This is a genomic window from Xanthomonas sp. WHRI 8932A, assembly GCF_035012785.1.
Classification (GTDB): Bacteria; Pseudomonadota; Gammaproteobacteria; order Xanthomonadales; family Xanthomonadaceae; genus Xanthomonas.
Window position 1 is genome coordinate 402,501 of sequence record NZ_JAYGQQ010000003.1, and the last position, 57,671, is coordinate 460,171.

The 57,671-nt window shown below is 63.0% G+C and carries 42 protein-coding genes, 1 tRNA gene and 1 other RNA gene (2 of these 44 cut by a window edge); 25 read left to right on the top strand and 19 right to left on the bottom strand.

Features of this window, described 5'->3' with window-relative positions; all coding sequences use genetic code 11:
* The 7 genes from cysN to VC212_RS06865 form a co-directional block, all read left to right on the top strand.
* Positions 1-23, top strand: the 3' portion of a protein-coding gene (gene cysN, locus VC212_RS06835; RefSeq protein ID WP_323514812.1) for a sulfate adenylyltransferase subunit CysN. It extends 1,891 nt beyond the left edge of the window; 23 of the gene's 1,914 nt are visible here — the last part of the coding sequence; the start codon falls outside the window, past its left edge; its stop codon occupies positions 21-23.
* A gap of 253 nt (positions 24-276) precedes the next feature.
* Complete coding sequence (locus VC212_RS06840) at positions 277-1,347, top strand: efflux RND transporter periplasmic adaptor subunit (protein WP_055848782.1); 1,071 nt, start codon at positions 277-279, stop codon at positions 1,345-1,347.
* Complete coding sequence (locus VC212_RS06845; protein ID WP_323514611.1) at positions 1,344-4,469, top strand: efflux RND transporter permease subunit; 3,126 nt, start codon at positions 1,344-1,346, stop codon at positions 4,467-4,469. The genes VC212_RS06840 and VC212_RS06845 overlap by 4 nt, the downstream gene beginning before the upstream one ends.
* A 465-nt stretch (positions 4,470-4,934) precedes the next feature.
* Positions 4,935-7,610, top strand: coding sequence for a M1 family metallopeptidase (locus tag VC212_RS06850; RefSeq protein WP_323514610.1), 2,676 nt, complete (start codon positions 4,935-4,937; stop codon positions 7,608-7,610).
* 367 nt (positions 7,611-7,977) lie between these two features.
* On the top strand, positions 7,978-9,471 hold the full coding sequence (locus VC212_RS06855) for an alanine/glycine:cation symporter family protein (RefSeq protein WP_055848793.1): 1,494 nt from the start codon (positions 7,978-7,980) through the stop codon (positions 9,469-9,471).
* On the top strand, positions 9,468-10,373 hold the full coding sequence (locus VC212_RS06860; protein ID WP_311238911.1) for a TrmH family RNA methyltransferase: 906 nt from the start codon (positions 9,468-9,470) through the stop codon (positions 10,371-10,373). Before VC212_RS06855 ends, VC212_RS06860 begins: the two co-directional genes overlap by 4 nt.
* Positions 10,370-11,884: a carboxylesterase family protein gene (locus VC212_RS06865; RefSeq protein ID WP_323514609.1), complete on the top strand. Its 1,515-nt coding sequence runs from the start codon at positions 10,370-10,372 to the stop codon at positions 11,882-11,884. Before VC212_RS06860 ends, VC212_RS06865 begins: the two co-directional genes overlap by 4 nt.
* Before the next feature lie 273 nt (positions 11,885-12,157).
* Here VC212_RS06865 and VC212_RS06870 read toward each other — a convergent pair whose 3' ends face one another.
* Both VC212_RS06870 and VC212_RS06875 read right to left on the bottom strand, forming a co-directional pair.
* Positions 12,158-13,648, bottom strand: coding sequence for a neprosin family prolyl endopeptidase (locus tag VC212_RS06870; protein WP_323514608.1), 1,491 nt, complete (start codon positions 13,646-13,648; stop codon positions 12,158-12,160).
* A 453-nt stretch (positions 13,649-14,101) separates the two neighbouring features.
* On the bottom strand, positions 14,102-16,066 hold the full coding sequence (locus VC212_RS06875; protein ID WP_323514607.1) for a glycoside hydrolase family 97 protein: 1,965 nt from the start codon (positions 16,064-16,066) through the stop codon (positions 14,102-14,104).
* Positions 16,067-16,283: 217 nt separating this feature from the next.
* On the opposite strand from VC212_RS06875, the gene VC212_RS06880 reads away from it, so the two are divergent.
* The 5 genes from VC212_RS06880 to VC212_RS06900 all read left to right on the top strand — a co-directional run bounded on the left by VC212_RS06880 (position 16,284) and on the right by VC212_RS06900 (position 26,804).
* Entirely contained in the window at positions 16,284-19,754 is a 3,471-nt protein-coding gene (locus VC212_RS06880) for a LamG-like jellyroll fold domain-containing protein (protein WP_323514606.1), read from the top strand.
* 141 nt (positions 19,755-19,895) lie between these two features.
* Complete coding sequence (locus VC212_RS06885; protein WP_323514605.1) at positions 19,896-22,832, top strand: TonB-dependent receptor; 2,937 nt, start codon at positions 19,896-19,898, stop codon at positions 22,830-22,832.
* Positions 22,833-23,581: 749 nt separating this feature from the next.
* Positions 23,582-25,225, top strand: coding sequence for a glycoside hydrolase family 6 protein (locus VC212_RS06890; RefSeq protein WP_323514811.1), 1,644 nt, complete (start codon positions 23,582-23,584; stop codon positions 25,223-25,225).
* 331 nt (positions 25,226-25,556) lie between these two features.
* Positions 25,557-25,646 (top strand): tryptorubin family RiPP precursor, encoded by a 90-nt coding sequence (locus VC212_RS06895; protein ID WP_064629343.1) that lies wholly within the window; start codon positions 25,557-25,559, stop codon positions 25,644-25,646.
* Between the two features lie 117 nt (positions 25,647-25,763).
* The gene (locus VC212_RS06900; protein WP_323514604.1) at positions 25,764-26,804 is read left to right on the top strand and encodes a cytochrome P450; all 1,041 of its coding nucleotides are present in this window, start codon (positions 25,764-25,766) and stop codon (positions 26,802-26,804) included.
* 158 nt (positions 26,805-26,962) lie between these two features.
* Here VC212_RS06900 and VC212_RS06905 read toward each other — a convergent pair whose 3' ends face one another.
* Entirely contained in the window at positions 26,963-28,015 is a 1,053-nt protein-coding gene (locus tag VC212_RS06905; protein WP_311238918.1) for a LacI family DNA-binding transcriptional regulator, read from the bottom strand.
* 83 nt (positions 28,016-28,098) lie between these two features.
* On the opposite strand from VC212_RS06905, the gene VC212_RS06910 reads away from it, so the two are divergent.
* Positions 28,099-28,174: non-coding RNA, sX9 sRNA (locus VC212_RS06910), on the top strand.
* 37 nt (positions 28,175-28,211) lie between these two features.
* Here VC212_RS06910 and VC212_RS06915 read toward each other — a convergent pair.
* The 4 genes from VC212_RS06915 to VC212_RS06930 form a co-directional block, all read right to left on the bottom strand.
* A complete protein-coding gene (locus VC212_RS06915) occupies positions 28,212-29,630 on the bottom strand; it encodes a M20/M25/M40 family metallo-hydrolase (RefSeq protein ID WP_323514602.1) in 1,419 nt (472 codons plus the stop codon).
* Between the two features lie 109 nt (positions 29,631-29,739).
* Positions 29,740-30,171, bottom strand: a complete 432-nt coding sequence (gene mscL, locus VC212_RS06920; RefSeq protein ID WP_055848817.1) for a large-conductance mechanosensitive channel protein MscL — start codon at positions 30,169-30,171, stop codon at positions 29,740-29,742.
* Positions 30,172-30,232: 61 nt separating this feature from the next.
* Positions 30,233-30,946: a fumarylacetoacetate hydrolase family protein gene (locus VC212_RS06925; RefSeq protein ID WP_115513714.1), complete on the bottom strand. Its 714-nt coding sequence runs from the start codon at positions 30,944-30,946 to the stop codon at positions 30,233-30,235.
* 226 nt (positions 30,947-31,172) lie between these two features.
* The gene (locus VC212_RS06930) at positions 31,173-31,448 is read right to left on the bottom strand and encodes a hypothetical protein (protein ID WP_323514600.1); all 276 of its coding nucleotides are present in this window, start codon (positions 31,446-31,448) and stop codon (positions 31,173-31,175) included.
* Positions 31,449-31,711: 263 nt separating this feature from the next.
* On the opposite strand from VC212_RS06930, the gene VC212_RS06935 reads away from it, so the two are divergent.
* The gene (locus VC212_RS06935; protein ID WP_323514599.1) at positions 31,712-32,053 is read left to right on the top strand and encodes a Rieske (2Fe-2S) protein; all 342 of its coding nucleotides are present in this window, start codon (positions 31,712-31,714) and stop codon (positions 32,051-32,053) included.
* 162 nt (positions 32,054-32,215) lie between these two features.
* On the opposite strand, the gene VC212_RS06940 is transcribed toward VC212_RS06935, so the two are convergent.
* The 4 genes from VC212_RS06940 to thiS form a co-directional block, all read right to left on the bottom strand.
* Positions 32,216-34,078 carry an SLC13 family permease gene (locus VC212_RS06940; RefSeq protein WP_055848825.1) on the bottom strand — a complete coding sequence of 621 codons (1,863 nt, stop codon included), beginning with the start codon at positions 34,076-34,078 and terminating at the stop codon, positions 32,216-32,218.
* 65 nt (positions 34,079-34,143) lie between these two features.
* Complete coding sequence (gene trmB / locus VC212_RS06945; protein WP_323514598.1) at positions 34,144-34,929, bottom strand: tRNA (guanosine(46)-N7)-methyltransferase TrmB; 786 nt, start codon at positions 34,927-34,929, stop codon at positions 34,144-34,146.
* A gap of 254 nt (positions 34,930-35,183) precedes the next feature.
* On the bottom strand, positions 35,184-35,978 hold the full coding sequence (locus VC212_RS06950; RefSeq protein ID WP_055848831.1) for a thiazole synthase: 795 nt from the start codon (positions 35,976-35,978) through the stop codon (positions 35,184-35,186).
* A 48-nt stretch (positions 35,979-36,026) separates the two neighbouring features.
* On the bottom strand, positions 36,027-36,227 hold the full coding sequence (gene thiS, locus VC212_RS06955) for a sulfur carrier protein ThiS (RefSeq protein ID WP_055848833.1): 201 nt from the start codon (positions 36,225-36,227) through the stop codon (positions 36,027-36,029).
* A gap of 188 nt (positions 36,228-36,415) precedes the next feature.
* On the opposite strand from thiS, the gene VC212_RS06960 reads away from it, so the two are divergent.
* Together VC212_RS06960 and VC212_RS06965 are read left to right on the top strand one after the other, a co-directional pair.
* Entirely contained in the window at positions 36,416-38,200 is a 1,785-nt protein-coding gene (locus tag VC212_RS06960; protein ID WP_055848836.1) for an autotransporter domain-containing esterase, read from the top strand.
* Between the two features lie 116 nt (positions 38,201-38,316).
* Positions 38,317-38,390 (top strand) — tRNA-Gly (locus tag VC212_RS06965).
* A 386-nt stretch (positions 38,391-38,776) separates the two neighbouring features.
* Here VC212_RS06965 and VC212_RS06970 read toward each other — a convergent pair.
* Positions 38,777-39,223: a helix-turn-helix domain-containing protein gene (locus VC212_RS06970; protein ID WP_323514596.1), complete on the bottom strand. Its 447-nt coding sequence runs from the start codon at positions 39,221-39,223 to the stop codon at positions 38,777-38,779.
* 173 nt (positions 39,224-39,396) lie between these two features.
* Here VC212_RS06970 and VC212_RS06975 point away from each other — a divergent pair, with 173 nt between their 5' ends.
* Positions 39,397-40,578, top strand: a complete 1,182-nt coding sequence (locus tag VC212_RS06975) for an MFS transporter (RefSeq protein WP_323514810.1) — start codon at positions 39,397-39,399, stop codon at positions 40,576-40,578.
* A gap of 189 nt (positions 40,579-40,767) precedes the next feature.
* Here the strand turns inward: VC212_RS06975 and VC212_RS06980 are convergent, their stop codons facing one another.
* Complete coding sequence (locus VC212_RS06980; protein ID WP_323514595.1) at positions 40,768-41,172, bottom strand: hypothetical protein; 405 nt, start codon at positions 41,170-41,172, stop codon at positions 40,768-40,770.
* A gap of 293 nt (positions 41,173-41,465) precedes the next feature.
* Here VC212_RS06980 and VC212_RS06985 point away from each other — a divergent pair, with 293 nt between their 5' ends.
* From VC212_RS06985 to VC212_RS07000, 4 genes are all read left to right on the top strand, one after another.
* Positions 41,466-42,758 carry an acetamidase/formamidase family protein gene (locus tag VC212_RS06985; RefSeq protein WP_323514593.1) on the top strand — a complete coding sequence of 431 codons (1,293 nt, stop codon included), beginning with the start codon at positions 41,466-41,468 and terminating at the stop codon, positions 42,756-42,758.
* A gap of 352 nt (positions 42,759-43,110) precedes the next feature.
* A complete protein-coding gene (locus VC212_RS06990; protein ID WP_323514591.1) occupies positions 43,111-43,656 on the top strand; it encodes a hypothetical protein in 546 nt (181 codons plus the stop codon).
* A 559-nt stretch (positions 43,657-44,215) separates the two neighbouring features.
* Positions 44,216-44,608: a hypothetical protein gene (locus VC212_RS06995; RefSeq protein ID WP_055848853.1), complete on the top strand. Its 393-nt coding sequence runs from the start codon at positions 44,216-44,218 to the stop codon at positions 44,606-44,608.
* 88 nt (positions 44,609-44,696) lie between these two features.
* Positions 44,697-45,089, top strand: a complete 393-nt coding sequence (locus tag VC212_RS07000) for an H-NS family nucleoid-associated regulatory protein (protein ID WP_055848856.1) — start codon at positions 44,697-44,699, stop codon at positions 45,087-45,089.
* Positions 45,090-45,645: 556 nt separating this feature from the next.
* Here VC212_RS07000 and glgX read toward each other — a convergent pair.
* Positions 45,646-47,778, bottom strand: coding sequence for a glycogen debranching protein GlgX (gene glgX, locus VC212_RS07005; RefSeq protein ID WP_115554437.1), 2,133 nt, complete (start codon positions 47,776-47,778; stop codon positions 45,646-45,648).
* Positions 47,779-48,248: 470 nt separating this feature from the next.
* On the opposite strand from glgX, the gene rimK reads away from it, so the two are divergent.
* The 4 genes from rimK (at position 48,249) to VC212_RS07025 (ending at position 51,849) form a co-directional block, all read left to right on the top strand.
* On the top strand, positions 48,249-49,154 hold the full coding sequence (rimK, locus tag VC212_RS07010) for a 30S ribosomal protein S6--L-glutamate ligase (RefSeq protein WP_167455844.1): 906 nt from the start codon (positions 48,249-48,251) through the stop codon (positions 49,152-49,154).
* A gap of 225 nt (positions 49,155-49,379) precedes the next feature.
* Positions 49,380-49,820 (top strand): hypothetical protein, encoded by a 441-nt coding sequence (locus VC212_RS07015; protein WP_055848865.1) that lies wholly within the window; start codon positions 49,380-49,382, stop codon positions 49,818-49,820.
* Between the two features lie 24 nt (positions 49,821-49,844).
* Entirely contained in the window at positions 49,845-50,522 is a 678-nt protein-coding gene (locus VC212_RS07020; RefSeq protein WP_003490678.1) for a response regulator transcription factor, read from the top strand.
* Positions 50,515-51,849: a HAMP domain-containing sensor histidine kinase gene (locus VC212_RS07025; RefSeq protein ID WP_055848868.1), complete on the top strand. Its 1,335-nt coding sequence runs from the start codon at positions 50,515-50,517 to the stop codon at positions 51,847-51,849. Before VC212_RS07020 ends, VC212_RS07025 begins: the two co-directional genes overlap by 8 nt.
* Before the next feature lie 135 nt (positions 51,850-51,984).
* Here VC212_RS07025 and VC212_RS07030 read toward each other — a convergent pair whose 3' ends face one another.
* The 5 genes from VC212_RS07030 to VC212_RS07050 all read right to left on the bottom strand — a co-directional run.
* Positions 51,985-52,278, bottom strand: a complete 294-nt coding sequence (locus VC212_RS07030; RefSeq protein ID WP_161556511.1) for a type II toxin-antitoxin system RelE/ParE family toxin — start codon at positions 52,276-52,278, stop codon at positions 51,985-51,987.
* Positions 52,275-52,424 (bottom strand): hypothetical protein, encoded by a 150-nt coding sequence (locus VC212_RS07035; RefSeq protein ID WP_323514590.1) that lies wholly within the window; start codon positions 52,422-52,424, stop codon positions 52,275-52,277. Before VC212_RS07035 ends, VC212_RS07030 begins: the two co-directional genes overlap by 4 nt.
* 132 nt (positions 52,425-52,556) lie before the next feature.
* The gene (locus tag VC212_RS07040; RefSeq protein WP_323514589.1) at positions 52,557-52,961 is read right to left on the bottom strand and encodes a SymE family type I addiction module toxin; all 405 of its coding nucleotides are present in this window, start codon (positions 52,959-52,961) and stop codon (positions 52,557-52,559) included.
* A 430-nt stretch (positions 52,962-53,391) separates the two neighbouring features.
* Positions 53,392-53,844: a hypothetical protein gene (locus tag VC212_RS07045; protein WP_323514587.1), complete on the bottom strand. Its 453-nt coding sequence runs from the start codon at positions 53,842-53,844 to the stop codon at positions 53,392-53,394.
* On the bottom strand, positions 53,845-57,671 hold the 3' portion of the coding sequence (locus VC212_RS07050; RefSeq protein WP_323514809.1) for a DUF6531 domain-containing protein. 325 nt of this gene lie beyond the right edge of the window; 3,827 of the gene's 4,152 nt are visible here — the last part of the coding sequence; its start codon lies off the right edge, out of view; the stop codon is at positions 53,845-53,847. It lies immediately after the preceding gene.

Below are 57,671 nucleotides of genomic sequence, written 5' to 3' on the forward strand. Positions count from 1 at the left end.
AGTTTCTGGGGCTGGAACGCTGAGCGCAGGCATCAGGACGTGGCACCCAGTCTCCCGCGTAGTGCGCGTGGCGGCAGACCCCATCGTGGAGTGACCGCGCGGGTTTGCGCCATCGGGCCTGCCCGGGCGCTGGTATGCAGCGTCGAGGGCCGCGCCGACCAGCGCATCATGACGACGACGGCAAGGGTCTTTGGTCATGGTGCAAAGCGCGCCCTTTCTGTCAACGCTTGGCGGTGAGGTCGGTAAACTTTCGCGGTACCCCGCCAGGATGTTCTGATGCTTGTTCTGCCCAGCGCGCGCAATTGCGCCGCGCTCTTGTTGGCCGTGTGGCTGTCCGGTTGTGCCCGTCAGGCCAGCGCGCCGGCCGCTGCCAAGCCCATCCCGGTGGTCGTGCAGCCGGTTGCGGTGCAGCCCTGGAACTCCACCGTGCAATCGATCGCCACCGTACGTGCGCGCGAATCGGTCGCGCTCACCGCAGCGGTCAGCGATGTGGTCGAGCAGGTCAATTTCGACAGCGGCGATGAGGTCAAGGCCGGGCAGTTGCTGCTGCGGCTGCGCGGCAATTCGCAGCAGGCCGCGTTGACCGCCGCGCAAGCCACCTTCGAGGAAACCGACCAGCTCTATCGTCGCCAGTTGAGCCTGGTTGGGCAGCAATTGGTCGCCAAGTCCACGGTCGACACCCAGCGCGCGCTGCGCGATGCAGCGCAGGCGCGGGTGCAGCAGATGCGCGCGGAAATCACCGATCGCGAAGTGCGCGCGCCGTTTTCCGGCGTATTGGGCATCCGCCAGATCAGCCCCGGGTCGCTGATCACCTCGAGCACCGTGATCGCCACGCTGGACGATGTGGCGCGCATGTACGTGGATTTTCAGGTGCCGGAATCTCAGTTCGGTCTGGTGCAGCTCGGCAATACCGTCAATGGCACCGCGGCGGCGTATCCAGGTGCGCGCTTCGACGGCATCGTTGCCGCGATCGACTCGCGCATCGACGAGACCACCCGCTCGGTGACCGTGCGTGCGGACTTCCCCAACGACGATCGCCGCCTGCGCCCGGGCATGCTGCTGGATGTGCGGCTACTGCAGCCGGCGCGGCAGGCGGTGGTGATCCCGGAGATTGCGGTGGTGCAGGTGGGGCGCGAGTCGTACGTGTTTCGGGTCAAACCCGACAGCAGCGTGGAGCGTGCCGACGTGCGGCTGGGCGAACGGCGCGATGGCAAGGTGGAGATTCTGGAAGGCGTCAAGGCTGGTGAGCGCATCGTGGTGGACGGCACCGGCAAGCTGCGTCCGGGCCTGAAGGTGGTCGACCAGGCCGCGCCCGCGTCGACGCGTCCGCAGGCAGCGGCACAATGAAACTCTCCGACCTGTCCATTACCCGCCCGGTGATGGCGGTGGTGATGAGCCTGTTGCTGATCGTGTTGGGGGTGATGTCGTTCACCCGCCTCACGCTGCGAGAACTGCCGGCGATCGACCCGCCCATCGTCTCGGTGGATGTGGAATACACCGGCGCCTCGGCAGCGGTGGTGGAAAGCCGCATCACCCAGGTGCTGGAAGACGCGCTGGCCGGTATCGAGGGCATTGCCACCATCGAAGCGCGCAGTCGCAATGGCTCGTCCGACATCAGTATCGAGTTCGTGCAATCGCGCAATGTGGAAGCGGCAGCCAACGACGTGCGCGATGCGGTGAGCCGCGTTTCCGACCGCATGCCCGACCAGGCGCGCCCGCCGGAAATCTCCAAGGTCGAAGCCGACGCCGACCCCATCCTGTGGCTCAACATGAGCTCCAGCACGATGGACACGCTGCAGCTGTCCGACTACGCCGAGCGCTATGTCGTTGACCGCTTCTCCAGCCTGGATGGCGTGGCGCAGGTGCGCATCGGCGGACGCCAGCGCTATGCGATGCGCATCTGGCTGGACCGCGACCAACTGGCCGCACGCGCACTCACCGTGGCCGATGTCGAAACGGCGCTGCAGAACGAAAACGTGGAGCTGCCGGCCGGCAGCATCGAATCGGCGCAGCGCGATTTCACCTTGCGTGTGGAGCGCAGCTACCTCAAGCCGGAAGACTTCGCCAAGTTGCCGTTGAGCAAGGGCGAGGGCGGCTATGTGGTGCGCTTGGGCGACGTGGCCAAGGTGGAGTTGACCTCGGCCGAACGGCGCGCCTATTTCCAGAGCAATGGCGTGCCCAACGTGGGCCTGGGCATCGTGCGCAATTCCACCGCCAACGCGCTGGATGTGGCGCGCGAAGCACGCGCGCAGGCCGAAGAAGTGCAGAAGTCGCTGCCGCAGGGCACCAACATCTTTGTCGCCTTCGACACCACCACCTTCATCGATGCGGCGGTGGAACGCGTCTATCACACGCTGGTCGAAGCGGTGGTGCTGGTGCTGGTGGTGATCTGGGTGTTTTTGGGCAGCGCACGTGCAGCGCTGATTCCGGCGGTCACCGTGCCGGTGTGTCTGATCGCGGCGTTCATTGCGCTGTACGCGTTCGATTTTTCGATCAACCTGCTCACCTTGCTGGCGCTGGTGCTGTGTATCGGCCTGGTGGTGGACGATGCCATCGTGGTGGTGGAAAACATCCAGCGCCGTATCGATCTGGGCGAGCCGCCTTTGGTGGCCGCCAGGCGCGGTACCGGCCAGGTGGCATTCGCGGTGATCGCGACCACCGCCGTATTGGTGGCGGTGTTCCTGCCGGTGGGATTTCTGGAAGGCAATACCGGGCGCTTGTTCCGCGAGTTGGCGGTGGCGTTGGCTGCGGCGGTGGCGATCTCGGCTTTCGTGGCGCTGACGCTGACGCCGATGATGTCGTCCAAGCTGCTGCGATCGCACAGCGTGGCCAAACCCAATCGGTTCCATCATTGGTTCAACGGGCGCATGCAGGCGGTGTCCGGCGCGTACGGGCGCTCGCTGGAGCGGCATGTGCACCGCACCTGGATCTTCGCGCTGCTCATGCTGCTGGCCTTGGGCGCGAGCGCCTGGTTGATGAGCCGCATTCCATCCGAGCTGGCGCCGGCGGAAGATCGCGGCAATTTCCAGATCATGATCGACGGGCCCGAAGGCGCCGGCTTCGATTACACCGTGGGGCAGATGCATCAGGTCGAAGACATCCTGCGCCCGTACGTCGGCCCGGACAAACCCATCGTGCGTGCCAACCCGCGCGTGCCCGGCGGCTTTGGCAGCAGCGAAGAAATGCACACCGGCCGCGTCAGCGTGTTCTTGCAGGACTGGGAAAAACGCACACGCCCCACCACCGAGGTGGCCGATGAGCTGCAGCAAAAGCTCAGCGTGCTCAGTGGTGTGCGCGCACGCACACAGGTCAGTGGCGGCCTGGTGCGCAGCCGCGGCCAACCCTTCCAACTGGTGCTCGGTGGCCCGGACTATGCCGAGATCGCGCAGTGGCGCGACCGCATCCTGCAGCGCATGGAAGCCAATCCCGGCCTGGTCGGCCCGGACTCGGATTACAAGGAAACCCGCCCGCAGATGCGCGTCAACATCGATCGCCTGCGCGCAGCCGATTTGGGCGTGCCGGTGACCGCCATCGGTGGCGCGCTGGAGGCGATGATGGGCTCGCGCCGCGTCACCACTTTCGTCGACAACGGCGAGGAATACGACGTGATGTTGCAGGCCGGGCGCGAAGGTCGCATGTCGCCGGAAGATCTCACCGCCATCCGCGTGCGCTCTACCCGTGGCGAGCTGATTCCGCTGTCCAACCTGGTGAGCTTGAGCGAAGTGGCCGAAGCCGGCACCTTGAACCGCTTCAATCGCCTGCGCGCGATCACCATCACCGCCGGTCTGGCGCCGGGCTACCCGTTGGGCGATGCCATCGCCTGGGCGCAGCAGGCCGCGCAGGAAGAACTGCCGGAATATGCGCAGCTGGACTGGAAGGGCGAATCGCGCGAATACCAGCAATCCGGCAGCGCGGTGTTGCTGACTTTCGGCATGGCCCTGCTGGTGGTGTATCTGGTGCTGGCTGCGCAGTTCGAAAGTTTCGCGCATCCGCTGGTGATCATGCTCACCGTGCCGCTGGCGGTGCTGGGTGCATTGGTCGGTTTGTGGCTCACCGGCGGCACGCTCAACCTGTTCAGTCAGATCGGCATCGTGATGCTGGTGGGCCTGGCGGCGAAGAACGGCATTTTGATCGTGGAGTTCGCCAATCAGTTGCGCGACGAAGGCCGCAGCGTGCATCAGGCCATCGTCGAATCGGCCTCGGTGCGGTTGCGTCCAATCCTGATGACTTCGATCGCCACTGTGGTTGGCGCGATTCCGCTGGTGGTGGCCGGCGGGCCCGGCTCGGCCAGCCGCGCCACTATCGGCGTGGTAGTGATCTTCGGTGTGTCGCTGTCCACGCTGCTGTCGCTGTACGTGGTGCCGGCGTTCTACAGCCTGATCGCCCCGTACACCAAGTCGCCGGAAGCGGTCGCACGCGAGCTGGAAACCCTGGAGGCAACCACGCCATCGGTGGGCGGGCACGCGTAAGCGCGGCCGTCAAAACGACTACGCTCGCCGCCTGGCGGGCGTGGTCGGTGCCCGGCGCGGCATGTGTGACTAATGCACTCTGGGTTTGAGCGTGCCGTCCACGCCTACCTGACGACTGCGCGCCAGGCGTTTTAGCCGCTCTAAGCGCTGCTCGACACGCGTGCGCGGTCGCAGCATTGCGCCTGCGCGAGTGATCGGCATCCCGCAGTTCCGCTGGTTGGCGATGTTGGCTGCAGGACCCGGATGCTGGGCGCCGCTACGTTGTGCGCGTGTGCGGATGGCTGCACGCGGCACATGCGTGCCAGTCACCCTGTGGCGCAACTGTGCGTGATGTGCCACTGCCTTGATCGCAGCCGCCAGCGTCGGCATCGACAGCCTTCGCTGCGTCGGTGCAGTGACTAAGGTCACATGACAGTCATCCCCGGCTGTGGTCGACTTCGGCGGTTACCCTGACCGGAATTGCCCATGCGTCGTCTTGCCTGCCTGCTTGCTCCTTCCCTCCTTGCGCTGTGCTGCGGTAACGCACTTGCGCAGACGTCCGGCGAGCCGGTACCCAATGGACGGTTGCCGACCTGGGCGGTGCCCGAGCGCTACAGCCTGGCGATCAAGGTCGACCCCGAGCAGGCGCAGTTCAGTGGCCGCACCACCATCCGCGTGCAGCTCAAGCAGGCATCCGACCATCTGTGGCTGCACGGCAAGGAGCTGAAGGTCAGCAAGGCCACGGTCAAGCCGGCCAAGGGCAAGGCGCTCACCGCGCGCTATGTGGATGCCGATGCGCAGACCGGTGTGGTTCGCCTGGAGTTCGGGCGCACGCTCAAGCCGCAGACGCTCACCGTGGATATCACCTACAGCGCGCCGCTCAACCAGCAGCTGCAGGGCCTGTATCAGGTGAAGTACCAGGGCAAAGCGTATGCGATGACGCAGATGGAGCCGATCAGTGCGCGCTACGCGTTCCCGGGCTTCGATGAGCCGGCGTTCAAGACCCCGTTCGACCTCAGCCTGACCGTGCCCAGCGACGATCAGGCACTGGCCAACACCATCGCCACCTCCACCAAGCCGGCGGGCAAGGGCTGGAAGACGGTGACCTTTGCGCCGACCGTGCCGTTGCCGACCTACCTGGTCGCCTACGCCGCCGGCCCGTGGGATGTGGTGGACGTGCCGCCAATGCCGGCCACTCCGCAGCGCCCCAACGCCACGCCGCTGCGCGGCATCGCCGCCCAGGGTCAGGGCCCGCGTATCACTCCGGCGCTGGACCAGACCCCGGCGATCATCGCCGCGCTGGAGGACTACTACGCCTTCGGTTATCCGTTCGACAAACTCGATCTGGTCGCCGCACCGGATTTCAGCGCCGGCGCGATGGAAAACCCCGGGTTTGTCACCTTCCGCGACTGGTTGCTGTTGCTGGACAAGGATTCGCCGGCCGAGAACGTGCAGCGCTCCTTCAACACCAACGCGCACGAGTTGGCGCATCAGTGGACCGGCGACACCGTGACCATGGAATGGTGGGACGACCTGTGGCTCAACGAAGCCTTCGCCACCTGGATGCAGCAGAAAATCACCATGCAGCTGCACCCGGAATATCACGCCAACCTGGATCGCATCGGCGGCGCGCAATACGCGATGAATAACGACAGCCTGGTCAGCGCACGCAAGATCCGCCAGCCGATCACCGGTAACGGCGATATCGAAACCGCTTTCGATGGCATCACCTATCAGAAGGGTGCGGCGGTGCTGGCGATGTTCGAAGCCTTCGTTGGCGAGGACGTGTTCCGCGAAGGCATGCGCGCCTACATCGCCAAGCATCAGTTCGGCAGCGCCACCGCCGACGATCTGGTCGATGCGATCGCCGAAGCCGCCGGCAAGGGCGAAGACTTCAAGGCGGCATTCCGCAGTTTCTTGAATCAGCCGGGTGTGCCGTACCTGCAGACCCAGGTGGCGCGCGAAGGCGGCAAGACCGTGGTCAAGCTGCAGCAGCAGCGGTATTTGCCGCTGGGTTCGACCGGCTCCACCGCGCAGCAGTGGGGCGTGCCGGTATGCGTGAAGTACGGCAAGGGCAAGAACCAGGTCGGTACCGCCTGCCAGCTGCTGGAAGACGCCAGCGGCAGCATCGTGCTGGACGGCGCCGGCAAGAACACCTGGGTGTTCCCGAACGCGCATGGCGCCGGCTATTACCGTTTCAGCCTGCCGAAGAAGCAGCTGGCCGCACTCGGCAAGCAGGTTGCTCAACTCGACGATAACGAGCAGTTGGCCTACGCCGATGCCATCGATGCGGCCTACCGCCACGGCGATGCCGACAGCGATGCGGTGTTGATGGCGCTCAAGCAACTGGCACCGTCCGCATCGGCCGATGTTTCGACCGCGCTGGTGGATCGCTTCGGGTGGATCTGGCGCTACCAGGCCAGCACCGAGGCGCAGCGCGGCGCGCTGCGCAAGGCCGCCGAACAGGCGTATCTGCCGCGCCTGCGCCAGCTGGGTTACGTGCGGCGTAGCGGCGAATCGGTCGACGACACCGCGCTGCGGTCGTCGCTGGTCGGGCTGTTTGGGTTACGTCTGCAGAACGCGGAAGTGCGCAAGGCGTTGCTTGCCCAGGGCGATGCGGTGCTGGCCGGTGGCAACGGGGCGCTGGACTTTTCTGCGGCCAACCCGGATCTGCTCGGCACCGTGCTGGCGGTCACCGCGCAGGAACACGGCGCCCCCGCGGTGCAGACCCTGATCGCGGCATTGCGCACGCACGCCGACCCCGCACAGCGCAACGCCATGATCGCTGCACTGGGCGCGGTGCAGGACCCGGCGTTGCTCAAGCAGGTGCGCGATTTTGCGTTGACCGATGCCATCAAGGTCGGCGAGATGAAGAGCATGCTGACGCGTGGGAACAGCTACGAGGGTCCGCATGCGTCAATGTGGCCGTGGTTCACCGCCAACTTCGACCGCATCGTGCAGCGCAGCGGGTCGTTCGACGGCGGCGGTCTGCCGGCGCTCGGCGCATCCGGTGGCTGCAGCGTGGAAGAGGCCGACCGCCTGGATGCCTTCTTCCAGCCGCGCCTGGCCAAACTCAGCGGCGCCGATCGCGGCCTGGCGCAGACCGGCGAAACCATCCGCTTGTGCGCCGCGCTCAAGCAGGCGCAGACCGCCAAGCGCTGAGCGCCAGAAGCGGCCAACAACGCGACTGCGCGGCCGCCAGGCGGCTGCGGTCGCTGCTCGGAACCGGCATGTGCCCTGCGCACACGCCGGTTCTGAACCCACCGTCCACCGCTATCCGATGACCGCTCGCGACGTGCATCCGGTCTCGGCCAAGCTCGCGAACACCACTGGCGTCGTTGCACAGGGCGTGCGGCGTGCAGCGCCGATGCCCCACGATGGTGCGCACGATTCGCACATGCGCCGCCGGCACGTTGTCGCGCGCTGACGGCGCAACTCGCATGCACGTCGCATCGAGCGGCGCTTTCGGCCAGAATCGACCCACTCCCCACGGCGCTGGGGTTCACGATCCAGCACTCGGGGAGATTGCGTGGAAGCACTCATCAATGGCATCAACGGCATCGTCTGGAGCAAGGCACTGATTTTCATGTGCCTGGGCGCAGGCGTTTACTTCACCATCCGCACCCGTTTCATGCAGGTACGCGGGTTCGTGGAAATGATTCGCCTCACCGTGGGCGGGCAGAAGTCCGATGCCGGGGTGTCCTCGTTCCAGGCATTGGCGATGTCGATGGCCGGGCGCATCGGCATCGGCAACATCGCTGGCGTCGCCACCGCCATCGCCTTCGGTGGGCCGGGCGCGATCTTCTGGATGTGGGTGATGGGCTTTCTCGGCGCGTCCACGTCGTACGTGGAATCGACGCTGGCGCAGATCTACAAGATCAAGGATGCCGATGGCCGCTATCGCGGCGGCCCGGCGTACTACATCGAAAAGGCGATGGGTCTGAAGTGGTACGCGCTCACCTTCGCGGTGGCCACCATCATCGCCACCGGCTTTCTGATGCCGGGCGTCCAGGCCAACGCGATTGCAGACAGCGCCATCAACGCCTGCCGGGGCACCAGCCTGTGCGGTGCGATGGACGGGCAGTGGATGGGCCTGCCGATGCGCGATGCGGCCAAGCTGGGCATCGGCATCCTGGTGGCATGCATGCTGGCGGTGATCATCTTCGGCGGCGTCAAGCGCATCGCCAACTTCGCCGAAATCGTGGTGCCGTTCATGGCGATGGGCTACATCCTGATGGCGCTGGTCATCATGGTGCTTAACGCCGAGCGCGTGCCGGACATGTTCGTCACCATCTTCAGCAGTGCGTTCGGCAGCCATGCCGCGTTCGGCGCCTTGCTGGGGCTGGCGGTGGAATGGGGCGTCAAGCGCGGCATCTATGCCAACGAAGCCGGGCAGGGCACCGGGCCGCATGCTGCGGCAGCGGCAGAGGTGTCGCATCCGGCCAAGCAGGGCTACGTGCAGGCGTTTGCGATCTACTTCGACACCATGATGGTGTGCACCGCCACCGCGTTCCTGATCCTCACCACCGGCAAGTACAACGTGTACGCGCCCGACGGTGCCAAGCCGGGCCTGTACGCCGGCCTGATTGGGGTGGAAGAAGGCCCAGGTTATGCGCAGGCGGCAGTGGAATCGGTGCTGCCGGGCTGGGGCGCGGGCTTTGTGGCGGTGGCGCTGTTCTTCTTCGCCTTCACCACCATCATGGCCTATTACTACATGGCCGAAACCAACCTGAGCTACATAAATGGCAGCCGCCGCCGGCCGCTCACCGTGCTGCTGCTGCGCCTGGGCATCATGGGCATGGTGATCTTCGGCGCGTTCCACAATGCGCAGCTGGCCTGGGCGCTGGGCGACATCGGCGTCGGCGTCATGGCCTGGCTCAACATCATCGCCATCCTGATCCTGCACAAGCCGGCCATGCTGGCCTTGAAGGATTACGAACGGCAAAAACGCCAGGGGCTGGATCCGGTCTTCGATCCGGTGTCGCTCGGCATCAAGAACGCGGATTTCTGGACACAACGATGAAACAGCATGATGGACGTGGCTCACGGCCGCCACGCGACAACACCGGCAGCGGCGCTGCGCCGCTCAACCCTTGGGGCCGTGCGGCGCCACGTGCGCCGGCACCGGCTGCGCCTGCGGCACGCACCGCCGCCGCCGCACCAGCCGCCGCCAACGCCAACACCGCGCGCGAGCTGCGTCTGTACGGCATCAATGCCATCCAGGCGGTGTTCGACGCGCGTCCGCAGGCGCTGCGCAAGCTCTACCTGACCGAGGCGCGCATTCCGCAGTTCAAGGCCTTGCTGGCCTGGTGCGTCACCCAGCGCATCGGTTACCGCGTGGTGGAGGAGGCCGACCTCACCAAGCTGGCGGCCAGTACGCATCACGAAGGCATCGTGGCCGAGGTGTTGCGGGTATCGCCGCAGCCCTTGCAGGAGTGGCTGGCGGCATTGCCGCATGGCCCGGTGCTGGCGCTGTGGCTGGATGGCGTGGGCAACCCGCATAACTTCGGTGCGATCTTGCGCTCGTCGGCACATTTCGGCGTTGCCGGTTTGCTGCTGTCGGCCGGCTCCACGCTGGGCCTGTCCGGCGCCGCCGCGCGCGTTGCCGAAGGCGGTGCCGAAGCCGTGCCGCTGGTGCAATTGCCCGAGACCGCTGTGGCGATGACGCAGCTGCGCCAGGCCGGCTTCGCGATCGCGGCCACGCTGGTCGACGGTGGGCACGATGTCTTCGCCGCCGCGTTGCCGCAGCGTCTGGTGTATGTGATGGGTGCGGAAAGCGCAGGCATGGATCGCCAGTTCGCACGCGAGTGCGATCTGCAGTTATCCATCCGTGGCAGCGGCAAGGTCGAAAGCCTCAATGTGGCGTCGGCCACCGCCGTGTTTCAGGCGGCCTGGCGCGCCCGCGTCGACACCGGAGCGCTGTGATGCGTCCATCGGCCTGGTTGCTTGCTGCCCTCTGCACACTGAGCGGCAGCGCGTTTGCTGCCGCGTCTACGCTTCCTGCGACGCCGCCGGAAGCGCGCACCGATCACGGTGTAGTGCGTGGGCAATGGCAGGCCGACGGCAGTGCGGTGTTTCGTGGCATCCCCTTCGCGGCGCCGCCGCTGGGCGCATTGCGCTGGCGCCCGCCGCAACCGGTTGCCGCATGGACGCAGGTGCGTGACGCCACCCAGGCGGCCACACCGTGCGTGCAGCCCGCGCTGGGCTGGAACGATGCGATGGCCAGGCGCGGCAGCGAAGACTGCCTCTACGTCGAAGTGCAGACACCCACGCTGAAGCCGGCAACCCCGTTGCCGGTGTTTGTGTGGATCCATGGCGGCGCCAATGTCGCCGGCGGTGCAGATGGGCATCTGCCCACCAATCTTGTCGCGCAGAACATGCTGGTGGTGACGCTGCAGTACCGGCTGGGCGCGTTGGGCTTCCTGTCGCTGCCGGAACTGCGCGATGGCGACAACCAAGCGGCCGGAAACTACGCGTTGCTCGACCAGATCGCCGCGCTGCGCTGGGTGCGCGACAACATCGCGCAGTTCGGCGGCGACCCTGCGCGGGTCACCATCGCCGGGCAGTCGGCCGGTGGCCAGGATGTGGGCTTGCTGATGCTCAGCCCACTCGCGCGCGGGCTGTTTTCTGCGGCGATCGAACAAAGCGGCACCGCTGGTTTCGGGCTGCCGGCGCGCAGCCTGGAAGACAATCGCGCGTTGGGCGTTGCCATCGCCAAACGTGCAGGTATCGACGATGCCGCGACGCGCCTGAGCCAATTGCGCGCGTTGCCGGTAGAGCGGTTGCTCAAGGCCGGGCAGGACGTGGATGTGCCAGCGTTGGATGACGATGGCTACATCTGGTTGCAAGCCGTTGTCGATGGCCGCGTGCTGCCGCGTGCCCCGGCCGAGCTGCTGGCCAGTGGCGCACAGGCCAAGGTGCCGCTGTTGATCGGCTACGTGGTGCAGGAGCTCACCTACGGCGGCGACCAGGGCGCACAGGCGCGTCTGCGTCGCGATTATCCCGACCGTGCCGAGGCGGTGTTGCAGGCGCAGCGTAAGCATGCGGCGCAACGTACCGAGCGCCAGGGCAATGCCGCGATGCAGCTGTCCACCGATCTCACTTTTCGCTGCCCGGCGGTGACTGTAGCGCAGCGCCAGGCCGCGCTCGGCGTGCCGGTGTGGCATTACGTGTTCGACACCGCAGCGCCGGGTGGGCAGGTGACTCACAGCGCCGAACTGCCGTTCCTGTTCAAGGACCTGCCCATCGGCCAGCCAGCGGTGAGCCTGCAAAAATATTGGGCGGCGTTCGTGCAGCGTGGGAATCCCAACGCCAAGGGCTTGCCTGCATGGCCGGCATTTGCGCCGAAACATGCGGCGCTGCAGTTCGATGCCAGTGGCGTGCAGCAGATCAAGGATGCGCGCCCGGCCGTGTGCGCAGGCGTGGATTTGCCGTAAACAGGCGTCCATTGCCATGGCGAGTGGCGTGGTGAGTCCTTGCTGGCTGTGTGTCGCTTGCAAGGACCTCCAGACAGCATGGGCGTGCCTGCCGTGATGAGCACTCTGCATTGGGCAGGCCGATAAACCACCACCACTTGGCCGCGCGCTGAAGTGGTGCTGGCAGTTCTGACGTTTCAGCATGCACCGCACAACTGCGCAACTGCATGCGGGCTCGTGTCGTGGCCAACAAGCGAACGCGCGCGCTGCAGCAGTGCGCGCGTTCGCAGCGACTCAGCGGGCGCAGCCAGGCCCGCCGAAGTAGATGCCGCCGTTCTGCATCTCCGGCGACAGGCTGGTGCGGGAGACGCCGGCTCCCAACGCATACGGATAGCTGTAGCCGGCAATCGCCAACGTGTAGCACGACGGCTGCTCCACACTCATCGATGACAACCGTTGTGCAGGCCAGGTGGCCATGGCCGCATCGCGATAAAAGTGGTTGGCCTGGAACGCGGCCTGCCGGTAGCCGGCCGATGCGAACCGCCCGCTGCCCATTGGTGTGCTGGGGCGACCATCCCAGGTGGAAATTTCGCCACCGGCCGAGATGAAGATATTGGCGCTGCCTTCGGCAATGTCGCCGGCATACAGCTCGGCCTTGTAGTAGCCGATCCATTCGCCATTCAAGCCGAACCACCAATAGCCGTCGGCATTGCGTTGGAATTCCACATGCAACATGGCCTGCTTGCCGCCCGCGGTGCTGAAGCCGCCGGCGGGCGCTGCGCCGAGCACATTCGCCGTGCTGGTCTGCACGAAGTCGGCGCAATCCAGGTTATGGCAGCCGGTGTTGATATAGCCGTCCTGCGTGGAATAGATAAACAGGATCGGCGTGTTGCCCCAGCCTGCGCCAGGTTGGGTTTGCCAACCGGCTTCCAGGGTCTGGATCTGCCGCTGCGCCGTGTACCCAGCCAGCCAGATCTGGCTGATCGACTGCGCATCGTTGGCGCGCACGGCCGGCACCCAGGTGTTGAGATCGGCACCGGCGCCGGTCACTGGCGAGCCGGCGGTGTCCAGGTAAATGGTGGAGTAGTAATGCACCACCGACGCGGCATCCTCCGCGGCGGGTAGCAGAGTGGGGCGGTCGGGTGTCTTCGCCTGCGGTGTGGTGCCGCGCAAGAACGCCCGCAGCGTTGTGTGTTGGCTCATGTCAGCCAGACCGATGCGCTGCAACGGCACACTGCCAGCATCGCAGCGTTGCGCCGCATCGAGTGGAGCGCTGCTGCTGACGCCGGCCGCAATGCTGGGCGGCATGGCAAGCGCGCCGCCATCGCGCAACGCGGGCTGCTGCGCGAGCGGGATGCAGTCGAACACCTTGCCGCGCTGATGCACGCTGCGCAGCACGGTCAGGCCGTTGTAGCGATTGAACAGATAACGCTGCATCTGCGCGAAGGCCGCTGGGTCGCGCACCTTGGCGGTGGCCTCGCGCGTGGCGTAGCTACGCTGTGCCTGCGCATCCAAAAATTGCTTGAATTCTTGCGTGACTGACGGAAATGCACGCGATACCGCAGCAGTGCTGTGCTGCATGCCGGCACGCTGCTCGGGCGCAACACGTGCGGTGGCAGGTGTGCGCAGCAGTGGCGGCATCAGCGCATCGATACGTTGATCATCTGCAGCCGAGATGGAGGGCGATAGCAATGTGCCTGCAAGGCTCGCGGGCGCAGCGGTGCAAATGGCAAGCGCAACAACGGCGCGGCCGATCGACATCGGTCGCTTGGAACGAAACGTCATGGGAGTATTTCCTGGCGCCGGAATGAAACGGCCCCGCATGCGGCGAACCATGCAGGCCGCGCCATCACGTCACAGGGCGAGCCGGGAAATAGCCGGCAACGCACACCTGCGGTGAAGGTGCGCGCATCCTAAAACGTATGCTTTGCGAAAGTATTCGAAGATATTGATTGCGTGACGCCAGGCACACGGCAAGCGCAATGCGCTAAGCGGATGTCCGGTACACACGTGTGCTTGGCGATGTGCGGCGCAGTGCCGCTGCGCAACAGTGCCCACCGTCACGGTCACGGGTATGGAGCTGTGGTGTTGCAGCAATGCCCGGCTGCTATCGATCTGTCATCCCACAGGTCGAGCGCACCAGCGGGAATCGTCGCTGCACAGCGTCGTCGTATCCTCACTCACCCCCTCTCAAGATGAGAGAGGGGGTGGTGTTGCATCGCGCCCCGAGCGCTGCGCTTATTTCCTCTGCAGCCGTACCGCTGCGCCGCCGCTTGCAGCCAGTTCCAGTTGCAGGCTGTCGTCACGGGTGAGCTTGCGGGTCTCGATGCGGACCTCGGTCGGCGCCTGGCCGTCGGCGTAGATCGTTGCGGTCCAGCTGCCCTTGCCCAGGAACGACATCGGCAAGCGCAATGTGCGTGCGTGCTCGTTGGTCATCGCGCCCACGTACCAGTCCTTGCCGCTGCGTCGTGCCAGCGCGATGTGCTCGCCAATCGCACCTTCCAGTGCGCGTGTTTCGTCCCAGCTTGCCGGGACATCGCGCAGAAATTGCGCTGCGGGCACGTTGTCGTATTGCTCGGGGCTATCTGCCACCACTGCGAACGGGCTCTCATACACCACATACATCGCCAGCTGCTGCGCACGTGTGGTCATCACTTGCGGTGCGATGTGCTGCATCTTGAACTCGGCCGGGCGCACATTGCGAAAGCCGCCCGGCGTGTAGTCCATCGGCCCGAGCAACATGCGCGTAAACGGCAGCGTGAGGTTATGCGTGGCGGTGATGCGCGTGGTCCACTTGTTGTATTCGGCGCCGAGCACGCCTTCTTGCGTCAGATAATTGGGGTAGGTGCGGGTCAGGCCGGTCGGGTGATACGCACCATGCAGGTCCACCAGCAGTTTGTGTTCGGCGGCCTTGCCCAGCAGGCGGTGATAGAAGTCCACCATCTGCTGGTCGTCGCGGTCCATGAAGTCGACCTTGATGCCCTTGATGCCGAGTTGCTGGTACCACGCCAGTGCTTCGTCCATGTGCGCATCGAGTGCACGCCAGTGCGCCCATAACCACAACCCCACATCGCGCTTGCGTGCATAGGTCACCAGACCCTGCAGGTCGAGTTGCTCTACGGGGCGACGGATATCGGCATCGCTGTTGTATTGCCCGTCGCCGGTGCTGCCGTAATACCAGCCGTCGTCGATCAACATGTATTGCAGCTTCAACTGCTGCGCGTGATCGATGTAACGCTGGATCGTGGCGGTATTCATGCCAGGGTGTTCCACCCCGCCGGCAAGGTTGCCCGACCACCAATCCCACGCCGATTTACCCGCACGCACCCATCGCGCATCGAAGGCCGGTGGCGGGTTGAGCGCAGAAATCAGGTTGGATTCGATCAGGCTCGCCGGGCTGTCGCCCAGCATGATCACGCGCCACGGTGTTGCGAAATCGCGTCCCTTCGCGTCGAACGTGACCGCCAGCTTCGGTTCGTCCAGACGCGGCGACAACTTTGCCGACACGCCCAATCCACCATCGGCGCGGCCGGTGAGATACAGGCCTGCGTAGTCGCGCAGATTCGCCTCGCCGATCGCCAGCGTGGTGCCGCGTGCATCGGTCTGGCACACCAGCGGTAACTCAAGCAGATTGTGCGGGCGTAATTTGGACGCGGCGATGGCGTCGTACTCGCCCTCGTGGCTGGTTCCGAACCGGCCCAGGTTCAAGGTCCAGCATGGGTAGTCCCGTGGAAACGCAAAGCTGGTGAGTTCGTCGCGGATGCGTACCTCGCCGGCATCGGGCAACACATAGCGCAGCGCCACGCCATCGTTGTACGCGCGCAATTCCACGGTGAGGTGGCGTTGTTGTTGATCGGTCAACTGCACGCGCAATTGACGATAGTGATCGCGCACCTGTTGGGTCTTGCCAACCGGTAACGTGAACTTGCTGTCGTGCGTGTCGGTGCTGCTGCCCTGCACGGTCATGTTGCGGCCGAGTTTGCCGGCCTTGCCAAGATCCAGTCCAAGCGGTGCGTCGTCGAGCACCAACGTGTTGCGGTACAGCACGCGATAGCTGGGGACGCCGCCGTCGCGTAGCGTGAATTCCACTTCGGTACGTGCATCGGGCGATTGCACACGCAGGCTCTGCGCGGTTGCTGGCGTTGCGATCACACACAGCAATGCGCATGCCGCCGGTAGTGCGGACTGGATCAGGTTTCGCATAAGTCCCTCCTCCTGGGAACGCCAACCCTAACGCAGAAAGTGTTGTCGTCGATATCGCCTTGGGGTAACGTTACCTCGCACCATGGTCGCTGAAACAGGGGCGGCAGCCACGGGCGGCATCACCGGATACAACTGCGCTACGTCGATTGGATGTATGCCGGTTGCACAGATGTGGTGTGCACCGTTGTGTGGCAGTAGAGCTTGGGAGAGGCCTCTAATGCTGATGGTTCGCAAGGCGTTCCGCCGTGGAGCGCTGTGGCTGTTGTGTGGGTGCATTGGTTGGACCGCAGTGGAGGCTGCCCCTGCCGAGATGGCCCCGCCAGGTCCTTACGATGTCCGCGTGCTTGCGGGCGGGATGGGGTTGGCAAAGAAGTTTGCCGCCGATACGCCATTGCTCGCCGCTAACGCGGACTGGAGTATGTCGGGCTGGGTGCGCCCATCGCGTGCAACGACCGGCGCAGCGTTGATTGCCGGCATTGGCGATCCGCATGGTGCGGGCCGTTACTTTGCGATGGACAACGGCACGCTCGGCTTTGTGCAGGGCGCCGACACCGTGCTGCGCAGCAAGCAGGCGCTGCCTTCCGGCACGTGGACGCAGGTGACTGCGGTGGCACAAGGTGGCCGTTTGACGCTGTATGCCAATGGGCGAAAGGTCGCCAGTGGTGCAGTGCGTCAAGCGGCGGCTGCGCCGATGCTGATGTTTGGTCCACGCGAGCAACCTGCGGCGTACACGCAACACTTCGGTGGTGAGATTGCCGACTTCGTCGCGCGATCTGGCGCGTTGGAGACAGCGGCCATTGCGCAGCTTGCAGCGCACGCGCCCGACCTGGCGCTGCAACGGTTTGAAGATGCATCGCCGGCATGGCCGGTGCAGGTCAAGCAGATGGCCGGCCAGTTGGCGCCGCAGTCCGCATCCACCTTGCCGCGCAGCACCGCTGCGTTTTCTGCACCGGTTGCCAAGCCGGCGCCGGCCGCGCCTGCATTGCAGCCGCTGGACGATGCAGCCTGGCGCGTCGGTGCGTGGCAGTTGGCCGCTGCGCCGGAACTTGGCCAGGCCACGGGTGCGATGCTGTCACGTAGCGATGCGGACGCCGGCAAAGCGGCCTGGCGTGTGGCGACGGTGCCGGGCACGGTGCTCACCACGTTGGTCGATCGCGGCGTGTATCCGGACCCGGATATCGGCCTCAATAACATGGCCATTCCCGAATCGCTGAGCCGGCACGACTGGTGGTACCGCAGCAGTTTCGATCTGCCTGCAGCCGCGCAAGGCAAGCGTCTGGAGTTGCTGTTCAACGGCATCAACTATGCTGGCGAAATCTGGGTCAACGGCACCCAGGTCGGACGCACCCGCGGTGCATTTGCACGCGGTCGCTTCGATGTCAGCAAGCAGCTCAGAGCCGGCCGCAATGTCATTGCGGTGCGTGTCTCGCCGCCGCCGCATCCGGGCATTGCGCATGAGCAATCGATGACTGCGGGCGTTGGCGAAAACGGCGGTATGCAGGCGCTGGACGGTCCCACGTTCATTGCCAGTGAGGGCTGGGACTGGATTCCTGCGGTGCGCGATCGCAACGCTGGTCTGTGGCAGGACGTGCAGCTGCACGCCAGCGGGCCGGTGAGCATCGGCGACACCCAGGTGGTGACGGCGCGCCTGGCGCCGGATCATCGTCGTGCCGAACTCGAAGTCACTGTGCCGCTGCGCAACGAGAGCGGTGCTGCCGTGCAAGGCAATGTGCAGCTGGTCATCGGCGATGTGCGTATCCAACGTCAGGTCAACGTGCCCGCTGGCGGCAGCACGCTCAAGTTCACTGCGGCCGACACGCCGCAGCTGGTCATCGCCAATCCGCGCTTGTGGTGGCCTAACGGTTATGGCGAGCCGGCGCTGTATTCGCTGCAGGTTGGCGTCGATGTGGCCGGTGCGCGATCGGACGCACAGCAACTGCGCTTCGGCATTCGCGAGGTGACCTACGAACTGTCCCTGTTCGACCAAGACGGCGCGCTGCGCCGGGTGCTGGTCGATCTCAACCAGGCACGCCAACGTGGCGAGCGCATCGTCGATGTACGGCATGAGGCGATCCGCGCGGTACCGGGCGGCAAGGCGCAATCGTTGTATCCGGGCGCACTGGCTTCGCCGGCAGTGCAGCAACTGCAAGACACCACGCTGGCGCCGCATCTGGTGCTGCGCATCAACGGTGTGCGTATTGCAGTCAAGGGCGGCAACTGGGGTATGGACGACTGGCGCAAGCGCGTCTCGCGCGAGCGGCTGGAGCCGTACTTCCGCCTGCAACGCGACGCGCATTTCAACGTGGTGCGCAATTGGGTGGGGCAGAACACCGAAGCCAGCTTCTTCGATCTGGCCGACGAATACGGCATGTTGGTGCTCAACGACTTCTGGCAGTCCACCCAGAACTACAACATGGAGCCGGCCGATGCGGCATTGTTCCTGGACAACGCTGCTGAGGTGATCAAACGCTTCCGCAATCATCCGTCCATCGTGTTGTGGTTCGGGCGCAACGAGGGCGTGCCTGCGCCCATCCTCAACGAAGGCTTGGACAAACTGGTTGCCGACCTCGATGGCACGCGTTGGTATACCGGCAGCTCCAACGAAGTGAATCTGCAGGGCAGCGGGCCGTACAACTATCGCGAGCCGGTGGCCTACTTCACTGCGTTGGCGCAGGGCTTTTCGGTGGAAGTGGGCACACCGTCGTTCTCCACGCTGGAATCGTTCAAGGCGTCGGTACCGTCAGTCGGCGACCAGTGGCCGATCGGCGATGCCTGGGCGTATCACGACTGGCATCAGTCCGGGAATGGCGACACCGCCAGTTTCATGCGGTCGCTCACCGACAAGCTGGGCGCACCGACCAGCCTGGAGGATTTCGAACGCAAGGCTCAGCTGCTCAACTACGACACCCATCGCGCCATCTTCGAAGGCTTCAACGCGCAGCTGTGGACCAAGAACAGCGGGCGCCTGTTGTGGATGAGTCACCCGGCGTGGCCCAGCAACATGTGGCAAATCTATAGCCATGATTACGACACCCACGCCGCGTACTACGGCGTGCGCAACGCCGCGGAAACCTTGCATGTGCAGATGAATCTGCCTGGTCACGAGGTAGTGGTGGTCAACAACGCGGCCGAGCCGGTGCGCGGCTTGCGTGTGCGTGCAGAGGTCTACGGCAGCGACGGCAAACTGCTGCAGCAGCGCGAACAGGCGCTGGATGCGGCCGCAGTTGCGGTCTCTGCGCCGGTGCTGCAATTGGCATCGTTGCTCAAGGACACCAATGGCCTGGGGTTTGTGCGCCTGCAATTGCTCGACCGTGACGCGGTGGTGCGCTCGCGCAACTTCTATTGGGTGGCGCGCGATGCTGCCGCCATGCGCGGGCTAGATGCGCTGGCCAAGGTGCCGCTGCAGCTGACCACGCAAGTACGCGACGCGGCCGAGCCGGTGTTGCGCGCCAGCGTGCGCAATGCATCGCAACAGGTGGCACTCAACACCAAGTTGACCCTGGTGGATGCGCAAGGCCAACGCATCCTACCGGCGTACTACAGCGACAACTACCTGAGCCTGGTGCCGGGCGAGCAGCGCGAGGTGGAAATCCGTGGCCCGTCTGCGGACACCTTGCGCAACGCCACGCTGCAAATGCGTGGCTGGAATGTCGAACCATCAACCGGCGCTGCCAACGGGCTTCCGTAGCAGCGCCAGCACGTTGCCACGCCGTGCACGTGCGCGGCGTCTGCACTGACGCACCGATCGGCGCGTCATCCAACACTGCAGTGCCCCCCGGCATTGCCATTCGAAACGCTCGTGGATTGTCGTCATCCCTGGGAGGGGACCATGAACAAGCTGCATCGCAGTACGCGTCACACCCCGCTGGCCGCCGCGCTGGCGGCTGCACTCACTTTGGTCGCGGCAACTGCCGCAGCGCAGGAAGCCGGCAGCACCGCCGGCGTCACCGAGTTGGACAAGGTCATGGTCAAGGGCGTGCGCGGCGCGCAGGCCGAGGCCATCGAGAACAAGCGCACCGCCGCGCAGATCATCGACTCGATCTCGGCCGAAGATATCGGCAAGCTGCCTGACGTCACCATCACCGATTCGCTGCAGCGTGTGCCCGGCGTGCAGATCCGTCGCTCGGCCGGCGAGGGTTCGCAGCTCAACATCCGCGGCATGCCGCAGGTGCAGACCACCATGAACGGCGAGCTGTATCTGAGCGCCGGTGGCGGCGACCAGTTCGGCCAACCGAATATCGGCCGCGCGCAACCGGATTTTGTCGACATCCCGCCGACGTTGTTCAGCGGCGTGGACGTGATCAAGTCGCCCACTGCCGCCGATCTGGATGGCGGCATCAGCGGCACGGTGTCGCTCAAGACACGCCGCCCGTTCGATCTGCCCGAAGGCTGGACCTTCAGCGGACAGGCCGAAGGGTCCTACGGCGATCGCGTGCAGGAACTCAACGAGTTGTACTCGGGGTTGGCCAGCTTCCGCACCGAGCGCTGGGGTGCGTTGCTGGCGGTGTCGTACTCGGATGCCACGCTGGAAAACAAGCACCCCAGCGTGTATTCCAACGGCGCACAGAAATCGACCGAGCAGAACGTAGGCTTCGACTTCAACGGCGACGGCCGCATCGGCAGCAATACCGATCCGTCCAACCTGCCGCGCGATTATTTCTACAACTGGGTCGCCACCGAACTGGATAACCGCAGCACCGACCGCCAGCGCACCGGCGTCAACGGCTCGTTCCAGTTCAACATCAACGATTCCTGGACGGTGCTGGCCGATGCGGCCTACACCAAGCTCGAAGACCACGACACGTCGGTGGCCGCGCAGCTGCACACCGGCTGGGCCACCAATCAGTTGCAGCCGGGATCGGTGGTCGATTCCAATGGCGTGCTCGAGTACGGCCAGTTCCGCTACAACCGCTTCCAGGCGCACTCGATGGCGGGCGTCGCCGATTCGGATTCGCTCAACACCAACCTGGAGCTGCGCTTCGATGACGGTGGCCCGTTCCGTGCGTCGTTCCGCTGGGTGCATGGCGATGCGCAGCGTACTTACGACGAAGCGCGCGCCGATGCGGTGGTGACACGTGGCGATCAGATCACGCGTGCCGGCGGCGTCACCCAATGGGCGAACGCGAACGGCTTGCCGGTGGTCGATGCTTCGGTGGATTTCCGCGGCAGCTACCCGGCGGTCAACCTGGGCACCGATGTGTCCAACCCGGACAACTGGCAGCTGATTTCCACCTGGGCGCAAGGCAACAAGATCGAAGCCACGATGGATGCATTCCGCGCCGATGGCACCTTCGAGTTCGACGAAGGCGTGGTGCGCGGCTTCCAGTTCGGCATTCGCTACGGCGAGCGTGAGGTCAAGCTGGACACCTATCGCTACCTGTCGCCGGTGTCGACTACCTGTGCAGACCCCAACCGTTCGCTGTACTACTTCAAGGACCCGCTGATCGTCGACACCTGCAGCGGCGTGTCCGAAGCACGCCTGCTGCCGTTCAATTCGATCCCCGGCTACTGGGCGTACTTCAACGACTTCGATCCGCTCAAGGTCACCGGCCTGGGCAGCCAAGGCTTGCCGGCGATCAACCCACAGGTCATGAAGGACCCGGTGGCCTATCTCAATAGCCTGTATCCGGGCAACGTGGCCTATCAGCAGGCTGCCGATTCGTACAAGGTCACCGAAAAAAGCACCGCGGCGTATTTCCTGGCGAATCTGGAGGGCGGCACCGGCAGTGCGGTGCCATGGACGGCCAATATCGGCGCACGCATCGTGCAGACCAAACTCGCCATCGATCAGTATCTGAGCAGCGGCAATGTGTTTATCGGCAATGTCGAATGGAACGGCGTCAGCCCGGCGATCGGTACCAATCGTCTGAATCGTCAGTACACCGACGTGTTGCCCACCGCCAACCTGTCGCTGGATATCACCGATGCGCAGAAGCTGCGCTTTGCCTACAACAAGGCGGTGGCGCGTCAGGACCTGCCCGACCTTGGCCGCGGCCTGGTGAGCTTCTACGCCGTCAATGGCACGCCACCGCGTAACCCGTCGCTGCCCTCCGATGCGGTGCTGTTCCTCAATGGCCGTTCGGGTAATCCGGACCTGGATCCGTATCGCGCCACCAACTACAACGCGTCGTGGGAATGGTATTTCTCCGATGCGTCATTGCTCAGCGTGGGCGCGTTCCTGATCGACGTGAAGTCGTTCCCCACCACGGTGACCAACATCGAACTGTTGCCCGACGCCGATGGCGTGGCGCGGCTTGGCGGCCCGGTGGAGCGCATCGTCAATGGCGGTGGCGGCAAGATCAAGGGCTTCGAAATCGGCTATCAACAGGCTTTCGATTTTCTGCCGGGTTGGTTGAGCGGTTTCGGTACCAACATCAACTACACCTTCTCCGATGCAGATACCGACAACACCGATATCGAAGGCAATACGCTTCCGATCGGCGACAACTCCAAGCATCAGGCCAACGCGGTGCTGTGGTATCAGAAGGACAAGTTGCAGGCGCGGGTGGCCTACAACTGGCGCAGCAAGCGGTTCAGTCAGGTCAACAGCGGGGCGTGGGGCGACGAGCTGGCGATCTGGAACGACGATGTCGGCTATCTGGATGCATCCCTCAGCTACGACGTCAACGATCATCTGACGCTGTATGCCCAGGCCACCAATCTCACCGGCGAAAGCGAGCGGCGTTACGCGCAGTGGACCAACCACTACTACGATCAAAACATCTTCGAGCGTCGTTACTACGCAGGTCTGCGTCTGCGCTTTTGATGTGATGTCCTGATGTGATGTCTCGATGTGCGACACGGCGCACCCCCGCCTCGTGTCGCACATGATCTTCTGTTGTCCCTCTCCAAGCGGTCATTTCGCTTTCTTCCCGTCACCGGCGTGCCGGTGCTGCAAGACGCCCGACGGCAACGTCGAGCACCCTCCCATTCGGCTGCATCGTCGGGAAGCGATGCGGCCTTTTTTTTTGTGCGTGATGGCACATACATTTGTGTAGTAATGCCTGCAGTCGAAATATGAGTGCGGGCATTATCTGGATCTGTGCCCAAACGCAATGTTTGGCGATTGCGTCTGTCAGATATGCAGCGTAGTTTCCGCATGGCGAACTCACCACCCCGTTCGCAGGCACAGCATCCCATGCTGATCGCTCATTCGCTCCCTGGAGATACTCCGCAAATCACGGAGGCAACTGTCGCAACGAGAATATCGATGCGAGCGCGTTAGCTTCCAACGAATCCGAGGTCTTAGGTAATGTCTCGGGACACAAGCGAGCCATTGGCTTGAGTGTCTTTGTGTGGACATTACCGACGTCATGCCATGCAAATGCTCTTCGGCGGGACGCCGACGGAGCGTGTTTGAGTGGCTCCAGACATCTCTGATGGGTGCCCTGAAGAGGAAAAAAGCAGGCCAAAAAAGGCAGTGCTTCATTGATTTTCGAATAAACACCATCCGATAAAAATAAGGTGAATCTCATGAAATCCAGTCAGGGCATCCGTCATAACCTCACGCGCTCGATGGCGTTATCGCTGTTGGCATTAAATCCGTTATTTGTCGCCAGCGTCTGCGCGCAGGTGCATGTCGACAACCCCTTCGTCGGCGCGAGCGGTTATGTGAATCCCGATTACGCCAAGAAAGTCGATGCATCGATTGCGAAGGTGAAAGGCGCACCGCTGAAAGCCAAGATGGGCGTGGTGAAGGCCGTTCCCACCGCAGTCTGGCTGGATCGCATTGCCGCGATTGCCGGCGGATCGCAGAATGCCGGGCGGCTTGGCTTGAGGGGGCATCTGGATGCCGCATTGGCACAGAAAAAAGCCAACACGCCGATTACTGCCAGCTTTGTCATCTACGATTTGCCAGGCCGCGATTGTCACGCATTGGCGTCCAACGGCGAATTGCCGCTGACCCCGGCGGCGCTGGAACGCTACAAGAAAGAATATATCGACGTCATTGCAGCGATCTTTGCGGATCCGAAATACAAGGATATCCGCATCGTCAATGTGATCGAGCCCGATAGCCTGCCCAATCTGGTCACCAACTTGAATGACATGCGTTGCGCGCTGGCCAATTCCACGGGAATTTACGAAGAGGGCATCAAGTACGCACTCAACAAGCTGCACGCCGTTCCCAATACCTACAACTACCTGGATATCGGTCACTCGGGTTGGTTGGGCTGGGATAGCAATCGCGGCCCATCGATTTCGCTATATACCCGTGTGGTCCAGGGAACGAGCGCCGGGCTGGCAAGCGTCGACGGCTTTGTCACCAATACCGCCAATACCACGCCATTGAACGAACCCAATTTACCCAATCCGGATTTGAGCGTGAATGGGCAGCCGATCAAGTCGTCGAAATACTACGAATGGAATCCGTATTTCGACGAGGCCGATTTTACCCAGGCTCTGTACAACGGTTTTGTCGGCGCGGGTTGGCCCAGCACGATCGGTTTTATCGTCGATACCGGCCGGAATGGCTGGGGCGGTCCGAATCGTCCTGCCAGCGCGTCCGGCAGCGACATCAATACGTACGTCAATACCGGTCGCATCGATCGTCGCCTCCATCGCGGCAACTGGTGCAATCAAAGCGGAGCAGGGATCGGGGTGCTCCCCGTCGCAGCGCCTGGGCCGCATCTGGATGCGTATGCGTGGGTCAAGCCGCCGGGTGAGTCCGATGGGTCCAGTACCCTCATTTCGAATAACGAGGGCAAGGGCTTCGATCGGATGTGCGACCCAACCTACACCACGGCCGATGGCGTGTTGACCGGCTCACTCGCCGGCGCGCCGATCTCCGGCGCGTGGTTCCATAACCAGTTCGTCGAGCTGGTGAACAATGCCTACCCGGTGATCGCAACCGCCAGCACCGCGGTGGCTACCTTTGCACCGATCGCGGCGCCGAGCGCAACGCGCGGCCTCACCGCCACCGTCGGCGACAGCCGGGTCAAGCTGAGCTGGTCGCCGGTGCTGGGAGCAACCAGCTACACGGTGCTGCGTCGCGCAGGTGCCACGGGTGCGTTCACCACGGTCGGTTCCAATGTTGCAGCGGCCTCGTATGTCGATCAGTCCGTCGCCAATGGCGCGGACTACGACTACGTGGTCACCGCAAACAGCGCGGCCGGGACCAGTGCGCCATCGGCTGTGGTGCGTGCCAAGCCGACCAGGTGATGTGCGCGGTGGACACCGGTACGCCGGTGTCCACCCGTCATGGACGGCACGCGTGGCCGCGATGACACCATCGCTGTGGTGACCTGTTGATGTGTTGAACCCATGGCGGCCATCTGGCCGCCATGGTCGTTTGTGCGAAATGCGAAGTCATGTACGTCAAAGCGTGCAGTGCGGCAATGCGTTGCTGCAGGGTGAGGAATCTGTGCGCGCACGCAATGTTCTTCCCTGATCTCGGGGCGTAGCTTGGTGTGGCGAGCGTCACCATGGTCGCTCGCGTCACGCTTGACCGATTGTGCGAACGCCCATCAGGGCAAACCACTCCCCAAACAGGATGTCGCTCATGAAGATGCTGTTCTCGCTCAAAAACCTGTTGGCTTCCAAGAAAAGTCTGAAGTCCTACGCTTGGTACATCTGGTACTGAGCGCACTGACAAGCGCGGTAAAAGCCACCGTGTTCTCAGTGTGATGTTGGTCATGCTCGCCCGCGCGAGGTAAGCGTTTTGCCGGACGCGGGCGTCAACGATAGCAAGGCGATCGTCATGTCTTCAGTCAGTAACGCAGGTTTGGACAGGACGACCGTGTTCGCGCCGCGGTTGCTGGCGCTGCTGCGTGAGCACATGGGCAAGGAGGTATTTCGGCTGGATGGGGATACCGTCGGTGTTGCCGGGCCGCTGTTGACGCATCGGTTGCTGGCTGCACGTCTGGCAACCGAAGGTGAGCGGCCGACCTTCAAGCCGCTGCAAGGGCAATCGATCGCACGCACGCATGCTTCCAAACTGATGCAGGCCATCGGGCGCGATGTACGCGAGGCATTGAAGCGCCCCATCGACGTAGACGTGGATCTGTCCGGCCCATGGCCGCATGTAGGGCACGTGTATCTGCGCGATCTGCTGCTGGGTGGCGACCCGCTGCGCCTGCGTCTGTTGATGGACCGCAGCCTGGAGCTGACACCCAAGTTGACCTGGGCGCTTATCGCGGCAAGCGCAATCAGGCCGCTCACACTGCAGGCCAACGCGTCGGCGCTTGCGACAGTGACTGCTGCCGCAGACGGCTACGATGCGCGCCGCTTCGCCATGGGCTTGTATCGACGAACCGCCGCGCCGGTGTGCTTCACTATTTCCACGTTGGTCGCCAACGCACTGTGGCTGGGATCGCCCTTCGATCCTGCCAGTTCAAGCCGAAACATCATCTACGAATCGCTGCGTCTGTTGCCGCCCTCCTGGAACATCTTGCGCAACGCATCGCCGGAATATCCGCTGCTCGATCCCCGCATCGGTGTGCAAGACGATGTGTTGGTATTGCCACTCCTAAGCCACCGCGATCCTGCGCTGTGGGATGCACCCGATGAGTTTCGTCCGGAGCGCTGGGATCAGCTGGATCCCGATCAGCTGCCCGGCTATCTCCCGTTTGGGCACGCGTCGGAGCGCTGTTGGGGCAGGCACATGGTGATGCCGCTGGCCGAGCAGTTGTTGGACAGCGTGCGCCGTCAGGGACTGGCTGTCAGCCCACGGCAGCGCCAGGCGCAGGTGCCGTTGGCGGGGCTGCTCGGTGTGTCTGAGGTCGATGTCGTGCGTTGCTAGCGTTATGCAGCTCGCTTGCATGCGTGCATGCCGCAGCGAGCCATTGCAGTGGCACGGGTCAGACACCCGAAAGGTGCTGCCGATAGCGCGCACAGGCACACGCCACGCTCGCAGCATCCAGCGTCAGCCCAACCGCTCCACATTCGCGCGTCAGCGTGTCATTCCCGCGGCGGCCCAGCCGTCGAGCCGCGCTTGACCAGGGTGTACTTCATCACTTGATGCACGCCCTGCGCGGCATCGCCCTTGCGCCGCTGACGAATCGCATCTGCAAGCAAGGACACTGCTGCGCGTCCCATCGCGGTCACCGGTTGATGCACGGTGGTAAGTTCTGGCCAGATGGTAGTTGCCACCGGCGTGTCGTCGAAACCGGCCACCGAAACATCTTCGGGCACACGCAGGCCCAGTCCGTGCGCGACCGCAACCGCGGCAGCCGCCATGTCGTCGTTGCTGCAGAAAATCGCCGTCGGTGGTTTGGGGTGTGCCAGCAGGCTGCGCGCGGCGAGCAATCCCGAGTGATAGGTAAACAATCCGTCGGCGATCAGGGTCTCTGTAATCTCCAATCCTGCAGCCTGCAAACTGTCGAGATAGCCGTTCGCGCGCAGCGCGCTCGGTGTGTGTTTGGGGTCGCCCTTGATCAGCGCGATGCGGCGGTGCCCGAGTTCGATCAGATGCGCGACGATGGCGCGCGCGGCCTGATAGTCATCGATGCGCACCGAGCTGATTTGCGCCATCGGCGCGCCGCTGGCCACCGCCACCACCGGGATGCCGCGTGCATCCAGTTCGCTGATGGTCTGGCGCGAATCGCACAACGGTGGCGGCAGGATCACGCCGTCAACGCCGGCCGCGAGCAAACGCTCGGTGGCTGCGCGCTGGCTACGGATGGCGCCGCATTTTTCCACCAGCACCTGGCTGCCGTTGAGACTGCTTTGCTCCAGCAGCCCGAGCATGAATTGATTGAGATACGCAGCGCTGGGGTTGCTGTACAGCACGCCGATACGCAATAGCCCGCTGGTGCGCAGCGAGCGGCCGGCAAGATTGGGGCGGTAGCCCAATGCCTGCACCGAGGCTTCCACGCGCACCCGCATGTCCTGCCCGACATGCGGGTGCCGGTTGATGACGCGCGAGGCAGTCATCGGCGAGACGCCGGCATGTTTGGCGACATCCAGCAACGTCGCCGCGGTGTTCGCACTAAGTTGCCGCTTGACCGCCATCGTGTGTGCTCGTCCTGGAGTAAGAGCAGCTAACAAAAGGACTGCGCGGCTACCAGACGGGCGCGGCCGGTGCTCGGTGCGGCATGTACCACTCGTACACACCGGTTCCTCCGCGCTGCCCACACCCACCTGACGACCGCTCGCTACGTTTTGCTAGCCGCTCTAAAAAACGCGTTCGCAGCGCTGCGTTGCCAGATTACTCGTTGGGCGGTTGCACAACTTTCGCGCGGCTGCCGAAATCGCCATCGGCTTCGGCCGCCAGATACGCAAATACGGTGTAGGCGGCGACATTCTGCGCGAGCGCTTTCGGGTCGATCTTGTCCAGCGTGTCGTCGGCGGTGTGGTGCAGGTCGAAGTAGTCGGTACCGTCCTGCGCCAGCCATGCCCACGCGCCACCTTTGGCAGAGATCGGGCCGACGTCCGGGCCGGGACCGCCCTTGCTAGGCTCATACGCGATGCCGAGCGGAGCCAGCACCTCGGCAATCTGCTTGGTTGCTGCGCGCGACGCTTCCGGCGCAGCCGAGCCGGTGTTGAATGCATAGATGCGCCCGGCACCGAAGTCGCTCTCCGCGCCGATCTGATGCAGCGCCATGTCCTTGGCATTCTTGCCGTGCGCGGCCGCATAGGCCTTGCCGCCGTAAAGCCCTTGTTCTTCGTTGGCGAAGGCCACCACGCGGATGCTGCGCTTGGGTGCCTGCTTGAGCTGCCCGATCAAATGCCCGGCGGCCATGGTGATGGCCACGCCGGCGCCATCGTCGATCGCACCGGTGCCCAGATCCCACGAATCCAGATGCCCTCCGATCACCACCACTTCCTTGGGCTTGCTGCGCCCGGTGATCTCGCCGATCACGTTGTACGAGGTCGCGGTACCGTCCCAGCCGCAATCCAGCGCCAGCCGGATACGGGTGGTGCCCAACGCGGCAAGACGTGCCAGCTGGTTGGCATCGGGCACCGACAAGGCGGCGGCGGGCACCGGCGTCAGGCCGTCGTCGAACCGGGTGATGCCGGTATGCGGCACGCGATGCGAATCGGTGCCGGCCGAGCGCATCACAAAGCCGATCGCGCCCTTGCGAATCGCCTCGGACGGGCCCTTGCTGCGCACCGCGCCGCCATTGCCGTAGTCCTTGCCATCGCGCGCCTTGACCATCTGGTAATCGACAAACGCGATCTTGCCGGTCAGCGATCCTGCAGGCGCTGCCTGCAGCGCGGCCAGGGTGTCGAAGCGCACTACCTCACCTTCGACGCTGCCACCCGGGCTGCCGCCCAATGCGGTGATGGTCAACGGTTGCGCGTGTGCACCCAGCACCGCAGCGTGTTCGCTACGACGTTCCCACTTGGGAAAGGTCACCGGCTCGGTCCACACCTTGTCGAAACCCAGCGACTGGAATTTGGCTTTGGCCCACGCCACCGCGCGCGGATCGGCGTCGCCACCGGCAATGCGTGGACCCACTTCGGTGGTGAGCGATTCCACCACTGCAAAGCCGGTGGTGTCGGCCAGGGCCTGCTCGCGCAACTGCGCAGCGGTGCGCAGCGCGCTGTCGGCAAGGGTGGTTTGTGCGGCAAGCGCGGGGGAACAGGCGAACAGGGCGGAGATGGCAACAGCGAGGCGACGCATGCAGGGCGGCTCCAACGACAAGGGGGACCCCGAGCTTATCAGCGGCAGGTCCCCCGTCGGCGTGCGAAAAGTCATCCTTGTGCGCGAAGCGCACGGTGGATGTGTCCGCTTACAACGTGCTCGGCGGCTTGAGCGTGTCGTTTTTCAGCGAGTCGCGAATCTCGCGCAGCAACAGCACTTCTTCGCTCGGGCCTTTGGGAGCGTCCGGCTTGCGCTGGGTGAGGCGATTGATCAGCTTGACCACCAGAAAGATCGCGAAGGCAATGATCACGAACTGCACGACGGTGTTGATGAAGTCGCCATAGCCGATCGCCACGGCTGGAATGTCCTTGCCGGTGGCATCGACGCCGGCGGGTTTGAGCACCCACGCCAACCGCGAAAAATCCACATTGCCGATGGCCCAGCCGATCGGCGGCATGATGATTTTTTCCACCAGCGCGGTGACGATCTTGCCGAACGCCGCGCCGATGACCACACCGACCGCAAGATCGACGACGTTGCCGCGCATCGCGAATTGCTTGAATTCGCTGACCATTCCCATAACGCACTCCAGAGGCGGACGCGGACCGACTGCCGCTGTGCCGATCCTAGCCCGGCCGATGTCAGCCCGCGATGATGCCGTGGCGTTCGGCCACATTTTCCAGGCGCGCACTGAACTGATCGCCCGGCAGCAACGGACCCACGCCGGCCGGTGTACCCATGAAGATCAGATCGCCTGCGCGCAGTGCATACAGCTTGGATAGCTCATGCAGAATTTCCGGCACGTTCCAGATCATTTGATCCAGCAACGATTGCTGACGTACCTGTCCGTTGACTTCCAGCGACAGGTTCAACGCATCCAGTGCGCCCACTTCGCCGGCGTGCACCAACTCGCTGATCGGTGCGGAATGATCGAAGCCCTTGGCGGTGTCCCACGGCAGGCCCTTGGCCTTGGCCGCGGCCTGCAGATCGCGACGGGTCAGATCCAGGCCCACGCCATAGCCATAGATCAGGCCTTCGGCTTGATCCACGGGCAACTCACCAGCTGGTGCATCGCTCCCCAGCGCCACCACCAGCTCCACTTCGTGGTGCAGCTCCTTGGTGCCGGGCGGGTAGGGGATCTGGTCGCCGTGACCAACCACGATGGCATCGGCAGGCTTCATGAAAAAGGTCGGCTGGCCACGCTCGGCCTTGGACGCTGGCGCGGTGGCTCCCATCTCGCGCGCGTGATCGGCAAAGTTACGGCCTACGCAGTAGATGCGGTGCACCGGAAAGTTGCCGCCACCCACCACCGGAATGCGCGGAACATCGGCAGCGGGAATCACATCGTCAGTCATGCACGCATCCTCGGAACGGGACGCGTGAGTCTAGCTGCTTGGCCGTGTACGACGGAACCTTCAGTGCTGAAGTGAGCGGCAAAGCACCCGTTCGCAGCTCAATATCTTCGGCTGATCGGCAACCCAAAACGCACATCGGCATGCCCGCAGACATGCCGATTCAATGTGTTGACGATGTGGAGCCCGCTACTAGGAGCGTCGGGTGTGCCGCACACGCGCAACGCGCTCAGTGCGACATCGGCAGCGCGGGCTTGCGCACCACGCGGTATTCGGCCTCGACCACGCGCGTTTGCTGCGGTGTGCGTCGGTTCGACTTGCTCAACAGTTTCCAGGCGACGCCGCCCAGAATCATTGCCGCGCCGACGAACACACTGAAGAAGATCAGCACCGCAAGGATCACCAGGCCGGCGAGACCCGCCGCAACGCGCACCAATGGGTGGCGCGGCTTGCGTGGCGCAAACAGGTGATGGAGGTTGCCGAATTGGAAGATACGTGCAGGCATGGCGGTGGGCTGCCGGGCAGGAAACAAGCGCGCAGTATCGTTGCGGTTTCATGTCATTGAGTGAAAAGTTCGTTAATTCGATCAGCGTTTTGTTAAATCCATCACGTTGTATGTGCTGGCCGGGGTCTGCGGTCGTGCCCGGATCGCCGTCGCTACCTGGTCAGCTCGCAGATGGCGCGGTCATCGACACGGCGTTGCGCCTCGCACAGCGGCAGTGCGGGCGCATGCCACAATCGGCGATCGTTCTTGCACAGTCGTTGCCCATGCCATCGTCCTCACCGACCACGCTCGCCAGCTTGGCGCAGATTCCCGATGCCGGATTTCTGGAAGTGGAAGCCGCGTGGGAAGACGGCCCGGAGTCGCTGGTGCTGTATCGCGAAGGTGCGAAGGTGCGTGCGTGGTTGAACGTCTGCCCGCATGCCGGACGCAGGCTGGATTGGGCGCCGGGTCAGTTCCTCAAGACCAAGGACGGCCATCTGGTCTGCGCTGCGCACGGCGCCGCGTTCGAGCTCGTCGCGGGCGAATGCATCAGCGGCCCCTGTCGTGGTCAATCGCTCGTCGCCGTGCCGGTACGCATCGACGGCGAGCACGTGCTGCTCGGATAACCGCCGACAACGCGGTCGCACCGCAGCCCGATAGCGGGCGCGGCCGGTGCCTGCTGCGATGCAGAGTGACGACGTGCCATTGCAGGCAGGTTGGTGTGTGCACAGCGTGGCAGTCGATGCCGGCACACGCGGTTAGATCGTTAACCCGCAACGCGCCGCCCCTCAGCGCGCCGCCCACCAGAACATCAGATTGATCATCGACACCATCACCACGATGTAGATCAGCGACAGCGGTGCGCCTACACGCCACAACTCGCGCGGTTGATAGTTGGCCGGGCCGGCCACCATCGAGATCACCGGGTTAGAGGCAGTCATCAGATTGTTGGATGCCGACAACGCCACGATCAGTGCGAACGCAGTGGGGTTGCCGTTGGCCGCCAGCGCCAGATTGACCGCGATCGGCACCATCACGATGGTCGCGCCGACGTGGCTGATCACCAACGAAAATGCCGTGGTCAACAACGCCAGGCTGATTTCCAGCGCCCACACCGGCACACCTTCGGGCAGACGGTCGATGGTGTGACCGGCCACCCAGGCCGCGGTGCCGCTGCTGTCCATCGCCCAGCCGAGCGGAATCAAGCCGGCCATCATGAAGATGGTCTTCCAGTTGATCGACGCATAGGCCTCGTCCATGCGCAGCACGCCGCTGACCAGCATGCAGGCCACACCGGTCATCAGCGTCAGTGCCACCGGCAAGCGCGAAGTCAGCGCGATCAGGATGGTGAAGGCGAAGATCGCCATCGCGATCTTGAACTTGTGCGGACGTTGCTCGCCCTTGGGAAAGTCGGTGACCGGCACGAAGTCGCGGCTTTCCGCTGCCTGCGCCAGGTCCTGCCAGATGCTGTGGAACACCAGCATGTCGCCGGCACGCAGCGGCACGTTGCGCACGTCTTCGCGGATCACCTGCTTGTCGCGGTTGATCGCCAGCAGGCTGATGCCGCTCTGCTTGCGCAAGCGCAGTTCGCCGGCGCTCTTGCCGATCAGGCGCGAGTTGGGCGGAATCACCGCTTCGGAAATACCCGCAAGGCTGGGGTTGAACAGATCGCCCAGGTTGCGCAGCCGCGAGGACATGCGCAGGAAGTGATTTTGCGCAAAATCGGCAACCTCCTGGCGCTGGCCCATCGCTCCCAGCACGCTGCCGACCCAGATACGCATGTCCGCCGGCGGCGCCAGGCGGGTGTCGTTGCCAGTCTTCAGGGCCAGCAGCAGCGGCGCGTCGTGAATGGCTTCGGCTTCGCCCAGGGTCATGCCGACCAATGGGCTCTCGGCGGTCACGGTGAGCTCGAACACGTCGCCATCGATGCCGTAGGTCTTGGCGAAATAGCTTTCGGTGCGCGACGGCGTGACGCCTTCGTTGATCAGGCGTTCCTCTTCGATCAGCTTGCGATCGCCGTAGAAGCGGAAGTACAGCAATGCGGCGATCAGCAAGGCCAGGCCGATCGGCAAGGGCGCGAACATCGTCAACGGCTCGATGCTGGCCATGCCCGAGGGCAGGTTGTTGTTGGCCGAGACCAACAGATCGTTGAGCAGAATCAACGGCGAATTGCCCACCATGGTGAGCGCGCCGCCCATCACGATGGCTGCAGCGATGGGCAACAACATGCGTTGCAGGGTCAGCCCGGTGCGCGCCGCCAGCCGCGAAGCCACCGGCAGGTACAAGGCCATCACCGAGGGGTTCTGCATGAACGATGAGTTCAAGCCGGAGATGGCCAGCGTCATCATCATCAAGCGCTGCTCGCTGCCATGCGAACGCCGCAGCAGCCAGGTGGCCAACCGGTTCAAGGCGCCGGTGCGCTCGAGCCCCGCGCCAAGAATGGTGGTGGCGATGATGCTCATCACCGCATTACCGGAAAAGCCGCCGAACAATTCTTCCGGCGCCACCAGCCCAGTGACGCCCAGCACCACCAGTACGATCAAGGCCACCACATCGGCGCGGATGCGCTCGAACAGAAACATCGCCATCGTGAAACCGACCAGCCCGAGGACGAGCTTCATATCGTTGGTCAGTGTCAGCGCGGTATCCATTGGGGGCCGGGAATGGGGAGTCGGGAATAGGGAATGGAAAAAGCGGAGGCGCTGACGCTGGCAAATTACCCGGGCGCCGCTGGCGTGTGCCCTGGCGATTCCCCATTCCCTATTCCCGATTCCCGGTCGTAGAGCAGATCCCAGACGCCGTGGCCGAGTTTCTGGCCGCGGGTTTCGAAGTGGGTTTGCGGGCGCCAGGCGGGACGTTCGACGTGGCCGCGCGGACCGGCGCGGTTGACCAGACCCGGTGTGGCATCGAGGACGTCCCACATCTGTTCGGCGTAGTCGGCCCAATCGGTGGCGGCATGCAGACGGCCGCCTTCGCGTAGCTTGCGCACCAATAATTGTGCGAAGGCCGGCTGGATCAGGCGACGCTTGTTGTGGCGTTTTTTGTGCCACGGATCGGGGAAGTAGATGCGCACTTCATCCAGCGCGCCATCGGCAATCTCGTGCTCGAGCACTTCCACCGCATCGTGGTGATACAGACGCACATGTGTGCCGCCGTCATCGTGCAGCGCATTGAGCAGCCGGCCGACACCTGGCGCATGCACTTCGATACCGATGTAGTCGCGGCTGGGGTCGTGCTGCGCGGCAAAGCGCAACGCGGCGCCGTTGCCGAAGCCGATTTCCAGCACCTTGGGTGCGGAACGGCCGAACGCGGCATCCAGGTCGCGACGCTCCCCGGTGTAATCCAGCCCGAAGCGCGGCCACAACTCGTCGAAGGCGCGCTGCTGCGCGGGCGTGAAGCGGCCCTGGCGCAGCACGAAGCTACGCACCTGGCGGCGCCCTTCTTCGATGGTGAAGGGTTTGGGCGGCATCTTGGCGCCGTCGCTGGTAAACGGGTCGGTCATGAAATGTCAGTCACATCGGAAAACAAAAGCCTCTCTCCCGTCGGGGCGAGGAGGCACAGCTTGCGCGCCGTAGGCGCGCGTGCATAGGAGCGCCCGCGACGCAGGCGCGGGCCGGGGCGCGGAGCGGGGGGTGGGGTGAGGGTACGGCGTGCCGAGGGCACTCGCAGCAACGCGCGATCCAGCAATGGCAACATCCGGCACGTCACACGGCCAATCACTGCGCATCGACTGCAACATCAACGCAGCACACCCACTCATCCGATCACACCATCGACCGGGCTCGACGCCGAGGCATAGCGCTTGCGCGGAATCCGCCCGGCCAGAAACGCCTCGCGCCCGGCCTCGATCGCCTTGCGCATCGCGCTGGCCATCAGGATCGGATCGCGCGCACCGGCAATGGCGGTATTCATCAACACGCCGTCGCAGCCCAGCTCCATTGCAATCGCCGCGTCCGATGCCGTGCCCACGCCGGCATCGACAATGATCGGAACCTTGGCGTTTTCGATGATTTCCAGCAGGTTGTACTTGTTCTGGATGCCCAGGCCCGAGCCGATCGGCGCCGCCAGCGGCATCACCGCCACGCAGCCGATCTCTTCCAGGCGCTTGGCCAGGATCGGGTCGTCGGAGGTATAGACCATTACCTCGAAGCCATCGGCCACCAATTGCTCGGCGGCCTTGAGCGTTTGCACCACGTCCGGGTACAGCGTGCGCGCGTCGCCCAGCACTTCCAGCTTGGTGAGGTTGTGGCCGTCGAGCAGCTCGCGGGCGAGCCGGCAGGTGCGTACCGCGTCTTCGGCGGTGTAGCAGCCGGCGGTGTTGGGCAGCAGCGTGTAGCGATCCGGCGGCAGCACGTCGAGCAGGCTGGGCGCATTCGGGTCCTGGCCGATGTTCACGCGGCGGATCGCCACGGTCACGATTTCGGCGGCAGCGGCCTCGGTGGCCAGGCGGGTTTCGTCCAGATCCTTGAACTTGCCGGTGCCGGTAAGCAGGCGCGAACGGTAGCGTTTGCCGGCGATGACCAGCGCATCAGAGGGGGCGGGATTCGTCATCCGGCAATTATCACCGATCGGGCGCGGATGCGCCGGCCGCGCAGGGCATCAACCGCCACCCAAGGCGTGCACGATCTCCACCACATCGCCCTCGCGCAATGCATGTTCGGCATGCCGTCCGCGCGACACGATTTCGCCATTGACCTCCACTGCCACACGTCGCTGTGCCAAGCCCTCCTGGTCCAGCAGGGCCGCGAGCGGCAGGTGATCGGGAAGCGTGCGCGGGCTGCCGTTGAGTTGAATGTTCATGTCATCATTGTGGCATCGCGCGCCGTCAGGGCGCGCGTTTTTGCGTTATGCGGCGGTGCAGCGTGAGCGCAGGCGGCGAGGGTGAAACCATTGCCATTCGCCGGCGTACGTACGCAGCCCGGTCCGGTCCCATCCACTTTCAAGCAGGCACTCCCATGGCTTCAACACTTCGCCCGATCCGCTCCCTGATGGCCGTTGCCATCGCTATCGCGGCCACCCCGGCCATGGCCGAGTCGGCCTTCGACCAGACCGTCTTCTTCGGCGACAGCCTCACCGACAGCGGCTACTACAACCCGCTGCTGCCGGCCGCCTCGCGCGCAGTCACCGGCAAGTTCACTACCAACCCGGGTTGGGTGTGGGCCGAGTATGTCGGCGACCACTTCGGCACCAACGCTGCGCCCAACGGCAATGGCCAGACCGGCGACAACTACGCTGCCGGCGGCGCGCGCATCCAGGCCAGCTCGGTCAGCGCGCTCGGCGCCGCCCCGTCGGTGACCAGCCAGATCAACACCTACCTCACCGCCAACGGCGGCCGCGCCAACCCGAATGCGCTCTACACCGTGTGGGGCGGCGCCAACGATCTGCTCGCCGCCGCCGCCGCGCCGGCACAGGCGCAGGCCATCATCGGCAGTGCAGTGACCGCTCAGGTCGGCGCCGTGGCGACCTTGCAGAATGCCGGCGCGCGTTACGTCATGGTGCCGACCATTCCGGACGTCGGTATCACCCCGCGCTTCCGCGCTGGCGGCGCCGTCGCAATGGCCCAGGGCACCGCCGCTGCGACCACGTACAACACCGCGCTGTTCAACGGCCTGCAGTCGGCCGGCCTGCGTGTGATCCCGGTCGACACCTTCCACATGCTGCAGGAAATCGTCGCCGCACCGGGCACCTTCGGCTTCACCAACGTCACCAACACCGCCTGCAACCCGGCCGTGCCGCTGCCTGCGTGCAACCCGACCAGCCTGGTCGCGGCCAACGCGCAGAACACCTATGTGTTCGCCGACGGCATCCACCCGACCACCGCGGTCCATCAGATCCTGGGCCAGTACGCGATCTCGCTGCTGGAAGCGCCGCGTCTGCAGCAGGTGCTGACCCATTCGGCGCAGGCCGGCGGCCGCGCGCGTGCCGACCAGGTGGCTTGGCATCTGGACGGCAAGCCGGACGCGGATGGTCTGCGCTGGTGGGGCAGCGTGCGTGGCGACATGCAGCGCTACGATCACGCCGATCTGTACGACGGTATGGCGCCGGCCGGCCTGTTCGGCGTGGATTGGAGCGCTGGCGACATGGTGTTCGGCGGCTTTGCCGGCTTCGGCCGCATGGACGCCGACTTCGGCAACCGTAACGGCAGCTTCAAGCAGGACGACACCACCCTGGGCGGCTTCTTCGGCTGGTACACCGGCCCGGTGTGGGTCAACGCGCAGGTCAGCTACAGCTGGCTGAGCTACGACGTCGACCGCGAAGTCCAGCTTGGGCCAGCCACGCGTGTGCATAGCGGCTCGCCGGACGGCAGCAACCTGACCGCCGCCGTCAACGCCGGCTATTCGCTGGGCGAAGGCAACGTCAAGTACGGCCCGGTGGTCGGCCTGACCTGGCAGAAGCTCAAGCTCGACGGCTACACCGAAAGCAACGAGAGCTCCACCGCGCTGGGGTATGCCGACCAGGATATCGACTCGCTGGTCGGCCGCATCGGTTTCCAGGTGCGCCTGGATGGCGCGGCGGTCAAGCCGTACGTGCAGGCGACCTACGACCACGAGTTCAAGGACGGCGGCGAAGCCAGCGCCTGGCTGCAGTCGATGCCGGAAGTGGGCATGTACACCGTGCCGGGCCAGAACTTCGACCGCAACTACGCCACCGTGGTACTGGGCGCGCGTACTGGCCTGTGGGGCTTGCAGAGCAACGTGGGCCTGAGCACCACCACTGCTCAGCGCAGCGCCCGCGATGCCACCTTGTTCGTGAACTTCAGCGGCAATTTCTGAGTGCGCCGACTGGCTTGGTAGCACTGAGGTAAGAGACGAGGGCCGGGCAACCGGCCCTCGTCACGTCTGCGCATTGCGCCCGACACCTGCACCCGCCTAAACTCTCCCCACGCCAAGCGGGCGTAGCTCAATGGTAGAGCTGTAGCTTCCCAAGCTACTGACGAGGGTTCGATTCCCTTCGCCCGCTCCAGAGCTGCCGCCAAGTCTCTAAGTGGTTGACTGGGTCGGGTAATTCGGCCGATTGATGGTTCCGAGCGATGCCCCTCAAGGTATCAACCTTGCCCAAGCCTCTGATGATCTCGCGCTCGGCCGGTCCGTATGCGCGCTTCTTTATTCCTACCGATCTTCGAGCCCTGATTGGCTCGCGCTATCTTGCCCGATCGTTGGGAGATCATCGCGGGCGTAAGCGCCCCGGATAGATGACGGCCAAGCGGGTAGTCGTGCTTCCAGGCGCGATGATTAGCGCTTGAACGTGAGATTTAAAAAGTCCTGCGAAATATAGGCTTTTTAACGTCGGAGACATGGGGCGAATACTTCATCATCATCGAAGAAATTTTTGGCAATCAAAATTCTTCCTCAGATTATTTTACGAACCTGGGTAGAAACAGGCAGCAGCGTAGAGCCGTCTTTTGCCTGGAGCGTCATGCGTGGGACCTTCTTGCCCGTGCGCTTGTCGATCAGCACCGAATGACGTTCGCCTTGCTCAAACAGGTGGTGTTCACCCCACTGTCGCAGTGCCACCACGACGGGGAACAGGTTTTCTCCCTGTGCTGTTAGCACGTACTGCTGATAAGCCGTGCCGTCAGATGCATCTTGCATTTCAAGGATGCCCGCATCGACCAGCTTGCGCAGCCGATCGGACAGGATGTTGCGCGCCGCACCCAAGCTGCGCTGGAAATCGCCGAAGCGGCGAACACCATCGAAGGCATCGCGCACGATCAGTAGCGCCCATCGGTCTCCGATGAGATCAACCGAACGTGCAACCGGGCAGTGTTCGTCAACAAAGCGTTTTCGGGGTGGCATAGCGTCTCCGCGGCCGGTCAATAGTGGATCAATCAAGTTGCACTTTAAAACCGGATTGCCTAGCATTCAAGTAGTCTTGATTTGAAACTGGATTGAATGTGACTAAAAACACGGGGATTTCTTCTGCATCACCGCTACCGTCACTCGGCTGTTCAACGGTTCCGTCTGCGAACATGCCCCGCCACTTGGTTTGGCTGTTTGCTGTCGCAAGCGGACTGAGCGTGGCAAATGTCTATTACGCTCAGCCGCTGCTTGACGCGCTGGCCAGAGACTTTGGCATCAGCTATGCGGCGATTGGCGGGGTCATTACAGCCACTCAAATCGGTTGTGCGCTGGCATTGTTGCTGCTGGTGCCGCTAGGCGACTTGGTGAATCGTCGTCGCCTGATGTCGATGCAGCTCCTGGCGCTGGTGATCGCACTTGCCGTTGTGAGCATTGCGCGATCTGCGCCTGCACTGCTGGTAGGCATGCTCGTCGTAGGCTTATTGGGCACAGCGATGACGCAGGGACTGATTGCCTATGCGGCCACTGCCGCCGCGCCCCATGAGCGGGGCCGCGTGGTCGGCGCAGCGCAAGGCGGTGTGTTCATTGGCCTGTTGTTGGCGCGGGTGTTTGCCGGTGGTGTAAGCGATTTGGCAGGCTGGCGCGGTCTGTATTTCTGCGCTGCTTTGCTGATGGTTGCGATTGCACTTCCGTTGTGGCGGTCGCTGCCAGCTTTACCGTCGACGTCCCGGACGATGACGTACCCGCGTTTGATCGCTTCGATGCTGACGCTGCTGCGCCGGGAAAGGATCTTGCACGTGCGCGGCATGCTGGCGCTGTTGATGTTCGCCGCATTCAACATCTTCTGGAGCGCGCTGGTGCTGCCGTTGAGCATGCCGCCTTACCGCTTCTCTCATACGGTCATCGGTGCATTCGGTCTGGTCGGTGTGGCAGGTGCCTTGGTCGCTGCGCGCGCTGGACAATGGGCGGACCAGGGCCATGCGCAGCGCACCAGTGCAGAAGCGCTCACGGTGCTGCTGCTGGCTTGGTGGCCGCTGTCGCTGATGGAGTGGTCATTGTGGGCGCTGGTTATTGGCATCGTGCTGCTCGACATGGGCGGGCAAGCGCTACATGTCACGAACCAAAGCTTGATCTTCCGCACCAGGCCAGAGGCGCACAGTCGGTTGGTTGGCCTCTACATGCTGTTCTATGCCGTCGGTAGCGGACTGGGTGCAATCGGCGCGACGGTCACCTATGCCCGAGCAGGTTGGCAGGGTGTGTGCGTGCTAGGCGCGGCAGTCAGTCTTTTGGCGCTGCTGTTCTGGTGGGCGACAAGGCAGTGCGATACCACCATTGCGTGCGTCGAGTCCTGATCGGGGCCATTTCTTGCGCACGTTCGCGGGCATGGCGCAGCGCATTGAATCGGGAGCACGCATGTCGAAAGATGCTGGGTTCGCCGGACGATGTCTCGACGTGATCTTGGCTTGGCACGGGCTCATCAGCACTGACGAACCAAGCTAAAAGCGAAAACGTCCAAGGCGCTGACAGTTGACTACGCTTATCTAACGACCGCCCTGAAATTTGAATGTGAAACGAGCAACGGATGCTGGGACGGCCTTCCCACCAATGGGCACAGGGGTCGCGTCCACTAGCGTCAGCATGCCATCGGCCACAGAGACGGGAATACCCAACGTAAGGTCGACTTGCGTGGACCAGCCGCCGCCAAACACGGTCGCCCTGACAATCATCCGTCCAGCGTGGATGCATTGAACGTTGGCCGGGCAACGGCTGTCCTCAATGACGCGGTCGGGACGCACCCTGGGACCGTCGACGGCTGCAATCTCTCCCAGTCGCACAGGCCCTTCAATGGGGTGATTAGTACCGGCGCCCGACGCCATGCACCCAGCAAGTGAGAGGACAAGCAGTGGTGCAAACGTCAAAGCGCGAAGGGGACGACTACGTTTCATGGCGATGTTCCTGCTCACGTGGCTTGGAGGCGCAGACGCCTGCCCTGGATCGTCATCTGCGGGGTAGGGCAATAGAGTTCCAGTTAGCGCGCCGCTCGGAATCAGGAGGGGCATTGCATGCGTGGAGTGCTTGAACTCATCGTCCGCCAGGCGTGTTCAATGTTGCAAGCTGCGCGTTGACCTCAAGGGTTTGGTCGCTTTGCAGGGTGCCCAAGTTCAGGGGCACGTTGTTATCGAGTTACCAGTCACGGTGTCCGCTAGTATCGCGATGTCTCGTCCACTGAAAACATCTCATGCCGATCTCCCGTCTTACCGCTGTGTTCCTCGCCGCATCGACCGCTGCGATAGCGGGCACGACGCACGCAGAGACGTGGATCGTCCGCACCGATCTGTGGGGAAATCCCGTGTTTTCGACCCTCTCAATTGATCGAACGGGAAACCGGATCAGCGGCGACCTGGACGGCGACACGATTGACGGTGGCGCTAGCGGCGATCGGTTGACGCTGACTGCGACCGATCGCCAGCAGCGCACCTCGCGCTACGTCCTGCGCCTCAAGGGCAAGGAGCTGACCGGCACGACGGAGGGGCCGGACACCAACGATCCCGCCGCGCGCGCCACCCATGCGGTGACGGGCTGGCGTGTGCCCGATCGCGATGGCGGACCGCGCACAGTGGAGTTCAGCCCGACCGACTATTCCAACACCTGGAATGCTGATCGGAGACCGGTGCTGATCGTCTGGCCGGGCGATACGATCCACACGACGACGGTCGATTCCGGCGGAGTCGACGCGCAGGGCAAAACCAGGGCGCTGTTCGGCAATCCGCAGACCGGCCCGTTCTTCGTCGCAGGCGCACAGCCCGGCGATACGCTGGCGGTGCATATCCGCCGCCTGAAGCTCAACCGCGACTGGGCCGACAGCCTCGACTCGATCGTTGGGCGTGCGCTCGGTGCAGCGTTGGTGCCGGAAGCCGCTGCCCTCGGTAAGCCGATCAAGTGGCGGCTCGATCGCGAGACGGGGCGTGCACGTCCTGAAAACGCGACCGGCCCGCTCGCCGGCTACTCGGTGCCGGTGAAGCCGATGCTCGGCGGCATGGCGGTCGCGCCGGGCTTCGGGATGCCGGCAATCTCGACCGGGGACACCGGACGCTTCGGAGGGAATATGGACTTCAACGAAGTGGTGGAAGGCAACACCGTCTACCTGCCCGTGCAGCAACCCGGCGCGCTGCTCTATTTCGGCGACGCCCATGCGCTTCAGGGGGACGGCGAGACGACGCAATATGCGCTGGAAACGTCGATGGACGTGACTGTCACTGTTGACCTTATCAAGGGGCGCAGCGTGTCGATGCCACGGGTCGAGTCGCCAACCCAGATCATGGTGCTGGGTCAGGCAGGATCGCTCGACGAGGCGCTGAAGTCCGCTAGTACCGGCATGGTCCAGTGGCTCCAGCAGGATTACGGGCTGACACTTTCGCAGAGCGCGCAGGTGCTGGGCACGGCGATGCACTACAGCATCCCGAACCTGGCCGGTCGCAGCGTGGGAGTAGCGGCAAAGATCGACAAGGCCCTGTTGCCGGCCAAGCCATGAACCGATGGGGCAGGGTGGAGTTCCGTCTCCATTGAACACACTCAGCTGAGATGGCCGCGCTGCGCCGTTGGTTGCGCTGCACGTTGTGCGTATCAGGGCCTCGCAACGTCATCGCGCACGGGCCGCGGCGATGTCTGTGGTTCGGTTTAGTTGCGACAGCGCGGGCCGACGGCGTCGTTGCATTTCAGTACGTGCTGATGGAGACCGCCAGATATGCGCTTGGCGCTATTCCGATGTCTTGACGTGGACGCGTTGGCGATAAGGGCGCCGCCCGACGCCGATTTCAGTGCCGTTCGGGATCGGCGGTCTAGCGTTCGTAGCGCACGGATGTCCGTGTATTCCGGATGCTGTCATGTCTGTCGCACGCAATCGTTTGCCTTCGATCATCGTTGCATTGGGTGCCATCATTTGTGCGGGGCCGGTATTTGCGGCCTGCCAGCCAGGGCCGTTTGCTGTCTCGCTGCCTGCGCAGCGCCTCGACGAGCGTTTGCAGGAGCTGGCCCACGTTACCGGATGCGCGGTGGAAGTGGATCCGTCACTGTTGCAAGGCAAGCGTGCCGCTGCATTGACAGGGTCCTTGACCGCCGATCAGGCCTTCATTGAATCGGTGCGTGGCAGCGGCCTCGAAGCTGGGCCGGCCGATGACCATTGGCGGGTCAATCAGGCGCAGCAACTGTATTTTGCCGAGCGGGTGGAGACCTTGCGCAGCGCGATTGCGGATGCACGCAAGAGCAAGTCGATGACGCCCGTGCGCGCAAAAAAACTGACGGCGTACCTGTCGAAGATTGCTGCGGACGTTCCCAAGCTTGTACGCGAGCAAGGTTTTCTCAGTGCGGCAGAGCGGGCCTCTTATGCGCGCATGCTGAAGGAAGTGGAGCAGTCGTTAGAGAAGGTGTGAAAAACTTACGGCGTGGCGAGTGAAATGAAACTTTGCTGGATCCAGGCGCTAACCCTGCTGAAAATCAACTACTTCCGCTTAGTCACGGTGGCCTAGGTTGTTGGTCGAACGCGCATTGAAGAGTTGTTCAGAGGTTGCTTGGTGCGGTGATTCATCGCAACGATGAGGTGTGATGTGGCGGCTCGTGATTTGGCAGCTTTCGTCAGGCCGATTCACCGAGTTTTTGATTCAGGGATGGGTGGGACCTATTGCATGTGCATGTGCAGTCTCTGGCAGCACGGTGGCGGATCCAGCCCGATTTCAAGGTGGGTGGCGATCGGTTCGGCGCACCCTGATGGGACCTTTTCAACCCATGTCGTAGGCGTGCCGCGCTGCGGATGATCCCAGGCAGTTCTTCCCTATCGCTTCGATATGTGGTGTCAATGACATCGATTGCAGGCTTGCAATCGATACAAAAAGTGCGCCACAGCTTCGTCTTTTTCTTCCGCAGGGTCAGGAACCTCCTGATTGAGAACGCGTCCCATGACGACCATAGTGACTGCATCATTGAGCGGACACCATGAAGACTACTCACTCCCAGCTGGTTGGTGCTTTGATCAAAGGCATGCGTCGCGCCGAATCTGCGCGTGTCGCCTCGATTGCCTATCGCACCGGGGGGGCGGATCAGACGCATGTGTGTGGTACGCCGGACGATGCCAGCAAGGTGATTGAGATGTTCAAGCTCGATGCCGACCAGGTCCGCCAGATCGGACTGGTTGGGGTCGAGGAGCTGGGCGAGGCGGTCTGTCACGCGTGGTCGATCAACGCCGGGCAGCTAGACCGGGTGGTGCAGTGGTTCACCGCCCCCAGGGTGGAATTTGTCGGCAAACACTGCAGCGAGCTGATCCGGGCAGGCCGCATTGGGCCGGTGCTGACCATGGCCCGGGAGCACGCCTTGCTGCGTCATCGCTGAGCGCCAGCAGACCCGGTGTGGGCTGGGCGCTTTACGCTAGACGGCGTAGGGGCAATACTCGCTGACCCGTCCAACCTTAGTTTCGTCAATGCGCCAGGTTCCGCCCGCTTCACCCTCTGCCGCCGCCAAAGCCCAATTGCTGGAAGAGCTGCGCAAGCTTGAGCAGGAAGAGGCGCAGCTCAAATATGCCCAGACCCTGGAAGCCTTTGACCAGGTCGTCGAGGTGCTGACCCAGTTCGGCGGCCGATTCAACGCAAAGCAGAAATCCCAGATCGCCTCGCTCGCCATGACCGGCAAGTCCAAGGGGCCGCTGTCGTCCACTGGTGAGGTGGTGGCCAAATACTGGATTCCGCATTCTGGTGAGACCTGGTCCGGCCGTGGCCGCACACCGCGTGTCTTCAAGGCCTGGGAAGGCACCAGTTCCTACAAGGAATGGAAGTCCAAGCATCCGGACAAGCGTTTCCCGCTCTATCCGGGGTGAGTTTTTCGCGGATTTGGCGTGCTTGTGGCGTTCTCAATGCGAGCCGCGTCGGTTAGCTGCGTGCTTACCTACTCGATGCGTGCAGTATTGCGCTGGGGGCGACTGCCGATTCGGCCTTTCGTTTGATCGGTTGCAGTGAATGCGTGAGCTGACCGGCTCGCGATAAGCGTCGCTGTGGGCGCGAGCGGATGACGCAATCAGAATGTCAGCGGACGTTGGCCGGTAGTGAGACGGCGTGTTCGATGTATCGATCGCTAAGCGCCAATCAGCACATAGGTCATGCGCTGCAGATCGCCGTGTTGATCGCCGGAGATCTGCATGCTTCTGCGGAAATACCCGGATTCAGACAAGGCACGGCATCGCAGAGTCGACGTATGTCGCGCAGCAAGATTGCAAGCGCGCCCGCGAGTTGGTGCCAGTGCGATCACCGCTGGCATGACACGGCTGCTCGCCGACACGTCCCACCTCCTCGTTTCGCGAACGAAACACCGCAGCACACCAAAAAGCTCGCCGCCCACCATGCCGGCGGACAGCGAGCCTGATTACTGCTCAATCGTTACTGATCGCTCTTACACTCGAAGACCGACACGCTGCGCGGCGGGGCCAGGAATTCGCTGGCGCCAGCCGGCATCATGTCCACTTCCAGCGCTTCATCGGTCGACAGCACCAGCTTCCAATGCACCGGTTCATCAGCGGCAGGCAGGGTGAAGGTCACACCCTCGTGGTAGGCGTTGATGACGATCAGCAAGGTGTCGTCGTTGGCCAGCTCCTTGACGCCGGAGGTCTGCGCCTTGCCTTCCAGCAGCAGGCCAACCGAGCGTGCACCCGCATCGGTCCAATGCGCGTCTTCCATTTCGGTGCCGCCTGGATTGAGCCAGGTGAGATCGCGCAGGCCAGCCTCTTCGTTGTATTGCCCATTGAGAAAGCGTCCGCGCGACAGAATCGGGTAGCGCTTGCGCAGCGCGGTCAATGCCTTGACGAAATCGGTGAGCCGGCCATCGGTCGGGTCGTTTTCCCAATCCAGCCAGGTGATCTCGTTGTCCTGACAATAGGTGTTGTTATTGCCGCCCTGGGACTGCGCACGTTCGTCGCCGCTGAGCATCATCGGCGTGCCTTGCGACAGCAGCAGCGTCGCAAGCAGATTCTTCATTTGCCGCTCGCGAAGTTGCAGGATGTCGGCGTTGTCGGTCTCGCCTTCTTCGCCGTAATTGCAGGAGCCATCGTTGGACGATCCGTCGCGGTTGTCTTCGCCGTTGTCGATGTTGTGCTTTTCGTTGTAGCTCACCAAGTCGCGCAGGGTGAAACCGTCATGCGCGGTGATGAAGTTGACCGAAGCCCACGGACGGCGGCCGCGGCGATCGAACAGATCGGCCGAGCCGGTGAACCGGGTTGCAAACTCTGCCAGCTTGCCATCTTCGCCCTTCCAGAACTCGCGCGCGTTGTCGCGGAACTTGTCGTTCCATTCCGACCAGCCCGGCGGGAAGTGACCCACCTGATAGCCGCCCGGGCCGCAGTCCCACGGCTCGGCGATGAGTTTGACTTCCGACAGCAGCGGATCCTGATTGCACGCATCCAAGAAGCCGCCACGCTGGTCGAAACCGCTCGGCTCACGTCCCAGGATGGTTGCCAGATCGAAGCGGAAACCGTCCACGTGCATCTCGCCTGCCCAGTAGCGCAGGGAGTCGTTGACGAACTGGATCACCCGCGAATTGCTCAGATTGAGCGTGTTTCCGGTGCCGGTGTCGTTGATGTAATAGCGCTTGTCTTCGGCAAGCCGGTAATAACTGGCGTTGTCGATGCCCTTGAACGACAGAGTCGGCCCCAGCTCGCTGCCTTCGGCGGTGTGGTTGTAGACCACATCCAAAATCACTTCCAGACCCTGCTTATGCATGGCCTTGACCATGTCGCGGAACTCGTCGCGGTGGCCGCTGGATAGGTAACGCGACTTCAACGCAAAAAAGCCGATGGTGTTGTAGCCCCAGTAATTGCGCAGGCCCTTGTCCAGCAGATGCTGATCATCCAGATACGCATGTACCGGCAATAGTTCGACGGCAGTGATGCCCAGGTCCTTGATGTACTGCAGTACCTGCGGCTGGGCGAGACCTGCGAAGGTGCCGCGCACCGCCTCGGGCACCTGCGGGTTGCGCATGGTGTAGCCGCGCACGTGGGTTTCGTAGATGACTGTCTCGTTCCACGGCTTGAGCAGCCGCGCATCGTCGCCCCAGTCGTAGGTGTCTTCGACCACCACGCACTTGGGCATGAACGGCGCACTGTCGCGCTCGTCGAAGCTCAGGTCGCCATCCGGATGACCGACGGTGTAGCCATACAGTTCGTCGGCCCAGATCAGATCGCCTTCGAGCTCGCGGGCATACGGGTCCAGCAGCAGCTTGTTGTGATTGAAGCGGTGGCCTTCGGTCGGCGCGTAGGGGCCGTGCACACGGTAACCATAGCGCTGGCCCGGCTTCGCATCGGGCAGATAGCCGTGCCAGATTTCGTTGGTGTATTCGGGAAGGTCGACGCGGGTTTCGTTGCCCTGTTCGTCGAACAGGCACAGTTCCACCCGCGTGGCATGCGCGGAAAACAGCGCGAAATTGATGCCTTTGCCATCGAAGACGGCGCCGCGGGGAAACGGGCGTCCCTGGCGGATGCGGGAGGGGTTGGCATAGGCCGCGCTTGCTGGACGTCGCATGTAGAGTCTCGGGTGCGCCGGCATGCCGGCATTGAGGGGACGCAAGCATTGCGGTTGTTGCTGTGCAAAACGCGTTACGGCGACACGGGTATGGCGTGATGGCGCGCCGCCGAGGCTTCGCACCCTGCAGCGCGCTGTGATCTGGCACAGCGGCGGCGTTCGCTTTTGGCGACCGTGGCCCCTATCGATCATGGACGAGCACTGCGATGCCGCGTCAGCTATGACAATGTGCAGTGGTGGATGCAGCGCGGTTTCCCGCTGCTTGAGCGCTGCGCGTGCGCCCTGCTAGCATCGATCCGGTTGCAGCTGCGCATCCTTGCGTCGTTGCAACACGTGCCGAGGCGCTATCGCGTCTCCATCCTCGGGGCCGTCGCACACCAGTTCAACCGTTGCGAGCAGCGCACAACGCGCCCGCGCGGTCGGCCGGCAGAACGTACGGGCTTGGGCCACCTCGTCATCAGACTCCGATCATGTCCAGGCCGCGCCGTGTCCCTGCTGCGATGAAAATCGCGATTCTTTCGCGTAACAGCAAGCTGTATTCGACCCGACGGCTTATCGAGGCTGGTCGCAAGCGTGGCCACACCGTACGTATCCTCGACCCGCTGCGGTGCTACATGCGCATTGCCGCCGATGGCTTCAGCCTGCACTACAAGGGCAAGCCGATCACCGGCTTCGATGCGGTGATTCCACGCATCGGCGCCTCGGTCACCCGCTATGCCACCGCCGTGCTGCGCCAACTCGAATTCATGGGCACCTATACGCCCAATCCCTCGGACGCCATCCTGCGTTCGCGCGACAAACTGCGTGCGCATCAACTGCTGGCGGCGCAGGGCATCGACATGCCCGTCACCGTGTTCGGCGACAACCCCGACGACACCCAGGACCTGCTCTCCATGCTCGGCCCGCCACCGCATGTGGTGAAGTTGAACGAGGGGGCGCAAGGCGCCGGGGTGATCCTGACCGAGAAGGCCAGCGCGTCGCGCGGCGTGGTCGAGGCACTGCGCGGGCTGTATGCCAATTTCATCGTGCAGGAGTTCATTGGCGAAGCCGAAGGCGCAGACCTGCGCTGCTTCGTGGTCGGCGACCGCGTCGTCGCAGCGATGCGCCGCCAGGCGGCCGAAGGTGATTTCCGTTCCAACCTGCATCTTGGCGGCACCGCTGCGGTGGCCCAGGCCACCGAGCAGGAGCAGCAGGTGGCGGTCCGTTCGGCACGCGCGCTGGGCCTGGCAGTGGCCGGCGTCGACCTCATCCGCTCCAAGCGCGGGCCGCTGGTCCTGGAGGTCAATTCGACCCCTGGCCTCGAGGGTGTGGAAGGCGTTTGCGGCGTGGATGTGGCCGCCAGCATCATCCAGCATCTCGAGGAATCGGCCCGTTGATCGGAGATCAACTGTTTTTAGCGAAAAATTAACGGAACTCTAATCCTTTGCTCGCTAGCCTCTGTCGACCGTAGCTCCGCTCTCGGCAGTGACGGTGATCGGGATGAACTTTTGGCCCAAGTGCGGTGTCGCACTTGGGCCTTTTTATGGATGGCTTGCCGCTTTTGAGGTTCGCGTCTACATTTGTTAAATGTTAAATCGGGTCAGACATAAGGAAGCGTCCGCATGGCAAGGCAATTAGGCGTTCTGGTGTTGCTTCTCGCCATCTGTGCTTGCAGTTCTGCATCGGCAGCAGTGATCGATGCTGAAAAGCCTTTCAAGCCACAGGCCACGCAAGTGCGCTCTGATCTTGAAGAGGGCGACAAGTACTCCGAGATCAGTCAGGAAGAGCGCGCTAAGGTGTTTGCGGCACTTGATCGGATGGACAGGGCGCTCGACGCGCAGCCTGACGTCCGAGCATTGCAGCCAGACCAACAGGCGGCGGTGCGTAACGATCAAGAGCTTGTCACCAGAATTTTGACCCGGGCGGGCGAAGATAGCCGGCTGATCTGTCGGCGCGAGCGCGCAACTGGTTCGCAGATGAGTACGAAGCAGTGCATGACAGCCGCCGAGCGCCGCCGTCAGACGACTGTGAGTCAAGACCAAATTTCTCGGCGCCAGCGCTAAAAATAGCTTACCAACGAGGTTCCAGTGCGAATTCTAGTAATTGAAGACAACAGCGATATCGCCGCCAATCTGGGCGACTATCTTGAAGACCGTGGCCACACCGTGGACTTCGCAGCCGATGGTGTGACCGGGCTGCATTTGGCAGTGGTGCACGAGTTCGACGCCATCGTGCTCGACCTCAACCTGCCCGGCATGGACGGCATCGAGGTGTGTCGCAAGCTGCGCAACGAAGCGCGCAAGCAGACGCCGGTGCTGATGCTGACCGCCCGCGACTCGCTGGACAACAAGCTGGCCGGCTTCGACTCCGGTGCCGACGACTACCTGATCAAGCCGTTCGCGCTGCAGGAAGTGGAAGTGCGCCTCAACGCGCTGTCGCGTCGCGGCAAGGGTGTGCATACCCGCGTGTTGGAAACCGGCGATCTGGAATACAACCTGGACACGCTGGAAGTGCGTCGCCGCGGCAAGCTGCTGCAGCTTAATCCGACCGCGCTGAAGATCCTGCAGGCGTTGATGGAAGCCTCCCCGGCGGTGGTGACGCGGCAAGAGCTGGAAACCCGTGTCTGGGGCGAAGAACTGCCCGATTCAGACTCGCTGCGCGTGCATATCCATGGCCTGCGTGCAGTGGTCGACAAGCCGTTCGACGTGCCGATGATCCAGACCCGTCACGGCATCGGTTATCGCATCGCTTCGCCTGATGCCTGAAAGTAACAGCAGCGTGCGGCCCGCCCGTAGGCGTGGCCGCTACCGGCGGCGCCTGCGCAGCCGCATCATTCTGTCGTTCGTGTTGTTGGGCTTTTGCCTGACAACACTGTTCGCCTTCGCCACCAACTGGGCACGCGCGCGCGTGGAAAACCAGTTGGTCGAAGACGTGATGAATCGCAACATCGACGCTTTTGCGCAGCGGTTCTATTCCGACCCGCTGCGCAATCCCGATCTGCCCGTGCAGCAGATGCGCGGGCGTGTGGTCAAAAGCGACAAGTTCGAAGCGCTTCGCCTTGAGCAGCCGGAGTGGTACCAGTTTCCGGATGGCATCCACACCATCTCCGGCGTGGACGAAAGTGGCAACGCGTACTCGTACAAACTCGCGGTGCGCAAGACGCCCAGCGAGTGGTTCTTCCTCGCTTACGACATGACGCAGACGCTGCGTGGTGAAATTCAACTCAAGCGCACCTTGATGTTGTCGGTGCTCGTCTTCAGCGGGTTTTCGTTGGTGATCGGCTGGTGGTCGGCTTCCAAGGTCATGCGCCCGGTGTCGGATCTGGCGGCCCGCCTGCGCGCCTACCGTGGCGGCACCAGCGAGCCCAAACCGTTGGCAGCGCATTTTCCGGACGATGAGGTCGGCCAGCTCGCCGAAGCATTGGACGACTACTCGGCGCGCCTGACCGAGGTCGTGCAGCGCGACCGCGAATTCAACGCCGACGTCAGCCATGAGCTACGCACCCCGCTGGCAGTGATCCGGGGTGCCACCGAACTACTGCTGACCAAGCCCAATCTGGATGAAAAGGTGCTGCAGCGGCTGCAGCGCATCCAGCGCGCCGAACTGCAGTGCAGCGATCTGATCGGCTCGCTGCTGCTGCTCTCGCGCAACGAACGCGGGCAGGGCAGCAGCAATGTGGCCAAGGTCGCCGAACAACTGATTGATTCGCATCGCGCCCAGCTCGGCGGCAAACCGCTGGAGCTACTGCTGGAAGGCGAGCGCGACCTGGTCATCGACGCGCCAGAATCCGCCCTGTCGGTGGCGCTGGGCAACCTCATCGGCAATGCCGTCAAGTACACCCAGGACGGCCAGGTGCGCGTGCGTGTGCGCGGCGACTGCGTGGAAGTCATCGACTCCGGCCCCGGCCTGAGCGAAGAAGACGCAGCCAAACTCTTCCAGCGCGGCTACCGCGGCACTCACGCCGGCCACTCGCAAGGCGGCGGCATCGGCCTGTCGATCGTCAGCCGCCTGTGCGACCTGTACGGCTGGCGCGTGAGCGTTCGCCCAGGCCAGGAGCGCGGCGTCATCGCAACGCTGGCGTTCCATCGCTAACCACGCACACGCTTGCGTAGGAGCGCACCCGGGCGCGAGGGCGTTACATGGATGGCCCGACGACACAATAGATAATATCTTCCCTTGCGCGACCCGCAACGCATTGCCCGGCAGTTCAGACCAGTCCACAGGCACTCAACGTTGCAGGTCGGTCAGGTCCGATGGCATCAGCTGGCGGTAGTGCAGCACCGTCAGGATATCCACCTGCGTTGGCGTAACGCGGTAGATCAAGTCGGTAAGGGCGTTCCAGCAACTCCCGCACTTCAGCGGGTGCAGCGCTCTGCCCATCGCGGGCGAATGACCCGGCTTCAATGCGCGCCGCGCCAGGGCCACTGTCACCGCTTTCGCCATGGATGGTGCATGCTCTTTCAGATAGGTCTGGATTTCCAGCAGCCTGACGTGGGCGCTTGGTGTCCAATACACCCTCACGCAGACAATTCAAGCTGTCGAAGCACATCCTCAGCAGCAATCAACTGCCCGCCATCTGCCTCTTCGATCCCCTTTTCAATAGCCCGGTGCAGTGCGGCTTGGTAGATCAGGTCCTCCCAGCGTGCATCTTCCGGCAACGCATCCACCAGTTGGTGAGCTTACTGTTTGAAAAGAGCGGACACGGCAGGCACCTCACGAAGAGTCGGTTAGATTCTAGTCCCCAGCTGCGGCAGAGCCAGAACCGCTGGGGATGATCGCCGTATGCGGAGCGCAGTCGCTCATGGCGTGTGAGCGCGTACAACCGTCACCACCAACTCACCCTCGCGTGCGGTGATCTGCAGTTTGCAGCCAACCGCAAACCCCAATTGCTCCAGCCACAGCCCGCGCAAGCGCACGCTGGGAATGCGCTGGCTATGCGGCCGGCCGGGTTCGGCCTCGTAGAACGCATAGCCCACCGTGCAGCGCGTGGGTGTGCGCGCCTTGCGGGGTTGGCGCGGCGGCAGATCGTCCACGCGGCGCTTGGGGCGATGGTCGAAGTCGAGGTTGTCCAAATCGAACGTGGGCGAGGGCACCAGCCGCACGGGCTGCGCGTCCTTTACCGGCGTGGCTGCTCGCTTGGCGGTAGCGGCGCGCTTGGCGTTCGGTTTAGTCCGCTTGGCGGTTGAATACGGCGCCCGGCTCATCGCCTCACCTCCGCCAGCACCATGGAGTGAAGATGCTTACCCATTTGCACTATCGATACATTTGCCATGACAACGCCTCCTTCCAAGAACAGGCACCGTCGCCGGCTGGCGACGGGATGTCGGGAGGTTAGAAACCGTGCATAGTCGGCGGGCGTATTCCTCCCGAAGGAGTGTTGTATTAGCCGCCCTCCCGACGCAGGCATCGCGTCGGCTTGCGCCTGCAAGCAGGAACAAAAAAACCACCAGTTTGACAGAGGTGGGTACCGCTACTAGAGGAGTTTCTACGCTCCTTGAGGTGAAGGGGGCTACTAGTTGATTGGAAAGTCAACTGTCTTTATACGAGGTGTTCCACACTATCAATAGCTTCACAGGCTCGTGCCATTTCTCGGAGAATTTATCGCTCGGGATATCTGGCGCGCGGAATAAGTAGTTACGTCTCATCGGGCAATGTTAATGGCAGGGGTGGGACTTTAATTATATTTATATTATTTATTGTGGTGCTTTCTACTGGGACTTTGAGATGAATTGATTTTATTTCACTTTTTTTAGCCGAAAGGCTGAGATTTCTGAGTTTGCCCTTGCACTCGTCTCCCTGTGAGTTAATTCCACTAAATGTACGAAATCTGAAGTGAATTAAAAATTCTCCTTTGGAATTCGCTTTGGAAATTGCAGGGCCTGCAGGTTCACCGTTTTCAGTCCATGCAACGCCGACTAAAGCATCGGCAGCCATACTTCCATCTTCATTAATGATTGATCCCGTAACAGCATAGTATTTATCAAGGCATTTTGCTAATCCGGGGGTTGCAAAAAGCGCCATTAAAATGCATGTGGCCATTCTAATAATAAATAAAATTTCTGCTGGTTTTTTTATTGTGGTTTTCATTTACTTATTTTTGTACTTTGCAAAGTTTCCGCCGCAGCCAAAGCACTTTTGTTCTATATATTCTGATCGCGTTTCATTTGCGCCACGTCCTCCGGACCAGTTTCGCCCCAGATGATTTGCCTCGTGGGCGAGCGTGGCTGCAAGTTCACAGGTGCTATTAAAGGCGAGTGGGCCGATTTGAATTGTGCTGTCTTGGAATTGCGGTGCATAGCCTAGGCCTGCCATGAGGCCTGGATTATAAACTACAGTCATAGTATTTAGTTTTTCAAGGATGTGCTCACGGTCCGAGCTGTTCATGAAGTAATCTTCCAATCCCTCATAGCACTGGCCCATATCGCACCTGCGTATTTTTTCACGGGCATCAGCTAGGGCGAGCAAAACTTGAGTCTGTCGTGGAACGCTGAAGCCAACAAGGTGCGCTAGCCCCGTGGGGTCGACATTAACGTGAGGGGATGAGCCGACGTATGAATATGTGGAAGGGCCGGCCTCAAGTCCAATCGGATCACTCTGCCCATATCGCCCAGTCGCCGCCTCATAGTCCCGGAAGTAATTCTGACTCAACCCACTCGCCGCATCAAACCGCTGCCCCGGGAAGCGCATATCCAACACCAGCGCCGCACCATCGCCATCAGGATCCTGATTCGGCGCGGTGTTGCCGAAGGCTTCGCCCTTCAAGCTCCATGTCCATACCGCCACATCGCGGGTGGGGTCGATGACCACGCGCGGGCTGCCCAGGTGATCGGGTTCGATGTAGTGCAGTTTGTTCGCGTTGGCGAGTAGGCCGACCGGTAGGTCGTCCAGCCAGATCGCTTGCTGCTTGGGCGCGCCGTTGCTGTCATAGTCGCCCAGCCAGTGGCCGGCTTCATCGTAGAGCGTGTAGGTGTTGGCGGTGCCGAGGAAGCGGCGCACCTGCTCGCCACGGCCGTTGTAGCGGTAGTTCATGGTCACCGCGCCAGCGCGGCGGGCCTGGGTCATGCGGCCGGTGGTGTCGTAGGTGTATTGGCGCGCGGTGCCGCCGATGGCGGTGGTGTTGCCGGTGGCATCGTAACTGCGGGCCACACCAGCGACGGCGCTGAGGCGGTGGCTGTCGGTCGGGTAGGTGTAGGCCTGGGTGGCCGCGCCGACCTTTGCGCTGAGACGGTTGCCGGTAGCGTCGTAGCTGTAGCCGTCGATCAGGGTGCCGGTGCTACCGTCCTTGAGGCCGGTCAGGCGGCCCAGCGTGTCGTAGCCCAAGCCGATCTCCGGGGTCGGATTGCCGGCAGGCGTCAACGCGGTGAGGTTGCCGGCCGGGTCGAAGCCGAAGCCCACTTCCAGCCCGCCGGGGCGAGTGTCCTGGATCGCCTGCGGGCGGTAGTCCAGGTCGTACTGGCGGGCGAGGGTGCGGCCATTGCCATAGGTCCAGCCGGCGGTGGGGCCGAACGGGTAGTAGCTGGCGTTGCCCAGCACCACCTGGCGGCTATCGCCTGCCGGGGTGACGCCCACTTCCGTGGTCTGGCCTTGCGCGTTGCGCACGTAATCGACCACTGCGCCATCCGGGTAGGTCATGCGTCGCAGCTGGCCGCCGACGGTGTAGTCGTAGCGCAACACCAGCGCCTTGCCGTTGCTGGTCTGCACCTTGCGCACCAGATCGCCGAAGCGGTTGTAGCAGTACTGGGTGATGGCGCCACCGTCCTGCATTTTGGTGAGGCGACCGATGGAGAAGGTCTCCCCACTGGTGCAGGCCGCCTGCGTTACATCAAAGGTATAGGCGACATTGAGGCTGGTGGTGGGGTAGGTGACCTTGGTCAGGCGATTGAGCGCGTCGTAGCTGTAAGCGGTGGTGGTGCCGCGCGCGTCGGTCTGGGTGGCGCGGTTGCCGGCGCTGTCGTAGCTGTAGCTGGTGACGCCGGTGTCCGGGCTGGTGAGCTTCACCAGATCGCCAAAGCCGTTGTACTCGTACTTGGTGTCCAGGCCCTTGGGGTCGGTGACCTTGGTGAGGTTGTCCAACGCGTCGTAGTCGAATGTGGTGTCGGCCTTGATGCCGGCCACATCCTGCAGCGTGCGCGACAGCCGGTTGAGCGGGTCGTACTCGCTCTGCGTGGCGGTTGCCAACGCATCGGTGACCTTGGTGGCGTTACCGTTGGCGTCGTACTCGAAGTCGGTCGGATCGCTGGCCGCGGTAGCCTGGGTCTTGAGCTGGCCAAGCTGGTTGTATACGCGCGAGAGCGTGCGCTTCAACGTGCCTGCCGCATCTTTGGTGTCTTCCTTGATGCGATTGCCGGCATTGTCCAGCGTGTAATGCACGGTGTTGCCTGCATTGTCGGTAATGTCGGTCAGCCGATGCGCCGCATCGTAGGTGAAGGCAGTGAACGCGCCATCGGGCTGGGTGACCTGCTTGACCAGGCCGGTGGGCCAGTAGTCGATGCGGGTAATGCGGTCATCGGCCTCGCTGGACGCATCGCTTCCGCGCACCTTGCTGGCGGTCAGCCAACCGCGCGGGTGGTAGCTGTAGTCGGTGACGATGCCATTGGCGTCCTTGATGGACAGCGGCCGGCCGGCGCCGTCGTAGGCGAGGTGCTCGGTAGTTTGGCCGAGGGCGTTGGTGACTTTCCAAAGATCGCCTTTGCGGTAGGGACATGTCGCAGAAGAGGATGCGCAACGTGCCTCATCGCTCGCGTAGTAAGCGTAATCGACGCTGCGCGGCGCGGTCTGTTCGCCTGTGACGAAAGAAAGCACTAGACCTACCTGTGGACAGCGCCCTGCATCCACGTCCGTCTGCTCACAATAAGAGGAGAACGAAACTCGTTCGCTGCCACCGGTGGAATCGACACGGCGTAACGCAGTGACTTGACCTCTGGCGTTATATGTCGACGTGCTTTGTCTGACACTATTGCCGAGGAGATCGCGCGTCGTACTTTCCAGGACACGGCCAAACGATGGCTCACGGATATACGTCGTTGTCCGCTGTCCTGGGCTGCCCTTGGCTTCGGTCATCACCAGATCCCTGCCACACTCGTCTTGATCGTGGTCGGTGATGTTTCCCGCACCGTCGCGATGCTCGTTCAGATGTCCATTTTCATCGTAACTCCATGCTTCGCTAGACAAAGTGCAGCTAGGACAGGATCTGGAGCTGTTTGTCGCAGTCCTGATGCCGCTATAGGTTGTGAAAGAGCGGTAGTTTAATGCGCCAGAAGGCTCGACAATTTTTACGTTTACGCTATCCATATAGCTGACGTCGTAACGGTCACTATTGACGCCATGCATCGATGTTATCGCCCGGCCATCGGTGTCATAACGATACGTCGCATAACGCTTGGATGTCTCATCGATGATGCCGGTGAGCGCGTTAGCCAAAGAGGCGCCAGAGGTTTGTGCCGGTTCGCCATAGAGATAGGTGGCAGTATCGCCGCCAGGATACAGAACTGACGTCAGGTGATTTTCCGAATCGTATGTAAACGTATGAATCCCGCCATCGGATCCGACTAATCCGGACAGTCTTCCAAGTGTGTCGTAGTGCAGTTGAATCGAGCGCCCTTGCCAGGAGGCAATCTGGCTTGGACGCCGTGCAGAGGCGGTTGCATAGGTCAAATGAGTTGTGAGGCCATCAAGTTGCTCGATGCGTAACAGGCGGCCAGTTAGATCGTATGCTTCGGTGGCGCCGTCCTTCCGTTCTTTGAAGTGCCACTCGACGGTAGTGCCAGTCGCATCGCGGGCTTCGGCCAAGGAGCTTGTCTGCCCGCTGTCAGGTAACCACTTTCCGCTTGGTTGCCAAAAGAACGTAATTGATCTGCCGTCAGGGCGCTTTGCGTATGTAATCTTGCCGCTGGAGTTGTCGCTCGGAAAGACAA

Excerpts from the sequence above, each read along its gene's own strand:
- VC212_RS06840 (WP_055848782.1), top strand. The coding sequence starts at position 277 with ATGCTTGTTCTGCCCAGCGCGCGCAATTGCGCCGCGCTCTTGTTGGCC.
- VC212_RS06845 (WP_323514611.1), top strand. The coding sequence starts at position 1,344 with ATGAAACTCTCCGACCTGTCCATTACCCGCCCGGTGATGGCGGTGGTG.
- VC212_RS06850 (WP_323514610.1), top strand. The coding sequence starts at position 4,935 with ATGCGTCGTCTTGCCTGCCTGCTTGCTCCTTCCCTCCTTGCGCTGTGC.
- VC212_RS06860 (WP_311238911.1), top strand. The coding sequence starts at position 9,468 with ATGAAACAGCATGATGGACGTGGCTCACGGCCGCCACGCGACAACACC.
- VC212_RS06870 (WP_323514608.1), bottom strand. The coding sequence starts at position 13,648 with ATGACGTTTCGTTCCAAGCGACCGATGTCGATCGGCCGCGCCGTTGTT.
- VC212_RS06875 (WP_323514607.1), bottom strand. The coding sequence starts at position 16,066 with ATGCGAAACCTGATCCAGTCCGCACTACCGGCGGCATGCGCATTGCTG.
- VC212_RS06880 (WP_323514606.1), top strand. The coding sequence starts at position 16,284 with ATGCTGATGGTTCGCAAGGCGTTCCGCCGTGGAGCGCTGTGGCTGTTG.
- VC212_RS06885 (WP_323514605.1), top strand. The coding sequence starts at position 19,896 with ATGAACAAGCTGCATCGCAGTACGCGTCACACCCCGCTGGCCGCCGCG.
- VC212_RS06890 (WP_323514811.1), top strand. The coding sequence starts at position 23,582 with ATGGCGTTATCGCTGTTGGCATTAAATCCGTTATTTGTCGCCAGCGTC.
- VC212_RS06895 (WP_064629343.1), top strand. The coding sequence starts at position 25,557 with ATGTCGCTCATGAAGATGCTGTTCTCGCTCAAAAACCTGTTGGCTTCC.
- VC212_RS06900 (WP_323514604.1), top strand. The coding sequence starts at position 25,764 with ATGTCTTCAGTCAGTAACGCAGGTTTGGACAGGACGACCGTGTTCGCG.
- VC212_RS06905 (WP_311238918.1), bottom strand. The coding sequence starts at position 28,015 with ATGGCGGTCAAGCGGCAACTTAGTGCGAACACCGCGGCGACGTTGCTG.
- VC212_RS06915 (WP_323514602.1), bottom strand. The coding sequence starts at position 29,630 with ATGCGTCGCCTCGCTGTTGCCATCTCCGCCCTGTTCGCCTGTTCCCCC.
- mscL (WP_055848817.1), bottom strand. The coding sequence starts at position 30,171 with ATGGGAATGGTCAGCGAATTCAAGCAATTCGCGATGCGCGGCAACGTC.
- VC212_RS06925 (WP_115513714.1), bottom strand. The coding sequence starts at position 30,946 with ATGACTGACGATGTGATTCCCGCTGCCGATGTTCCGCGCATTCCGGTG.
- VC212_RS06930 (WP_323514600.1), bottom strand. The coding sequence starts at position 31,448 with ATGCCTGCACGTATCTTCCAATTCGGCAACCTCCATCACCTGTTTGCG.
- VC212_RS06935 (WP_323514599.1), top strand. The coding sequence starts at position 31,712 with ATGCCATCGTCCTCACCGACCACGCTCGCCAGCTTGGCGCAGATTCCC.
- VC212_RS06940 (WP_055848825.1), bottom strand. The coding sequence starts at position 34,078 with ATGGATACCGCGCTGACACTGACCAACGATATGAAGCTCGTCCTCGGG.
- trmB (WP_323514598.1), bottom strand. The coding sequence starts at position 34,929 with ATGACCGACCCGTTTACCAGCGACGGCGCCAAGATGCCGCCCAAACCC.
- VC212_RS06950 (WP_055848831.1), bottom strand. The coding sequence starts at position 35,978 with ATGACGAATCCCGCCCCCTCTGATGCGCTGGTCATCGCCGGCAAACGC.
- thiS (WP_055848833.1), bottom strand. The coding sequence starts at position 36,227 with ATGAACATTCAACTCAACGGCAGCCCGCGCACGCTTCCCGATCACCTG.
- VC212_RS06960 (WP_055848836.1), top strand. The coding sequence starts at position 36,416 with ATGGCCGTTGCCATCGCTATCGCGGCCACCCCGGCCATGGCCGAGTCG.
- VC212_RS06970 (WP_323514596.1), bottom strand. The coding sequence starts at position 39,223 with ATGCCACCCCGAAAACGCTTTGTTGACGAACACTGCCCGGTTGCACGT.
- VC212_RS06975 (WP_323514810.1), top strand. The coding sequence starts at position 39,397 with ATGCCCCGCCACTTGGTTTGGCTGTTTGCTGTCGCAAGCGGACTGAGC.
- VC212_RS06980 (WP_323514595.1), bottom strand. The coding sequence starts at position 41,172 with ATGAAACGTAGTCGTCCCCTTCGCGCTTTGACGTTTGCACCACTGCTT.
- VC212_RS06985 (WP_323514593.1), top strand. The coding sequence starts at position 41,466 with ATGCCGATCTCCCGTCTTACCGCTGTGTTCCTCGCCGCATCGACCGCT.
- VC212_RS06990 (WP_323514591.1), top strand. The coding sequence starts at position 43,111 with ATGTCTGTCGCACGCAATCGTTTGCCTTCGATCATCGTTGCATTGGGT.
- VC212_RS06995 (WP_055848853.1), top strand. The coding sequence starts at position 44,216 with ATGAAGACTACTCACTCCCAGCTGGTTGGTGCTTTGATCAAAGGCATG.
- VC212_RS07000 (WP_055848856.1), top strand. The coding sequence starts at position 44,697 with ATGCGCCAGGTTCCGCCCGCTTCACCCTCTGCCGCCGCCAAAGCCCAA.
- glgX (WP_115554437.1), bottom strand. The coding sequence starts at position 47,778 with ATGCGACGTCCAGCAAGCGCGGCCTATGCCAACCCCTCCCGCATCCGC.
- rimK (WP_167455844.1), top strand. The coding sequence starts at position 48,249 with ATGTCCAGGCCGCGCCGTGTCCCTGCTGCGATGAAAATCGCGATTCTT.
- VC212_RS07015 (WP_055848865.1), top strand. The coding sequence starts at position 49,380 with ATGGCAAGGCAATTAGGCGTTCTGGTGTTGCTTCTCGCCATCTGTGCT.
- VC212_RS07025 (WP_055848868.1), top strand. The coding sequence starts at position 50,515 with ATGCCTGAAAGTAACAGCAGCGTGCGGCCCGCCCGTAGGCGTGGCCGC.
- VC212_RS07040 (WP_323514589.1), bottom strand. The coding sequence starts at position 52,961 with ATGAGCCGGGCGCCGTATTCAACCGCCAAGCGGACTAAACCGAACGCC.
- VC212_RS07045 (WP_323514587.1), bottom strand. The coding sequence starts at position 53,844 with ATGAAAACCACAATAAAAAAACCAGCAGAAATTTTATTTATTATTAGA.